Genomic DNA, 57,671 nt, shown 5'->3' with positions numbered 1-57,671 from the left:
TTTTGTTCAAGTGTTAGTCCCTTAGGTGCAAATGATTTTACCTTTTTATTTTTTGAACCATTATGTTTTTTAGGTGATCCACTTTGTTTACCTTGATTTTCTACATCTATAAATCGTTGAATTTTTTTCCTATCGCCTTTAAAGACAATCATATGGGTTTCATTGTTAGAAAGCATATTTTCAAAAACCTGAATTCCATCCTCATTTTCTAAATAGGACATACCCGAAGATTGTAAATACAAAGATTCTGCCTCCCTTTCTAGATGCATTCCTCCATCTCTCCACAATGGCCAACTGATTGCCTTTGTAACACCTTTTCTGTTTTCTTTTCTTCTCAATCCTTCTCTGTAGCTAACAAATCCATCCAAAAACCTATTTGAAACGGCATAATCTCCCTGACCAAAATCCCCTAACACTGCTGATACAGAGGAAAATAGCAGCAGAAAATCTAGCTCCTCTTCCTTGCTAACAGCATCGAGTACAATTGTGCCTTGTACTTTTGGCCATAAAATCTCTTTAAATTCTTTAAAATCTTTTTTTAACATTCCAGTGATAGAATTTATTCCACTTGTGTGTAAAATACCATTAAGCTGTCCGAATTGTTCTTTTATTGCCCAAATAACCTTTTGCATTTCTTCAACATTTCCTACATCAGCTTGAATATACAGCACTTCAGCTCCACTTTTTCTAATATCATTAAGTTCATTTTCCTTTATTATATTCAGTTTAGACCTTCCCGTTAGTACTAGCTTGGCTTTATACGCTTTTGCTAAGTAGCGAGCAAAAACCAATCCTAAACCACCCGCTCCACCAGTTATTAGATAAACACCTTGTTGTTTAAGCAGGATATCTTCATTTGGATTATTCTCAGCTTCCTTAATTTTCCTTATGTATCGAGTATTTCCTTCGTACTTAACATCCACAGATATACTACCGTTATCAACACTTAGTTCATCTAAACTCAACTTAAGAAAATGCTCCTTACTGCTATCATCAAATACCATTTCAAAAGTAGAAAAAATCAAGTTCGGCATGCATATAGAAAGAGATCCTGCAAATCCCCTAATCGCATCAGCAAATGGGTTTGTTATTTTCGTATCCTCTAGGGCTACCAAAAATTTAAGTAATGATTTAATTTTCAGTTCACTCATAGCTGTTAGAATATGAAATATCGCATAGATTCCTACATTTAAATATTCATCAGTATCTTCAATCTTGATATCTCCATTAAATTTTCCATTAATAGTCCATAAATTCAGAATCACCTTTGGATTAAATCCTTGTTCTACTAAGTTGGCGAATAAAAGAACATAGTCATTGGCACTTTTAGGATTGATAGCATATTCCTGATTATTGATCTTCGTAAAGACATTTCCTGTTTTTACTCTTATGATTGTTCTTTCATCAACAGCATCTAGAACATCAAATATATCCTTTTCATTACAATCATTATCAAAAACAATCATATCCTCAAGCTTATTTCTATTTATGATAGCAGGATCTATTTCGGATTGTTCCCAGTCACATTGATAACAAGCCAATTCATTCACATAAGCTTCTACCTCTGTACTATTATTAATTTCATTCATAAGTTGATATGCCTCATCCGATGATATCTCTTGGTTCTTTACCCTTTCAAATATCTTTCTTTTTTCATAATCTTTATGATTCATAAGACTCTCCCTTCTCCCTGCGCATTGCACTTTCAACATCTAATTTGCCTGATTCAATATCTCTTAACCGCTGCAGCAATTCATCATTATCATTTTGATCATTGCTTTTGACTTTTGATAACCAATACCTCTCCTGTTCAAAGGGATATGTAGGCAACGATACCCTTGTACAAGCTGTATTACCCTTTAATAAATTCCAATTCATTTCATATCCATTCACCCATAGTTGCGCAATATTTTCATATTCCCGGTTCTTTATAATGTTTTTAATAAATTCTTTTCCCGCTTCACCATCAAATAGATGAAGTACAAGTTCCTTGTTTTTGTTTGCGTGACCCCTATATAATCCTTCTATATTAGCTTCATTATTTAAAAATCTTTTAAGCTTATCCTTAAGCTCATCAAAGGTCGAGACAACAACTGATAGTCGATTTGTCATAGTATCTCTACCCACCTGCAAGGTATAGGCCATATTCTCCAAAGAAATAGAGTTATTTTTCTCATCATTACAATCAATAAATCTTACCATTTCTTTTATATACGCCTTAAGCCTTTCATCACTTTTAGCAGATAGTACGAATATGTAGGGCTCACAATTAGCACCCCTATCGCTTTTAGGTGCTTCGTATTCTTCAAGCAGAACATGCGCATTGGTTCCTGCATATCCGAAAGAGCTGACGCCTGCCCGCCTTTTTTCATCTCCAATTTTTTCCCATTCCTGTGTAGATTGAACAATATACATAGGGCTCCCTTCTAATTGTATGTAGGGATTAAGCTCTTTCCAATTGATGCTAGCTGGTATTTTTTTATACTGCATGGAAAGGATCACTTTAAATAAACCTGCTATACCGGCAGCCGCTTCAAGATGTCCTATATTTGTCTTAACCGAACCGATACCACAATAGGGTTTTTCTGCCATAGCTTTGCCCAGTTCTTTATTGTACTGTTCAAATGCTTTCTTTAATCCGTTAATTTCAATCGGATCTCCCAGACTTGTTCCTGTCCCATGTGCTTCTATATAGCCGATCGTTGTTGGATCGACTTCAGCCTTTTTCCACGCCTTCAGAATTACTTCCGCTTGAGCAATGGGATTTGGCGTTGTTAAGGAATTTACATGACCCCCGTGATTTAGAGCACTTCCTTTTATTACAGCATAAATATGATTACCATCAGCAACCGCTTGACTTAAGGACTTTAATAAAACAGCTCCTGCCCCTTCTCCTCTTACATAACCATTTGCATTTTTATCAAAGGTCTTACACCTTCCATCTTCCGATAGCATCCCTGCTTTACTTAATGCAATATAAGGTGTCGGACTTACTAACACGCTTATGCCTCCTGCTATTGCCATATCACAATGTCCTAGCTGTATGGATTCCACCGCTCTATGCACCGCTGTAAGAGAGCTTGAGCAAGCTGTATCAATTGGCTCACTAGGGCCCCTTAGATTCAGTAGATAGGATATCCTGTTTGCAATAACACTGTGGGACAATCCTGTCGAAATTTGAGCCTGTATCTCAACTTTGTGTTCCTTTATTAGGTCACTGTAATCTGAATTTCCAACACCTACAAATACACCTGTGTTTGTCCCAGATATGTCCTTTGATCGATAGCCTGCATCTTCTATTGTCTTCCATACTATTTGTAGAAATATCCTTTGTTGGGGATCCATAAGTTCTGCTTCTCTTGGGGATATCCCAAAAAACAGAGGGTCAAACTTATCCACCTCTTTCATAAAGCCACCCCATTTGATATTGGTTTTATGAACCTCCCTCAATGGATTACCATAATATTCTTTCCAATCCCAACGGTCCTTTGGTATTTCTGATATAAGGTCCTTTTCACCTTGAAGATTATCCCAGAATTCTTCTAATGTATCAGATTGTGGAAAAACACCACATATTCCAACTATTGCCACTGGATCTTTAAATCTGTCCATCATCCCTTGACCCTCAATAGCTAATATACCTTCTTTTTCAGGTATTTCTAGTGTTTCCTCTGTAAACGGCTCTACAAATTCTGCTTTACGACCCTCTAATTTGTTGTTCCCCATCAAATGGTATCCCAATAAATCCTTATAGGCTTCTGTTAGATGCTTCGCAAAGGATTCGAGGGTAGAATACTCATAGAATATAGAAGGTACTATAGCTAAATCATATTTTTCATTTAACTGATTTGCAAATTCAATAAACGATATAGAATCGAAACCAAATTGACTTAGATCTTCATCTAATTGAATGTCACTTAAAGGAATCTTTAGTATGTCAGATACTAAATGCATTAACACTTTCTGCAATTTCTTCATGAGATCTTTTATACTGATTTCCACTTTTTCTTTACGATTGTCAATGATTGTCTTCCCTATAATACTGTTGATTTTATTCTTGTTCCCTTGAAGCACCATCAACTGATTACTTTCCTGGGTAAGGCTAAATTCAAAAGCATCAATGCCAACATGAGTCTGAAGCAATCTAATTCCCAGACTGTTTTCCATCATCTGCTCAATCTGTTGATCTACTTGCATATTACCATGTTGCCACAAAGGCCAGTTAACAGAAATAGACTTGCCATAACGTTCCTTCTTCTTTACCATATCCGCTCTTTTATGTGAAAAACTGTCCAAAAAACCATTGGCATAAGCATAATCTCCCTGTCCAGGATTCCCAAAAACAGCTGCTATGGATGAAAATAGTACGAAAAAGTCTAGGTTATCATTTTTTGTAATCTCATCTAGCAATACTGTCCCATATACTTTTGGCAAAAGTACTTCTTTCATCTCTTTGTCTGTTTTTTTGATGAGGTATGCATCTCTTATGACACCTGCACTATGAATAATACCGTTGATTTGGGTAAAATTTCTTTTGGCCTCGTCTATAAGGTTTTCAACTTCCTCTTGTTTAGATACGTCTGTCCTAACATAGATGACCTCTGCTCCGTACTTCTTAAATGACTCTAGCTTAACTTGTTTACTTATTTCAAGTTCTGATCTACCTGTCAGCACAAGCCTTGCTCTATAATTCCGGGCTAAGTATTCAGCAAAAATCAACCCTAAACCACCCGCACCTCCAGTAATGATATATACGCCTCTGTCCCTTAATAGGGATTTTTTATCCTCATATTCACCTTTATTTAATGTAACATTTTTTTCAATCAAGATTTTAACTGACCTTCGTCCATCTTGATGCATCACCTCAGCACTTTCATCCATAAGCTCTTCTATAAGCAAGGTTCTTAAATCTTCTATATTCTTAGGGTCCATATCAAGCATTATTGTTTTATAGGATATCCTTGCATTTTCTAGACATACTGTTTTTAGCAAACCACTTACAGCTTCATATTGAGATATGTTTTCACTCATGGTTGAATTATAAGCGTAGATAATTTTAATGTTCTTTTCCCATTTTTTCTCTATTAAGCCATGACATAAATGAAGCAATGAATAAGCACTCGTTTCTAGTTGGTGCCCTATAGCTTCATTCAGGTGAATATCTTCAACTGTTATCTCCTCTAAATAATTCCATAAATATAGAAGGTGCGTCGGTACTTGATTTTTTTCCTTTAATATTTCGAATAATTTTACATAGTCTTCTTTCTTTAAAGGATTCACTTCATATTCACATTTACTTAATTCTTTAAAAGTCTCTCCCCTATGTACTAAAATCACTTCATTGAATGCTTCTTTTTCATGCCCTTTCAAAGCAGTCAAAGGATACTCGCCCTCCGCATTCGTTAGGTTAAATATACCCTTTCCTGAATCGAACACAAGTAAGCTAATAGGTAATTTGTTATCCAAATGCTCATCTAATTCACAGTTTTCCCAACTACTCGTATAGTATAAAACATCATCCTTCACAGCCTTACTTTCAACTATATTTTTTACTTTAGGCTTTTCTTTTTGTTCAGGTAACCAATATCGATCTCTTGCAAATGGATACGTCGGAAGTGACAAACGTCTTGGTAATCTGTTTTCATATAAAAGCTTCCAATCTATTGCTGTACCACTCACCCAAAGCTGTGCTATTTTCTCAATTTTTTTCTCTTTGATTAACCTATATAAAAATTCCCGTCCTTCTTCACCGTCCATAATAAAAGTCATTTTATTTTTGCTATCTCTAGCTGTATCTAAGTATAACTTTTCAGCATCTCCCCGTTCTCCTACGAACATGCATAATTTTTCTTTTAAATCCGTTTTATCAGAAACTACAACTGCAAGGCGTTCAGACATTTCTTCTCTACCTACCTGAAGCGTAAAGGCAATGTCTCTTAAACTAATATTCTCCTTTATCGCATTCCTATTGTCCACAATTTTATCACGATAATAATCCAAAAAACCTTCTTGAAACTGATTATAAATTATTAGAGCAATCTCTTTGATAGATAAATACTGCCTAGTCAATAGGATTGTGTTTTCCATCCCAAATTTGTCATCAATATCTTTTCTAAATTCAATTAATCTAACAGGATCAAATCCATATACATCTAAACTTTCATGAATTGAGATTTCTTCTTGTGATACATTCATTATTTCTGCTGCTAGTTTTATTAAGTCACTCTCTATCAGCTGAATTAATTGTCCATCATAGGGCAGGTTATGAACTTCCTTACAAATTGTATCCAAATATCTTATCATTTCACTCGCATATTCTTGAAGTTTGTTTTTGTTTTTTGCTGAAAGAATAATGATCTGTTTTTGATTTTCTTCCTGTAATTTATATTGTGGCATCTCGTATTCTTCAAGTACTACATGGGCATTGGTTCCACCAAATCCAAAGGAACTGACGCCTGCTCTTCTAGGCTCATTCCCGATTTTTTCCCACACCTTTAAATCCTCTGCGATATAGAAAGGACTACCCCCTAACTCTATATAAGGGTTTAATTCATTAAAATGAATGGTAGGAGGTATCTTTTTATTTTTCATAGCAAGAACAACTTTTAATAGACCCGCTATTCCAGCAGCAGTTTCAAGATGTCCTACATTCGTTTTTACAGAACCAATACCACAATAAGGCTTCCCTTGTGCTGTCTTACCCCTTTCCAAATATAGCTGTGAAAATGCTTTTTTTAATCCATTAATCTCAATTGGATCCCCCAAACTTGTTCCTGAACCATGGGCTTCTATGTATCCTATTGTAGAAGGATCTATTCCCGACTTCTTCCACGCCTTTACAATAACCTCTGCTTGTGCATTTGGATTTGGTGTTGTCATAGAATTAACATGGCCTCCATGATTCACATCACTTCCCTTAATAACAGCATAAATGTGATCATGATCGTCAATTGCTTTACTTAATGGTTTTAATAATATGGCACCCGAACCTTCTCCTCTAACATACCCATTTGCATGCTTATCAAAGGTTTTACATCTACCATCCTCACAAATCATAGCTGCTTTACTTAGGGCTATATAAGGAGAAGGACTTGCTATAACACTCACACCTCCAGCAATAGCCATTTCACAGTTTCCTAATTGTATTGCTTCCACTGCCCGATGAACAGCCACTAATGAACTAGAACACGCCGTATCTATAGGCTCACTTGGACCATGAAAATTTAATAAATATGAGATTCTGTTTGCAATAATACAATTGGATAGACCCGTTGTAATTTGAGCCTTTATTTCTATGTTATTTTCTTTAAGAAGATCACCATAATCAGAAGTTCCTACACCAACAAATACACCTGTTTTCGTTCCTGATATTTCTTTTGGACTATATCCTGCATCTTCTATTGCTTTCCATACCGTTTGAAGAAATATTCTCTGTTGAGGATCCATCAACTCTGCTTCTCTAGGTGATATTTCAAAAAACCGGGAGTCAAACTTATCCACTTCCTTCATGAAGCCTCCCCATTTAACATTTGTTTTGTTGGGTTCTTTCATAGGATCACCATAATAAGCTCTCCAATCCCACCGATCTTCAGGTATTTCAGTGATGAGGTCTTTCCCAGCTTCAATATTGTTCCAATATTCTTCGAGGGTATCTGAGCCTGGCATAACACCGCTTAAACCTATAATTGCAATGGGCTCATTAAGTCTTCCTATTAAATTGGAGGTTTGAGCAATATATGGCAAGGCTCTATACCTTGACCTAATTTGTTCCACCGAATCTTCTGCAGAATCTTCAGTAACTAATGGAATCTTGGATTTATAGTGGTCTTCGTTAAGACTGTCACTGTAATATTGATATAAAAGTTCCTTGTATTCCTTTAAAAGGTATTTAATTAAAGATAAAATGGTTTCATGCTCGTAAAATAGAGAGGGCATAATATGCATTTTATACTTCTCATTAAATTTATTGCTTAGCTCAGTAAACGATATAGAATCAAATCCAAATCGACTCATATCTTTGTTTATATCTATATCAATCTCTTTCATCATTACTATATTGGCTATAAAATGTACAATATCTTTTTGCAGACTATTTGATAGTTCTTGATTTTCTACCTTTATTGTTTCGATTTGTGTATTAGGGCTTATGTGTGTTGCTTTTTGAGCTTGGATTGTTTTTGGTTTAAATGCTCGTAAGGAGAAATCCTTTAACCTGACCAGTACCTCTCCCTCTTCATCTAATAGATTGATACAATATTTTTTTATACTGGGAGTATCTAATGTAAGGCATACATGAGCATAGCATTTTTCCTTTAATTCTCTGAGAATGTCCACCTCACCGAGTGCAAATGGTAAGTATTCGTCTTTACTAAGGCCTGCAACAGACTGCAGTGCACCATCCATTAATGATGGGTGTAATTTAAACTCCTCTAATGTGTCGATGCCATTATTAGATAGTTGAAGATACGCTAATGCTTCTCCTTCTCCAACAACTATTTTTGTTATTGGCTGAAAATGTTTTCCATAAGTAAAGCCGGCTTCTCCTAATCGCTGATACAGAACTTCACTGCTTATGGTTTCAGTACATCTTTGAATAATGGTCTCAATGTCCACCTTTTCTTCCTTTAAATCCAAGAAGTTTTCATCCTCAAATAATAACCTGCCTTGACTATGAACAATGATTTGATCATTATTTCTTGTGCTAATTTCATATTCAAGGGAATCCTCTTTTGGATAAAGACCAATATGCACTTCAACCAACGGGCCATGTATCGTAATGGGTCTTATCCAAAGTATATCTTTTATCTTAGTAATTCCCAATACACCTGATAATTCGCCTGCTGCCCTCGCCATTTCTATATATGCGACACCTGGCAAAATCATTTTACCTTCTATCACATGATCTTTAAGAAAGAATTCCTCCCCACTAAATGTCGTACTAAACATCTGTTCATCAATTGTTGATATATTCTGATCTATCATTGGGTGAAGCTTTGATATAATGTTTTGCGTATTATGGAATGCCTCTACTGCTCCCCCTTCTTGTTCTGGTACCCAATAACGCACTTTTGCAAAAGGATATGTCGGTAGCGAAACCCTTCTAATAGTATTGTTATATAGTGTCTTCCAGTCCACTTCTACACCTGTGACCCACAGTTTAGCAAGCTTGTTTAGTTTTTTGTTTTTAATCAATGCGAAAACAAATGCCTGTCCCTCATCATCATCATCAAGTTGATCAGACATACCACTCTTTTCTTTTACGGTTCCCAAGTATAGGTTATCTGTTTCCAAATTATTGAGTAAATATTGTTCTAGTTTTTCTATCAATTCTTCTATGCTTGATGCGATTATCCCTAGACGTTCAGTCATTGCTTCTCGACCTACCTGAAGGGTATAGGCTATTTGTTCTAGGGAAGTTCTTCCATATTTTTGTTGCTCAACAAATGACTCCATTAAATAACGGATTAATTCTTGTGAATATGCTAAAAGGCGCTCTTCATTTCTTGCAGAAAGAACGATTAATTGCTCTCTATTTTCATAATACTCTAATTCATTGTAAATATATTCCTCAACTAAAATATGAGCATTTGATCCTCCTGCTCCAAAGGAGCTGATACCAGCACGTCTAAGATATTTTTTACCCTCGATGTCAGGCTGCTTCCATTCCTCTAACCTTTGTTGAACGGTAAAGGGTGTATTCTCAAATTTAATATTTGCATTTAACTTTGCCGAGTGTATCGATGGTACTAGCTGCTTATATTGCATTTGAAGGAGTACCTTCGTTAGTCCTGCTATACCTGCAGCAGATTCGCAATGACCAATATTAGATTTAACAGATCCAATAGCACAAAACTGTTTGTCTTTTGTGCTTTTTTGAAACGCATGAACTAAGCCCGTTATTTCTATTGGATCTCCAAGTGCAGTACCCGTTCCATGTGCTTCAATATAACTAATTGTTCGTGGCTCAATACCTGCTTTCAATAGTGCTTTAGAAATCAAAGAGGCTTGAGCGTTGGGATTTGGCACCGAGTACCCGCTCGTCTTTCCTCCATGATTTAATGCACTCCCCTTAATTACCCCATATATATGATCACCATCTGCTATGGCCTTCTTAAGTGGTTTTAATAGAACTGCACCCGTTCCTTCTCCAGGAACGTAACCATCTCCTCCGTCGCCAAAACTTCTACACTTACCATCTGTTGACGGAAAATTACTTTGGCTAAGAAGTATATATTTATTAGGATGAATTGTAACATTAACGCCCCCAGCTATTGCAACATCACATTCGCCTCTAAGGATACTTTCTTTTGCAATATGAATTGCTGTTAAAGAAGAGGAGCACATTGTATCTAATGCAATACTAGGGCCTTTAAGATTTAAGATATAGGACACACGATTTGCAATGGAAGCAAATGATGAGCTTAGTCCAATATCATTGCCCCTCATAGATTCCTCAGCACCAAACAGTTGATAATGTCCAAACATCGCACCAACAAATACACCAATATTTTCTTCTGAAATTTTATCTCTCGTATAGCCCCCATCTTCTAGGGTATGCCAGGCAGTTTCTAAAAAAATACGTTCCTGTGGGTCAATATAACATGCTTCTCTTGGAGAGATGTTAAAAAACAACGGATCAAACTTATCTACATCTTCTATGAACCCACCCCATTTACTATAAGTTTTTCCTTTTGCATTCTTGTTAGCATCGAAGTATTTAGTATAATCCCATCTTGTTGTTGGAATCTGGGTAATACAATCTTTTCCTGATTTTAAATTCTCCCAAAAGTCGCTTATGGTTGAGGCCATCGGATATTTACCACTTAACCCAATAATTGCAATATCGTCTTCTATACATTCATTGTTTTGTTTATTCTGTAATTGTTCTAGAATGGTTACCTTGTTTTTTTCAAATGTTTTGGTATTCATTTGACGTTTCAAGGAAGTAATTGAATGTGATACTATGTTTTTGTTTTCTTCGTCCAGATCTCTTTGGTCTTGTTTTAGTGACCCACTAAGTTTTTCAACTACTTTATCTTCATAGTTCTGTACTAGGTAATGAGCAAGCTGGCCGATTGTTTGGTTTTCATAAAACAAGGTTTTTGATAACTCTCCAAAATTATTTTCCAGCTCTCTATTTAGTCCCATGATCATAACAGAATCAAGCCCGAATTTTTCAAAATCTGCCTCTGAATCTATTTTCGATAGAGGCACCTTAGTCTCTTTGGATATTAACGGTTTCAGAAAATTCTTTGTTTTTTCAACTAACTCCGCTTTGTCTTTCAAGTCTAATCCTATTTCTGTATCGTATGGATCTATATGGTCTAGAACTATATGGTCTGAATCTATGTTTTCTTGATTTGTGTTTTCTTGATTTATGTTTTCTTGATTTATGTTTTCTTGATCTATATTTTCTTGATCTATGTTTTCTTTAGTTATGCTAACTGTCGTACTACTTACAAGGGCGTCTTGGCTTTCATCAATATACTGCTGCTTATTGGATGAAAACAATTGGCTTATCTTCTTTTCATCTCCTTCAAAAACAATTAATTGATTAAATGAATTGTTTAAAGCGTCTTCAAAAGCCTTTATCCCATTTTCCGAGCTTAGAGGTAATATACCCATGTTCTCTTTTAACCAGATCAAGGTCTTCTCATTTATGGTCATTCCTCCATCAGACCAGTAAGGCCAATTTATAGAAATGCTTTTACCCCATCGTTGCTTTTGATTCACCATTAACTCTCTTTTTTTCGCATAATAATCCATGAAGCTGTTAGCATAAGCATAATCTGTTTGTCCAACATTTCCTAATGTCGCGGACACGGATGAAAATAAAACAAAAAAATCTAATTCTTCATCTTTGGTCACTTCATCTAGCCAAAATGTACCGTAAATTTTTGGTGCCAATACCTTATCAAAATCCTTTTTTGTTTTTATAAATAAAAAGCTATCTCTAAGGATTCCTGCCGAATGTATAATACCATCAATTTTATCAAATTTTATTTTCACATCGCCTATTAGTTTTTGAACACTTTTTTTACTTGTGATATCACTTTCAAAATAAACCACTTCTGAACCATTCTCCTCAAGCTTTTTTAGAATATCCTGTTTTTCTTGAGATAGCGTTGATCTTCCTGTGAGTGCAATATGGCATTTAACCTTGCTGGCAATATATCCAGCAATAATCAAACCAATGCTTCCAGCGCCACCGGTAATGATATACGTGCCCCCATTCTTTAGCACCGGTTTCACGACAGATTGATTTGTCGGTGTGTAAAGCTTATAGCCTCTAACATATCTGTTTAACCTTTCGTCATAACAGATCTCTATATCCGTTAAATTTACAGCCATTTCATTGCCTATAATCTTTACAAAAGAGTGGATATCAACAGATTCCTCCATACATATTGATTTGCATTTTAAGTATGGATTTTCCATATTCAAGGTTCTAAGAAAGCTTGCCACTGAAGCATATTGGGGTTGCATGTCATTTAAATGACCTTGATGAAAATACATTAATGACATGTACGATTTAATCTTACGTATAACCAGCTCCTTAGCAAGATAAAATATAGCATCTATCCCTTTATAAAAGCGTGATTTAAAGGATGTTGAATCATTGTCTTTTGACCACATATGAAGAATCGTTTCTGGAAATACATTGCGTCCTTCAAGATCATCCAACAAGCTTTTATAATCATTACTATTTTTAATATTTACTTCATAAAGATCATTTTCTAAATAACCAAAACTGGATCCAGGCATTACTAAAACAATTTTAATGTCATTGCTCCCCATTTCCTTATAAACATACTCTCTTATCGCATTACAAAACTGTTGATCCACATCAAAAAGCAGTATATTACCTTTCAATAACCTCGTGTTTTCTATTGCGCTTTCTTCTAGTTGTTGCCACTGCTCAAGATAATAGTGATTCTCAGATATTTGATCTGTATTAGCTTTAATACGCTTAAAACCTTCCTCTGGGGTTATTTTTTTATCTTTAATTAATTCAATAATATCTCTAGTCTCTTTATGCATTCTCCATACCCTCCTTACCCTCTATGAACTCGATAACGCTATCAACCTCTGTTTCTCCAAGGTATACTTTATTTAATAAATCTATAAGTTCAACACCCTCCATACTATTCGCTGGATGGCTTACTCTTTTTATCATCGGTTTTACCGAAAAGTCACTAACTTTTAATACTACCTTTCCAGCTTCATCCAAAAGATAAATATCAAACACCTTTATATCACTTTCTAATCGTCCATTATTCTTAGATACCGCATAGCTATAACCTCTATATGATAATGGTCCGTAAATACTCAATTCTCCTATAGTAAATGGTATATAAAGCTGCTTGGCAGATTGACCATACCCAACACCTAGCACGGATTGAAACATACCATCAAGTATTGTAGGATGCAAAACGAATTCATCAAGATCATCTTTTTCTTGCAACTTTAATTTAGCTAATGCTTGACCTTTGCCAACATACATTTCTTGTATTACTCTAAAACGATTACCATATTGTATATCAATCTCATCAAATGCGGTATAACATTGTTGTCTACTAATAACCTCGGTACTCCTTCCTTTAATAGATTCAATATCAAAGAACACTTCATCCATCTCATCCAAAGTCAGTTCACCATAAATTAATCTACCTTTTGAATAAATGGTTTTTATGTCATTCTCTAGCGTTTCAACTATTTCATATTCTACGAATCCAATCTCTGGTATAAGATTTATTTGTATTAGCTTGGATATATTATCCATCGTTATCGGCTTAACCCAAATCATATCCTTCATTTTACAAACCTTCATGTTTTCGGATAAATCCCCTGCAGCTCTAGCCATTTCTATGAATGCTGCTGCTGGCATTATTTTTCGCCCCGCTACAACATGGTCCTTAAAGAAGAACTCGTTACCGTTAAATACTGTTTCAAAACATTGCTCATTAAGGGTTGATGTATTCTTACCTACTAAGTGGTGTAGGGTTGCTGCAGTTTGCTGTTTAGCATCAGAATTCAAGTTATTTTCTCCTTGGCCTGGTATCCAATAATATTCTCTAGCAAATGGGTACACGGGTAGTGATAGGACCTTATTCATCTCATCACGGTATAATGTTCTCCAATCAATGGCTTCCCCTACCGTCCATTCTTGAGCAAGCTTCTCGTATTGCTTTAATTCAAACAGTTTTCTATTGTTTTCCTGTTTCACTGTATCAAAAAGGTCTTCATGATTTATTCTAGTTTTAATGCTTCCCCTATAGACAGCCTCCATATGTTTATCGCTTCTGATAAACCCTAGTAATTTTTCACGCAACTCTTCTATATTTGATACAATTAAGGCTAATCTCTCTTCCATAGCTTCTCTACCCGTTTGCAACGTATATGCAATTCCACTTAGAGATGGCTTCTCATATGCTTCAATTTTTTCAAGATATGTTGATAATCTTAACGCATATTCTTTTAACCTATCTTCGTCTCTTGCTGATAATAGTATTAATTCTTTTTCTCGAACTGTAACCCTCGGCTGTGATATTGAATCTATGTATTCCTCCATTATAATATGGGCATTTGATCCACCCGCACCAAACGAACTAATGCCCGCACACCTTGGATAATTTTGTCCGTCAATAATTGGCGCTTTCCACTCCTTTAACTCATGCTGAATATAAAATGGTGAGGTCTCAAAATTAATATTCGGATTCATGTTTTCAGAATGAATGGAAGGCACCAAGGTCTTATACTTCATTTGTAGAATGACTTTTGTTATGGCAGCTATCCCAGCGGCTGATTCAAGATGACCAATATTAGATTTTGATGAACCAATTGAGCAAAACTGTGCATCCTGTGTATAAGCTTCAAAGGCCTTTTGTAATCCCGCAATCTCAATAGGATCTCCCAAGGATGTTCCTGTTCCATGGGCTTCTATATAACTGATCGTTCTAGGATTCACTTTTGCCTTTATTAAGGCTTCCGAAATCAAAGTACTTTGAGCCTTTGGATTCGGAACTGCATAACCATTTGTCTTACCACCATGGTTCATAGCTGTTCCTTTAATAACGGAATAGATTCTGTCTCCATCCAGTATAGCTTTCTTCAATGGTTTTAATAAAACTGTACCTACTCCTTCACCTGGCACATAACCGTCTCCCCCTTCACCAAAGCTCCTGCATCTTCCATCACTAGAGGCAAACCTACCTTGACTTAACATAATGTATTTATTTGGATGAATCGTAACGTTTACGCCCCCTGCTAAAGCAGCGTCACATTCACCTCTTTTTATACTTTCACACGCTAAGTGAATAGCTGTTAAAGATGAAGAACACATAGTATCCAATGAAATACTTGGTCCATTAAGATTAAAATAATAGGATACTCTATTAGCAATAGAGGCATAGGTCGAATTCACCGCTATAACATTACCCTTCATTGATTCTTCCGCAGCATACATTGGATAGTGATTATACATAACCCCTGCAAATACCCCAACCTTATACTGTTCTAGACGTAACTTTGTATACCCAGCATCCTCTATTGTATGCCAAACTGTTTGAAGAAAAAGTCTTTCTTGTGGATCCATAATTTCAGCTTCTTTAGGGGAAATATTAAAGAACATTGGATCAAACTTGTCTACATCATTAATAAAGCCTCCCCACTTACTATAACTTTTGCCTTTTTTATTTTTGTCGGCGTCATAATAAGCATCGTGATTCCATCTTTCTTTAGGAACTTCCGTAATACAGTCCTTGCCTACCTTAAGATTTTCCCAGAACTCATCAAGTGTATCTGCCATTGGGTATCTACCACTTACTCCAATAATTGCAATATCATCTTCTGCAATTTCAGACTTATTCATAATTTGTTCTGACCTAACAAACCTCTCACTATTAGAACGTAAAGGTATATTGGTTTTAACCTCTGTTACAGGATTTATCTCTTTTGGTATCATTTCTTCAGTGCTACCCATACCTTCTTCAAATTTTTCACTGTGGTTTTTAGCAAAATATTCTGCAAGCTCTCTAAGATTCTTATACTCAAAGAGCAATGTCTTTGATATGTTACCAAAATGGGTTTCAAGTACTCCGTTCAAGCTCATAATCATTATGGAATCAATGCCGTATTTTTCGAATGGTTCATATGCATCAATTCTTGTTATTGGCATATTAATTTCTTCCGATAAAATTCGTTTTAATTTCTCTTGTACTTTATTTAATAAATCAGTGTTATCGTACTTAGTTACGTTAAATGAGTTTTGCTCCTCTGACACTGTCTTGTGAAGCGGCCTTACCATAAATTCTTTCATTCTAACCAATACCAAGCCATTGGTGTCTACAATTTCAATCGTATACTTTTTACTACGGCCTTCTGCTTTTTCAAAATCCTTAACTGTTTTGGCATATATATAGCATTGGATACTCAATGGATGAAAGATTTCTATTTCTTCAATGCCAATCGGAAGATGTACACCCTCTCCCTCTAACCCTGAATTTTTTATACCAATTACTGATTGAAGTGCACCATCCATTAAAGAAGGGTGTAACTCAAATTTATTGAAGTCTTCTATAAGATCACTTGGTAATTGAAGTGCTGTGAGTGCTTCATTATCACCACTGTATATCTCTTTTATGGTTCTAAAACTTGAACCGTATTCTAATCCGCTTTCCCTAAACTTACTGTAACATTGTTGACTATCTATTAAAACTTGACATTGTTCCTTTATAGCACCAATATCAATGTATGTATGAATAGGTTGTATGTCCTTTAAATCCATTCGTAATTTACCTTGAGAATATAGCGTTCGACTGTTGTCCTCATTTATCGATTGGATCGCATAATCAATCACATCTCCCTTTGTAGAAAGACTGATATTAACTTCTTTTAACTTCTCTAATACTATAATTGGTCTAATCCATATAATATCTTGAATTTTTGAAATATTTCTTTTCCCAGAGAGTTTTCCAGCAATGTATGCCATCTCGATAGAAGCAACACCAGGCAACATCTTTTGCCCTGCTACTACATGATCTGCAAGATAAAATTGGTTTTCATCCAATATTGTTGTGAATTTCTGTTCATAAAAATCAGAAGTATTTTTACTTATTAATGGATGCAAATCATTTGTTTCAGATACAATAGCTGTTTTAGATTTTTTTCCACTTGGTAAATCGGTAAACCAATGACTTTCTCTTGCAAAAGGATATGTAGGGAGTGCAATACGTTTACTATGATTTCCTTTGTCTGAACTTGACCATTCTATCTTAACCCCAGATATCCACAATCCAGCTATTTGTCTCAACTCACCATCTTCTACAACACTCTTTATATATTTTTTACCTTTTTCACCTGTAATTAACAAATTAATTTTGTCTTTATTGTTCTTTACATTACCTATAAAGAGATCTGCATTTTCTTCATCTCTATAATAAGAAGTTAATTTGTCTCTTAGTTCTAATAAATGACTTGCTATAATAGCCATCCTTACATCCATTTCTTCTCTTCCAACTTGCAAGGTATAAGCAATATCTGAAACCTTCACACAGTGTTGAGGCTCTTGATCCTCAATCACTAGTTGATGATCAAGAAATTCGATTAAATCCTTTGCATATGCCTTAAGGCGGTCTTCACTCTTAGCAGATAAAATGATGATTTGTGGTTGAGCTGACTCCTCTACAATTGCAGCAGTTGGAGCTAGATACTCCTCTAATGCAAGATGTGCGTTTACACCTCCAAAGCCAAATGAACTAACTCCTCCACGTCTAGGAATCCAGTTATTACGATCATCTTTAAAGGCCTCCCATTGTATTGTTTTGTCTACAATATAAAAAGGGCTGTCCTCTAGTTTAATATAAGGATTTTGTTCTTCAAAATGAATGCTTGCTGGTATCTTTTTGTTCTTCATAGCAAGTATGATTTTTATAACACCTGCTATGCCAGCACCGAATTCAAGATGTCCAATGTTTGTTTTCACTGAGCCAATTCCACAATAAGGTCTGTCTGGCATTGTTATTTCCGAGTTTTTATATAATTGCTCAAATGCTTTCTTTAATCCATTGATTTCAATTGGATCTCCTAGGCTAGTTCCCGTTCCATGGGCTTCAATATATCCTATTGTCGTAGGATCAATATTTGACTCTTCCCATGCACTAACGATTAACTCTGCTTGTGCATTTGGATTAGGTGTCGTCATCGTGTTCGCATGCCCTCCGTGGTTGACAGCACACCCTTTTATTACAGCATAAATGGTATCATGGTCTTTAATAGCTTTACTTAAAGGCTTTAAAAGCACCACCCCACATCCCTCACCTCTTACATAACCATTGGCGCTCTTATCAAAAGTCTTACACCTTCCATCTTGCGAGAGCATTCCAGCCTTAGAAAATGTTATAAAATTTTCCGGACTGAATAAGGCATTAATGCCTCCGGCAAAGGCCATTTCACAACCATCTCTTTGTATTGCCTCAACTGCACGATGTATTGCAACCAAAGAACTAGAGCAAGCAGTATCAATTACCTCACTTGGCCCACGCAAATCTAATTGGTACGATATACGATTTGCCATGATTGAAAATGCTGTACCCGTTGATATCTGCGCATGAAGATCTATACCACTTTCCTTTAATAAGTAACGATACTCACAAGCTCCTGCCCCTATAAATACACCCGTTCTCGTTCCCGCTAAATCGCTTGCCTTATATCCAGCATCTTCTACTGCTCTCCATACATTTTCTATAAATATCCTATGTTGCGGATCCATTAATGCGGCTTCTCGTGGTGAAATACCAAAGAACAATGGATCAAATTTGTCAATGTCCTTCATGAAGCCTCCCCACTTAATATTCGTTTTATTGGCTTCATTGATAGGGTCACCATAGTATGCTTTCCAGTCCCATCTATCACTCGGAATTTCTGTAATTAAATCTTTTTCATTCTCAATATTATTCCAAAATTCCTGATAATTTTCTGATCCCGGCATAACGCAACTTAATCCAACAATAGCCACCGGCTCCTTACTATGTTCTATATGTGGTATCACTCTTGAAACAGGGTAATTGTTAAATCTTGTTCTGCCTTTGGTTTCTATTACAGGTATTTCTTCCACCTTATTCGATACCTCTTGATGACTTACTCTTATAACCTTTTCGCCAAAGTAATTACCTAATATACCTTTATAAGTATCTAGTAGATATTTTATCAACGAAATTAGTGTTGTGTGCTCATAAAAAACAGATGGCATGATATCTATTAAATATTTATTATTTAAAGCATTGCTAAATTCAGTAAAAGAAATCGAATCAAACCCAAAGCCGCTCATATCTTCATCTAAATCAATATCACTTATCTGTAATTTTAGAATTTCTGCTATAATTTGCTTTAAGTCTCCTTGTAACTTCTCTAAGATATTCTTTTCATCAGCTTCCAAAATTTCTATAGTTTCTGTTTCCTTAACAGCTTTTTCTTGATTTCTTTTGATTGTATTATTTATCTTTCTTTTATCACCCTGCAATACAATAAGCTGTGACACTGGCTGTAATAAGCTTAATTCAAAGGTGTCAATTCCTATCTCCGTTTCAAAAAGCTTTAAACCAAAGTTCTTTTCAAGCAATATTTCGGTCTGCTGATCAACCTTCATACCACCCTCACGCCATAATGGCCAATTAATTGATATACTCTTTCCTTGGCGTTTTTTATGCTGCTTCATTTTCTCTCTATAAATTGCATAGCTATCCATAAAACCATTGGCATAGGCATAATCTGTTTGACCTGCATTACCAAGTACAGAGGTTATTGATGAAAACATAGCAAAAAAATCTAATGGCTCATCTTTCGTCGCCTCATCCAACCACTGAGTTCCATATACTTTTGGAGCAAATACTGCTGTAAGTTCTTCTTCTGTTTTATTAATCAAATAAGAATCTCTAATAACCCCTGCGCTGTGAATGATGCCATTTATTTCTTTATACTCATCTTTAGCTTTAGTAATAAGCTCATCTGCATCTTCTTTTTTAGAAATATCTGCTTTAACATAGGCTACTTGAGCACCATATCCCTTTAGAAGATCGATTTGAGATTGCTTATCCTTAGTAAGGTCTGACCTTCCAACAAGTACCAATCTTGCTTGATAGACTTTAGCTAAGTGCTCAGCAAATATGAAACCTAAACCTCCTGCGCCTCCTGTTATGATGTATACCCCTTTATCTTTTATGAGTGGTATCTCACTTTGATTTTTCTCAATATTATCAATAGCACTTATTACTTTTACTGATCTGTGACCCTCCTGATAAATGACCTCCTTATCCTCTGATTTTAGCTCTGATAACAGTATATCCAATATATCTACCGCTATTTCTGTAGTCAAAGGATACTCGCCCTCCGCATTCGTTAGGTTAAAACCAATCGTTTTATACCCAATTTTAGAGGTTTCAAAACATATGGTTTTTAACAGACTTCCGACAGCTTCATAGTGTGAATGTCCTTTAAGTCCATTTACAGAATAGGCATATACAATTTGAATTGGTGTGTCTATTTTTTCCTTCAATAACGATCCACTTAAATGGTATACGGAATAAACACTTGTCATAAGCTCTTTTTCCAAGTGTTCAGGCTCCGTATTCCTCTCTTCAATAAACTTCGTATTATCTTTACTCCAAAAATGAAGTATAACAGAAGGTATGCGCTTCTTTTCTTTCAAAGCTTGTACTAATTTTATATAGTCATTGTGATTCGAAGGATTTATTTCATATTCATCTTCACTAACTACCTTATAACTTGCTCCTACTTTTACAAGTGTTACTTCACTTTCTCTATCCGTTTCCTTTATTGCTTTATAGAGACCTTCTTCTGTATCAAACAAAAGAATGCTTCTTAACTCAACCTTTTGTTGTTCTACATCTATGAATTCTTTTTGTTCCCACTGACTACTATAATAAAGAGTTTCGCTCTGTACTGCTATTGCCACTTGATCGACTGTTTGGATACCTCGTAAGGAGAAATCCTTAAATCTTACTAGCAGCATCCCTTCTTCATCTACGACGTCAATGTTATACTTTTTAATATTAATTTTTTCTGATACTAAAGTAGTATATGCATAGCATTTTTCTTTAAAGTCTCTTATAATCTCAATCTCACCGAGTGCAAAGGGTAGATAAGCAGTCGCATCTCCTTCGTCTACTAACGCAGCTATTGTTTGGAAAGCACCGTCCATTAGAGATGGATGAAGTCTGATATCTTGAAGCTGGGTATTCACTCCCGCTGGGAATATTAGCAGTGCCAGTGCTTCTCCTTTACCAACATACAATTCTTCCATTGATTGAAGGCTTTTTCCATACTCATAACCAGCTTCTATGTATCTATTGTAATATGCTTCTTTGCTGATATGGTTTGTGCATCTTTGTTTAATGGACTCTAGATTGATAGGTTCATCATTGGTATTGAAGGTGTTTTCTATACCTATTCGCATTTTACCTTGACCATGTAATAAATATGTACCTTCCTCATTTATTGTACCAATCTCATATTCGACATTATCCTGATTTGGGTATAAATAAATATGTACCTCTCTTGAAACCTCATCTATTATCATAGGTCTAATCCATACAATATCTTTTATTTTTCGAATATGATTCATTCCAGATAATTCACTTGCAGCTCTTGCCATCTCAATATAAGTTACTCCTGGCAGAATCTTACTTCCTTCAATAATATGATCTGAAAGAAAGAACTCTTTCCCTGAAAATACTGTTGTAAATCTCTGTTCTTCTAAGGTTGAAGTGTTTCTGTCTATCATCGGGTGTAGCTTACTGATCAACTGACACTGATTGTTATTACCTTCACTTTTATCTCTCTCTGGTACCCAATAGCTTTCTTTTGCAAATGGATATGTAGGAAGTGATATGCGTTTTCTATTATTTTCTTGATCTGGACTTGACCATTCTATCTTAATCCCAGATATCCACAATTTTGCTATTTGCCTTAACTCACCATCCTCTACAATACTTTTTATATAATTTTTACCTTTTTCACCTGTAATTAATAAATTAATTTTGTCTTTATTATTCTTTACATTCCCTATAAAGAGATCTGCATTTTCTTCATCTCTATAATAAGAAGTTAATTTATCTCTTAGCTCTGATAAATGACTGGCTATAATAGCCATCCTTACATCCATTTCTTCTCTTCCAACTTGCAAGGTATAAGCAATATCTGAAATATTCGTACTATGTTGCGGTTCTTGTGCCTCCATCACTTGTTGCTGATCAATATATTCTATTAAATCCTTCGCATATGCTTTAAGGCGTTCTTCACTCTTAGCAGATAGAATAATCATTTGTGGTTTAATAGACTCCTCCGCAACAGTAGCCGTTGGAACTAGATACTCCTCTAATGCAATATGTGCGTTTACACCGCCAAAGCCAAATGAGCTAACCCCTCCACGTCTTGGAACCAAGTTATTATTGTCATCTTTAAGAGCCTCCCATTGAATTGTTTTATCTACTATATAAAATGGACTCTCTTCCAATTTAATATAAGGATTTTGTTCCTCAAAATGAATACTTGCTGGTATCTTTTTGTTCTTCATAGCAAGTATGACTTTTATAACACCTGCTATACCCGCACCGAATTCAAGATGTCCAATGTTTGTTTTCACTGAGCCAATTCCACAATAAGCTCTGTCAAGCGTTGCAATGTCCGAATTTTTACATAATTGCTCAAATGCTTTCTTTAATCCATTGATTTCAATTGGATCTCCTAGGCTAGTTCCCGTACCATGGGCTTCAATATATCCTATTGTCGTAGGATCAATCTTTGACTCTTCCCAGGCACTAACGATTAACTCTGCTTGTGCATTTGGATTAGGTGTCGTCATGGTGTTCGCATGCCCTCCGTGGTTGACAGCACACCCTTTTATTACCGCATAAATGGTATCGTGATCTTTAATTGCTTTACTTAAAGGCTTCAAAAGCAGAACACCGCAACCTTCACCTCTGACATAACCATTGGCACGTTTATCAAAGGTTTTACACCTTCCATCTTCTGAAAGCATTCCAGCCTTTGAAAGTGTAATGAAGGTTTCTGGATTGAGCAAGGCATTAATGCCTCCTGCAAAAGCCATTTCACAACCATCTTTTTGTATTGCCTCAACGGCACGATGTAGTGCAACCAAAGAACTCGAGCAAGCAGTATCAATGATTTCACTTGGCCCACGCAAATCCAATTGATAAGATACACGATTTGCCATAATTGAAAACGATGTACCCGTTGTTATTTGTGCATGTAAATCTATTCCACTCTCTTTTAATAAGTAACTATAATCACAAGCCCCTGCTCCAATAAAGACCCCTGTTCTAGTTCCTGCTAGATCGCTCGCCTTATATCCTGCATCTTCTATTGCTCTCCATACATTTTCTATAAATATCCTATGTTGCGGATCCATTAATGCGGCTTCTCGTGGTGAAATACCAAAGAACAACGGATCAAATTTGTCAATATCTCTAATGAAGCCTCCCCACTTAATATTCGTTTTATTGGCTTCATTGATAGGGTCACCATAATATGCTTTCCAGTCCCATCTATCTCTCGGAATCTCTGTAATTAAATCTTTCTCATTCTCGATATTATTCCAAAATTCTCGATGATTTTCTGATCCCGGCATAACGCAACTTAATCCAACAATAGCTACCGGCTCCTTCATATGCTCTATATGTGGTATCACTCTTGAAACAGGATAATTATTAAATCTTAATCTGCTTTTGGTTTCTATTACAGGTATTTCTTCTACCTTATTCAATACTTCTTGATGATCTACTTTTTTAACCTTTTTGCCAAAATAGTTCCCAAATTTAACTTTATAAGTTTCTAGCAGGTATTCTATCAGCGAGATTATTGTTGTGTGCTCATAAAAAATAGAAGGCATGATATCTATTAAATACTTATCATTTAAAGCATTGCTAAATTCAGTAAAAGAAATCGAATCAAACCCAAAGCCACTCATATCTTCATCCAAATCTATATCACTTATTTGTAGTTTTAGAATTCCTGCTATGATTTGCTTTAAATCTTCTTGTAATTTTTCTAGGATATTCTTTTCATCGGCCTCCAAAATTTCTATAGTTTCTGTTTCTATAATAACTTTCTCTTGATTTTTTTTGATTGCATTATTTATCTTTTTTCTATCACCCTGTAATACGATAAACTGTGTTGCTGACTGCAATAAGCTTAATTCAAAGGTGTCAATTCCTATTTCCGTTTCAAAAAGCTTCAAACCGAAATTCTTCTCAATCAATATTTCAGTCTGCTGATCAACCTTCATACCACCCTCACGCCATAGTGGCCAATTAATTGATATACTCTTTCCTTGGCGCTCTACTTGTTGTTTCAATTTCTCTCTGTAATTTGCATAGCTATCCATAAAACTATTGGCATAGGCATAATCTGTTTGACCTGCATTACCAAGTACTGCAGTTATTGATGAAAACATAACAAAAAAATCTAATGGCTCATCTTTAGTTGCCTCATCCAGCCACAGCGTCCCATATACCTTTGGATCTAGTACTGCAGTCATTTCTTCTTCTGATTTATTGATTAAATAGGAATCTCTAATAACTCCTGCACTGTGGATGATGCCATTTATTTCTTTATACTCAACCTTAGCTTTAGTAATAAGCTGATCTACCTCTTCCTTCTTAGAAATATCTGCTTCAATATAGATTACTTCAGCACCATATTTTTTTAAGAGATCAATTTTTAATTGCTTCTCCTTCGTAAGTTCTGACCTACCAACAAGTACTAATCTTGCGTGATAGACCTTAGCTAAGTGCTCAGCAAATATCTGCCCTAAACCTCCTGCACCTCCCGTAATTAGGTAAACTCCTTTATGCTTTATAAGAGATTTATGTTCTTTCTCAGTATTTTCAATTTCTTCTATTTCATATATGTATTTTACGAGCCTTTGCCCATCTTGATACTTAATTTCTTTATCCTCTGCTTTTAGCTCTGACAGAAGTATATCCAATATATCTATTGTTCTTTTTGTATTGAAGCCTATGGTTTTATATCCAATTTTAGTAGTTTCTAGACAAACGGTCTTCAGCAGACTTCCGACAGCTTCATGGTGTGAATACCCTTTTTCCCCTTCTACTGAATAGCCAAATACAAACTTTAGATGTTTATTTAATTTTTGTTCTACCAATGCACGGCTTAAATGGTATACCGAATAAGCACCTAAATCTATTTGTTCACATTTTTGTATGTTCCACAAATGCAAGATATGGGTAGGTATATTCTTTTTCTTTTCTAAAGATTTTAACATTTTTACATAATCTTCGTGGTTTGCTGGATTAATTTCATATTCGTCGTCACTAACTTCTTTATAACTTGCTCCTACTTTTACAAGCGTTATTTTTCTTTCTCTGTGGGTTTCTTTTAAAACTTTATAAAGATTTTCATCTTGATCAAATAAAAGAATACTTTCTAATGTAACCTTTTCTTCTACCTCAATCAGTGCTCTTTGTTCCCAATGACAGCTATAATATAGCGTTTCACTCTGTGCTGCTACATCAGCTTGATGAATCATTTGTACCCCTCGTAAGGAGAAGTCCTTAAATCTCAATAAAAGCATCCCTTCTTCATCTACTACGTCAATGTTGTACTTTTTGATATTAAAGGTTTCTGACACTAATGTAGTATATGCATAACATTTTTCTTTTAAGTTCCTTATAATCTCAATTTCCCCAAGTGCGAAGGGTAGATAAGCAGTTGCATCTCTTTCGTCTACTAACGCAGCTATTGTTTGAAAAGCACCATCCATTAGAGATGGATGAAGTCTGATATCTTGAAGCTGAGTATTCACTCCCGCTGGGAATATTAGCAGTGCCAGTGCTTCTCCTTTACCAACATATATTTCTTCCATTGATTGAAGGCTTTTTCCATATTCATAGCCAGCTTCTATGTACCTATTGTAATATGCTTCTTTGCTGATATGGTTTGTACATCTTTGTTTAATGGACTCCAAATTGATAGGTTCCTCATTGTTATAGAATGTGTTTTCCATACCTATTAACATTTTCCCTTGCCCATGTAATAGCTTTGTACCATCCTCATTTATTGAACTTATCTCATAACCCACGTTATTTTGATTTGGGTATAAACAGATCTGAATCTCTCTTGAACATTCCTCTATTTTAATCGGTCTGATCCATACAATATCTTTTATCTTTTGGATATGATCCAATCCAGATAGTTCACTTGCAGCTCTTGCCATCTCAATATAAGTTACTCCCGGTAGGATCTTATCTCCTGCTATCACATGATCCGAAAGATAGAACTCCTTCCCAGAAAATACTGTTGTAAACTTCTGCTCTTCTAATGTAGAAGTGTTTCTATCTATCATAGGGTGTAACTTTCTTAATACTTCCTGCTGATTGTAGCCACTTACACTTGTATTTCCCGCTGGTATCCAATAACCTTCTCTTGCAAACGGATATGTAGGAAGTGATATACGTCTTTGGCTGTTCTTATTATATAGAAGCTCCCAATCTATTTCCCCTCCACTAAATACCCTCTTCACCCTCTATAAAATCGAAGGATTTTTGCTTGTTTTGTGTAGGCATTTTTTCATGTAAATCTTCTATATCCGCCTTACCTTCTAGATAGAAATTTAACTTTTCAAGGAGTACCTCAATATCTGAAGTCACTACTGCTAATCGTACAGGCATTGGATCCCGCCCAATCTGTAGTGTATATGCAACATCAGATAAATTAGTATTGTTAGTTTCAATATGTTTTACCAAAGCGCTAACATATTCCTTTAACCTATCTTTGTTTTTCGCTGATAATACAATAATTTGTGGCTCTTGATTATTTTCAAGGCTTTTTTGTGGTTCCATGTATTCTTCAATCACGACATGGGCATTTGTTCCACCAAACCCAAAAGAACTTATACCGGCTCTCCTAGGAAGGTCCGATTTGCTTTTCCAATCCTGTGTTTGATTTACAATATATAGTGGGCTATTGTCTAACTGGATATATGGGTTCACCTCGTTTATATGAATGCTTGCAGGTATCTGATTGTTCTTAATTGAAAGCAATACTTTTATAACCCCAGCAATACCTGCTGCTGTTTCAAGATGACCAATATTCGTCTTTACAGATCCAATGCCGCAGTGTTTGATCTCACTTGGCGTCTTACCCCATTCCATATACAATTGCTCAAAAGCTTTTTTTAAGCCGTTAATTTCTATAGGATCTCCTAAACTTGTTCCCGTTCCATGAGCCTCTATATAGTCTATTGTTGATGGATCTATTCCCGCTTTCTTCCAGGCTTTAAATATAACCTCTGCTTGAGCATTTGGATTTGGCGTGGTTAACGAGCTAACATGTCCGCCATGATTAATTTCACTCCCTTTAATGAGACCATATATATGGTTACCCTCTTTTATGGCATGGCTTAGCGGTTTCAAAAGCAACGCACCTGCCCCTTCGCCTCTAACATAACCATTTGCACTCATATCAAAAGTTTTACATCTACCATCTTCACTTAACATCCCTGCTTTATTATTGACAATGAAATTATCAGGACTGATTAATAGGTTTACCGCACCAGCTATTGCCATATCACAATAACCTTGTCGAATGGCTTCGACTGCCCTATGAACTGCCGTCAGCGAACTGGAGCATGCAGTATCTATTGGTTCACTTGGACCATGGATATTCAATAGGTATGATATTCTATTCGCAAGAACGGCGTGAGCACATCCAGTTGAAGTTTGTGGCTGGATATCAACCTTATGTTCTTTCATAAGATTACTATAATCAGAGGCAGCAACGCCGACAAATACGCCCATATTTGTCCCTGCTATGTCCTTTGATTTGTAGCCCGCATCTTCTATGGTCTTCCATACTGTTTCTAAAAATACTCTTTGTTGGGGATCCATAAGCTCTGCTTCTCTTGGAGAAATACCAAAGAACAGTGGATCAAACTTGTCCACTTCTTTCATGAAGCCTCCCCACTTTATTTTAGTCTTGTTAGCTTCCGTCTTAGCATCACCATATATTTCTTCCCAAGACCATCTATCTTTGGGAATTTCAGTAATTAAATCTTCCCCATTCTTTAGATGCTTCCAGAATTCTTCAAGGGTTTCTGACTGCGGCATTACCCCACTCATTCCAACTATTGCAATTGGTTCGTAAGATGTTGTTTGTAATTTATTGTTTAATAGCTTAAACCTAGTCCTTGCTTTTATTTGTTCTACGGCCGGTAAAGCATCCCCAGTCTTGACGTTTAGCTTAGCATTAACCGTACTACCAGCATCATTATAATGACAACTCAATATTTCCCTGTATTCTTTAATAAGATATTTAAAAAGTGATAATAGTGAAAGATGCTCATAAAATAATGCTGGCATAACTTTCAAATCAAATTTGGAATTGAGTCTGTTACTAAACTCAGTAAATGAAATGGAATCAAACCCAAATTCACTCATGTCTTCATCTAGTTCAATATCCTTAACATTCAACTTTAATATGTCTGATACAATGTGTGTTAAATCTCTTTCAAGCTTATTGAATAGCTCGTTATCATCTACCTCACTGATTTCTAAAACCTCTATTTCTTTTAATACATATTCTTTAGTTTTATGAATTGTATTCCTTAGTTTACTCTTATCCCCTTGTACAACAATTAATTGAGATGCAGCCTGTTTTAAGCTAAATTCGAAAGCTTCAAGACCTGTTTGCGTTTCAAAAAGCCTAAAGCCTAAGGTATTTTCAAGAAGTCTTTCTGTTTGTTGATCGACTCTCATACCTCCATCTCTCCACAAAGGCCAATTAATTGATACGCTCTTCCCGAATCTAACGGCTCTTTTTTCGTCGCCTCATCCAACCACATAGTCCCATATACTTTTGGATTTAGTACTGCTGTCATTTCTTCTTCTATTTTATTGATTAGATAAGAATCTCTAATAACCCCTGCACTGTGGATGATACCATTTATTTCTTTATACTCCTCTTTAGCTTTCGTAATAAGCTGATCTACTTCTTCTTTTTTAGAAATATCTGCTTGAATATATATTACAGCAGCACCATATTTCTTTAATAAATCAATTTGAGATTGCTTATCCTTCGTAAGTTTTGACCTACCCACAAGTACCAATCTTGCTTGATATTCTTTCGCCAAATGCTTAGCAAATATCTGACCTAACCCACCTGCACCTCCTGTAATCAGATAAACACCTTTATCTTTTAATAGTGTCTTATTTTCTTTAACACTATTTTCAATTTCTGCTATTTCTTCAAGAGATTTTACGATCCTTTCTCCCTCTTGATATACAATATCTTTATCTTTGGATTTTAACTCCGATATAATTATGCTTTGTAGTTCTAAGCTGTTTTTGTTGTCATAGCCAATTGATTTATAATCAATTTTAGAACTTTCAAGACATGCTGTTTTTAGCAAACCACTAACAGCTTCAAAATGTGGTTTCCCAAAATTCTCGTTAATAAAATATCCGTATATAATTTGAATAGGATTTTCTATTTTTTCTTTCAATAACGAACGGCTTAAATGGTATACTGAATAAACGCTTGACATAAGTTCTTCTTTCAAGTGTTCCTGGTCAGTACTCAGCTCTTTTTTACTCCAAAGATGTAATATTACAGCTGGTATACGGTTTTTTTCCTTCAAAGAGTGCAATAGCTTTACATAGTCTTTATAATTTGAAGGATCAATTTCATATTCGCTTTCACCTACTTCAGTATAATTTGTTCCACATCTTACGTAAGTTACTGTATTTATGCCAATTTGAATACTATCTTCTAGCACATTTAGGCAACTCTTCTCCTGATCAAATACAAGAATATTACCTGCGATTGTCTCTTTTTCATGTTCAATTAAGCTACAAGGTTTCCACTTGCTAGTGAAATAAAGTGTCTCACTTTGCACTTCATCATCAGTTTGATCAATTGTTTTCACCGCTTCTAGGGTGAAATCTTTAATCCTTACTATAAACATCCCTTCTTCGTCTACTACATCAATGTTGTATTTTTTTATATTTACATTTTCTGATACTAAAGTAGAATATGCATAACATATTTCTTTAAACTCGTTTATAATCTCAATTTCACCTAATGCATAAGGTAGATAAGTTGCTGTCGTTACCGTCTGGAGGACACCTTCCATTAGTGATGGATGAAGTCTGATATCTTGAAGTTGTGTATTAACACCTTCAGGAAATATGAGCTGTGCTAGCACTTCTCCTTCTCCTACATACAATTCTTTTATTGATTTTAAACTCTTTCCGTATTCACATCCAGTTTCCGAATATCTTTTATAGAATTGCTCTTTACTAATATACTTTGTACATCTTTCTTTAATCGACTGAAGGTCTATATTATGTTCATAACCATTTGTTAAATTTTCGCTACCTATTATCAATCTACCTTGACCGTGTACTAGCCTCGAGCAATTATTATTAATCGTACTAATCTCATAGTCAATTGAACCCTCTTCTGGATAAAGATTAACTTGCACTTCACAAGAATCATTTATTATGATAGGTTTTGCCCACACAATATCTTTTATTTTTCTAAGATTCTCTATTCCAGATAGTTCACTTGCAGCTCTTGCCATTTCAATATAAGCTAATTCTGGTAAAATCTTATTTCCTGCTATCACATGATCTGAAAGAAAGAACTCCTTGCCTGAAAATACCGTAACAAACTTTTGTTCTTCTAATGTAGATGTATTTCTATCTATCATTGGGTGTAACACACTTATTGACTCCTGCTTATTGTAACCGCCTAAGCTAGTATTTCTTTCTGGCACCCAATAACTCTCTCTTGCAAAGGGATATGTAGGAAGTGATATTCGTCTTTGATTGCTCTTATCATGTAAAAGCTCCCAATCCACTTCTCCTATACCCTCTTCACCCTCTATAAAATCGAAGGATTTTTGCTTGTTTTGTGTAGGCATTTTTTCATGTAAATCTTCTATATCCGCCTTACCTTCTAGATAGCAATTTAATTTTCCAAGGAGTACCTTAATATCAGAAGCCACTACTGCTAATCGTTCAGGCATTGGATCACGCCCTATCTGTAGCGTATATGCAACATCAGATAAATTAGTATTATTAGTTTCAATATGTTTTACTAAAGCCTTAACATATTCCTTTAACCTATCTTTGTTTTTCGCTGATAATACAATAATTTGTGGCTCTTGATTATTTACAAGGCTTTTTTGTGGTTCCATGTATTCTTCAATCACAACATGGGCATTTGTTCCTCCAAACCCAAAGGAACTTATACCAGCTCTCCTAGGAAGATCCGACTTGCTTTTCCAATCCTGTGTTTGCTTTACAATATATAGTGGGCTATTGTCTAACTGGATATATGGATTCACCTCGTTTAAATGAATGCTTGCAGGTATCTGATTATTTTTAATTGAAAGTAAAACTTTTATCATACCCGCAATACCTGCTGCTGTTTCAAGATGACCAATATTCGTCTTTACAGATCCAATGCCGCAGTGTTTGATCTCACTTGGCTTCTTACCCCATTCTATATACAATTGCTCGAAAGCTTTTTTTAATCCATTTATTTCTATTGGATCTCCTAAACTTGTTCCCGTTCCATGAGCCTCTATATAGTCTATTGTTGATGGATCTATTCCCGCTTTCTTCCAGGCTTTAAATATGACCTCTGCTTGAGCATTTGGATTTGGCGTGGTTAACGAGCTAACATGTCCGCCATGATTTATTTCAATGCCTTTAATAAGACCATAAATATGATTACCCTCTTTAATGGCATGGCTTAGCGGTTTTAAAAGCAACGCACCTGAACCTTCACCTCTAGCATAACCATTTGCACTCTTATCAAAGGTTTTACACCTTCCCTCTTCACTTAACATCCCCGCCTTATTAGTGGCAATATAATTTTCAGGACTCACTAATAGATTCACTGCACCAGCTATTGCCATATCACAATAACCATGTTGTATCGCTTCAACTGCCCTATGGACTGCAGTCAACGAACTAGAACATGCCGTATCTATTGGCTCACTTGGGCCATGGATATTCAATAGGTATGATATTCTATTCGCGAGAATGGCGTGATCACTTCCTGATGCAGTTTGCGCCTGAATGGCAACATTATATTCTTTCAAGAGCTTACTATAATCAGACGATGCAACCCCCACAAACACTCCCATATTTGTTCCAGCAATATCCTTTGACTTGTATCCGGCATCTTCTATAGTCTTCCATGCTGTTTCTAAGAAAATTCTTTGTTGGGGATCCATGAGCTCTGCTTCTCTTGGAGAAATACCAAAGAACAGTGGATCAAACTTATCCACTTCTTTCATGAAGCCTCCCCATTTTATTTTAGTCTTGTTCTCTTCACTATTGGCATCACCATATATTTTTTCCCAATCCCATCTGTCTTTTGGAATTTCAGTAATTAAATCTTCCCCATCCTTTAAATGCTTCCAGAATTCTTCTAGGGTTTCTGACTGCGGCATTACCCCACTCATTCCAACGATTGCAATTGGTTCGTACGATGTTGTTTGTGCTTTATTGTTTAATGGCTTAAACCTAGTCCTTGCTTTTATTTGTTCTAATACCGGAATCCCATCCCCATCATTGATGATTGGCTTAATATTAACAGTTCTAACGGTATCAATATAATGGCAACTCAATATTTCACTATATTCTTTATAAAGGAATTTTAAAAGTGACAACAGTGAAGGATGCTCATAAAATAAGGCTGGTATAACCTGTATATTAAATTGATCATTGAGTTTGTTACTGAGCTCTGTAAAAGAAATTGAATCAAATCCAAAACCGCTCATATCTTCATCAATATCTATATCCTTTATTTGAAGCTTTAGAATTTCTGCAATGATTTGCTTTAAGTCACCCTGTAATTTATTTAAAATATCCTTTTCATCCGCTTCTAGTATTTCAATAGTATTTGTTGCTTTTACCGTTATTTCTTTTACATCTTTCTCTTGATTTCCTTTGATCGCATTGTTTATTTTTATTTTATCGCCCTGTAATACAATAAGCTGTGATTCTGACTGTAATAAGCTTAATTCAAAGGTGTCAATTCCTATTTCAGTTTCAAAAAGCTTAAAGCCAAAATTTTTTCGAAGCAATATTTCTGTTTGCTGGTCAACCTTCATACCACCTTCACGCCATAGAGGCCAATTAATTGATACGCTCTTCAATCTAACGGCTCTTTTTTCGTCGCCTCATCCAACCACATAGTCCCATATACTTTTGGATTTAGTACTGCTGTCATTTCTTCTTCTATTTTATTGATTAAATAAGAATCTCTAATAACCCCTGCACTGTGGATGATACCATTTATTTCTTTATACTCATCTTTAGCTTTCGTAATAAGCTGATCTACCTCTTCTTTTTTAGAAATATCTGCTTGAACATAGATTACAGCAGCACCATATTTCTTTAATAAATTAATTTGAGATTGCTTATCCTTCGTAAGTTTTGACCTACCCACAAGTACCAATCTTGCTTGATATTCTTTCGCCAAATGCTTAGCAAATATCTGACCTAAACCACCTGCACCTCCTGTAATCAAGTAAACGCCTTTATTCTTTAAAAGAGATTCCTTTGGCTTCGCTGTAATTTCAATTTCATCTATTTCAACAATAGATTTTATGTGCCTTTGAGTCCCTTGGTAAAGCACCTCATTGTCCTCAGATTTTAACTCAGAGATAAGTAAGCTATGCAGTTCTAAGCTATTCTCGGTGTCGTAACCGATTGACTTATACTTCAATTTAGAAGTTTCAATACAGGCTGTTTTTAGTAAGCCCTTAACTGCTTCAAAATGTGGCTTCCCAAAATTTTCATCAATTGCATACCCATATACAAGTTGAATAGGCGTGTCAATTTTTTGCTTTAATAATGATTGGCTTAAATGGTATATCGAATAAACACTTGTAACAAGCTCTTTTTTCAAGTGTCCAGTGTCAGTATTTACATTCACTCCAATCTTAGCTTCTTTATATTGAGTGTCTTCTTTAAATCCCCTTACTTCCTTACTCCAAAAATGAAGTATCGTAGACGGTATGCGGTTTTTTTCCTCCAACCTTTGCAATAATTTCATATAGTCTTTATCATTGGCAGGATTAATTTCATATTCGCCTTCATTCACTTCAACAAATTTTGCACCAAGTTTAACTGATGTTACTGTATTTGCACTGATTTGTGTACTATCTACTAGCCCATTAAGCAGACTTACCTCCTGATCAAATACAAGAAGGTTCCCTACAGCTACCTTGTTTTCATTATAAATCAACTTCCTTTGTTTCCAATTACTCGTGTAGTAAACGGTCTCGCTCTCTTCAACAATAGCCTCTGTAGAAATGGCCCGCAGCGAGAAACCTTTTATTTTAATCAAAATAATTCCTTCTTCATTTACTAACTCAAGATTATACTTTGTCATGCTACTATCAACTGATACTAAGGTAGTATACGCATAACAATTTTTCTCAAGTTTACCTAAAATCTCAATTTCGCCTAGTTCAAACGGTAAATAAGTTGTTGTATCTCCTTCAGCTACTATAGCTGCCACGGATTGAAAGGCACCCTCCATTAGGGATGGATGAAGTGTGATATCTTGAAGCTGCGTAGTAACTTCTTCTGGGAATGTGAGCTGTGCCAGTACTTCTCCATTACCAATATACAATTCTTTTATTGATCTTAAGCTTTTCCCATATTCATATCCATTTTCAGAATATCTCTTATAGAATTGCTCGCTACTAATAAACTTTGTACATCTTTGCCTAATTGATGGAATATCAATTATTTGTTCATAACCATTTGAAAAATCCTTGCCCTCTAACATCAATGTACCTTGTCCGTTTAATATACTCAAACCATCGTCATTAATCGTACGAACCTCATAATCAATTGAATCCTCTTCTTGATAAAGACAGATATGCACTTCGCAAGTGTCATTTAACATTATAGGACTAGCCCACACAATATTTATTATTTTTTGAATATTATCTATTCCTGATAATTCACTTGCAGCTCTTGCCATCTCAATATATGCTGTTCTTGGCAAAATCTTATTTCCTGCTATCACATGATCTGAAAAATAGAACTCCTTCCCAGAAAATACTGTTGTAAACTTCTGCTCTTCTAATGTAGAAGTGTTTCTATCTATCATAGGGTGTAACTTACTTATTGCTTCCTGTTGATTGTAGTAACCTACGCTTATATTTCTCTCTGGTGCCCAATAACTTTCTCTTGCAAAAGGATAAGTAGGAAGTGATATACGTCTTTGATTGTTCTTATGATGTAAAAGATCCCAATCGATTTCACCTCCATCAACCCAATATTTCGCTATATTAGTTAATCTTTTATTCTTAATTAAGTTTTTAATAAATTCATTACCCTCTTCACCGTCTATAAAATCAAAGTTCTTTTTCTTCTTATATGTATTACTTCTTTCATATAAATCTTCTATATCTGTCTTACCTTCTAAATATTGATTTAATTTCTCAAGGAGTAACTCTATATCTGAAACAACTACTGCTAATCGCTCAGGCATTGTATCTCGTCCTACCTGTAATGTATAGGCAATATCAGATAAATTCATATTTGCTATTATTTGTATATTGGAATCAACTTCTACTTGAGGGTAAAATTTCATTATTAGATCTCTGTGATTCTCATATAAATACTGTGCTATATACTCGATAGATACATAGTGATCTGCTAATGCTTTCACCTCTTCGATGTTATACATTTGCCATATCCTAGCATACAACTCTGTTGTATTAACCGGATCATAACCATACTCATCTAACGTTTTGTTGTTATCTATTTCATAATCTGGAACATCAATAACCTTGGCAGTTATTTTAAGCACATCCTCCTCAATATGATGTATAAGCTTTTGTTCAAGCATATGATTGGCAGATGTAGTGTTGCTCTTTTCGATATACTTCACTAAAATTTCTACATATTCCTTTAGTCTATCTTTGTTTTTTGCAGATAAAACAATGATCTGTGGCTCTTCCTTCATTAAAATGCTTTCTTCTGGTGTTATGAATTCTTCTATAACCACATGAGCATTCGTTCCACCAAATCCAAAGGAACTTATACCTGCTCTCCTAGGAACGTCTGATTTGCTTTTCCAATCCTGTGTTCGCTTTACTATATATAGTGGGCTTTTATCTAACTGAATATATGGATTCAACTCGTTTAAATGAATGCTTCCAGGTATTTGATTATTCTTGATTGAAAGCAATACTTTAATGATACTAGCAACACCCGCTGCCGCTTCAAGATGTCCGATATTCGTCTTTACAGACCCAATACCACAGTGTTTGATCTCACTTGGTTTCTTACCCCAATCTAAATACAATTGCTCAAAAGCTTTTTTTAATCCGTTGATTTCTATTGGATCTCCTAGGCTTGTGCCCGTTCCATGAGCTTCTATATATTCTATCGTTGATGGATCTACTCCCGCTTTCTTCCATGCTTTATAAATGACCTCTGCTTGCGCATTTGGATTGGGTGTTGTTAACGAACTAACGTGTCCACCATGATTAATCTCACTGCCTTTAATTAGACCATAAATATGATTGCCATCTTTTATCGCGTGACTTAATGGTTTCAAAAGCAAAGCTCCTGAACCTTCCCCTCTAACATAACCGTTTGCGCTCTTATCAAAGGTTTTACACCTTCCATCTTCACTTAGCATCCCCGCCTTATTAAAGGCGATGTAATTTTCAGGAGTGACTAATACGTTCACCCCTCCAGCTATTGCCATATCACAATAACCTTGTCGGATCGCTTCAACTGCCCTATGAACTGCTGTCAATGAACTCGAACATGCTGTATCTATTGGTTCACTTGGGCCATGAATATTCAATAGGTAGGATATTCTGTTCGCAAGAACGGAGTGCGCACTTCCTGTCGAAGTCTGTGATTGAATGTCAACGTGATAATCTTTCAAAAGATTACTATACTCAGACGTTGCAACGCCAACAAACACGCCCATATTTGTTCCAGCAATATCTTTTGATTTATACCCTGCATCCTCTAAGGTGTTCCATACTATTTCTAAGAATATTCTTTGTTGTGGATCCATAAGCTCTGCTTCTCTTGGTGAAATGCCAAAGAACAGCGGATCAAACTTGTCCACTTCTTTCATGAAGCCTCCCCATTTTATTTTAGTCTTATTGGTTTCGCTCTTTGCATCCCCATATATTTTTTCCCAATCCCATCTATCTTTTGGAATTTCGGTAATTAAATCTTTTTCATCCCTGATTTGATTCCAGAATTCTTCAAGAGTATCTGACTGTGGCATTACTCCGCTCATTCCAACTATTGCAATTGGTTCGTTCTCTATCATTAAAGCATCTGATATTTTTAATCTATTGTCTTGCAGCTTAAATCTAGTTCTTGTTTTCATTTGTTCTATTGCTGGCAAACCATCCTCATTGTTCATAATTGGATTAACATTAACCGTTTTAACAACATCTACATAATAACAACTCAATATTTCTCTGTATTCCATAAGAAGATATCTTAAAAGTGATAACAGAGAGGGATGCTCATAAAATAAGGATGGCATAACATGAATATTAAATTTATCGTTAAGCTTATTACTAAACCCCGTAAAGGAAATCGAATCAAATCCAAACCCACTCATGTCTTCATCTAGATCAATGTCCTTAACATTTAACTTTAGTATATCTGATACGATATGAGTTAAATCTCGCTGAAGCTTATTAAATAGCTCATCATCATCTACCTCAATTATTTCTAAAGCTTTGGTTTCCTTTACACCATTATCCTTAGTTTTATTCATTGTATTCCTTAGTTTTTTCTTATCACCTTGTACAACGATTAATTGAGAAGTAGTTTGTTGTAAACTGAAAATGAACGCATCAATACCTGTCTGAGTTTCTAAAGCCTTTAATCCCATTGTCTTTTCAATATGCTTTTGTGTTTCTTGATCTACTCTCATTCCGCCATCTCGCCATAAAGGCCAATTAATTGCTATGCTCTTGCCATATCGTTTATGATGTTGTTTCATTTTCTCTCTTTTGACTGCATAATAATCCATAAAAGAATTCGCATACGAATAATCTGTCTGACCAGAATTTCCTAGCGTTGCTGATATTGATGAGAACATAACAAAGAAATCTAATTCTTCATTTTTTGTTACTTCATCTAGCCATACTGTTCCATATACTTTTGGTGCTATTACTTTTTCCATCTCTTTTTCTTTTTTATTTATGATGTATGCGTCATTTATTATGCCCGCACTATGGATAATACCATCAATTTGACAAAATGCTTTTTTCGATTCAATAATCAGTTTTTCAACATCCTCTTTATTGGATATATCAGCTCTAATATAAAGTACTTCTGCACCATATTTCTTCAAGCTATCAATTTTTTCTTGTTGCTGTTGATCTAACAAAGATCTACCAGTAAGGATGATTCTACTTTGATAAGCTTTTGCCAAATACTCTGCAAATATTGAACCTAAACCTCCCGCACCTCCTGTAATAAGGTAAACGCCTTTATTCTTCAAAAGATATTCGTTTGGCTTAGCTACACTTTCAATTTTATCTATTTCATTTAATGACTTTGTGAATCTTTGCCCATCCTGATAAAATACTTCCTTATCCTCTGATTTTAACTCAGATAGTAGTAATTTTTGTATTTCTATGCTTTCCTTGGTATCGTATCCAATTGACTTATAATCAATTTTTGAGGTTTCAAGACATATAGTTTTTAGAAAGCTATTGACTGCTTCATACTGTGGTTTTCCAAAGTTTTCATCAATTTCATACACATAAACGATTTGAATTGGCGTATCTATTTTTTGTTCCAATAATGAACGAGTTAAATGGTATACCGAATAAACACTTGTCTTAAGCTCTTTTCCCAAGTGTTTAGGGTCAGTATCCATGTCTTCTATAAATTCAGCATCATTATTTATCGTACCTACTTTATGGATTCTTGCATCCCTACTCCAAAAATGGAGAATAATAGATGGTATGCATTTTTTTTCCTTTAAATTATGTAATAATTTTATATAGTCTTTGTCATTAGAGGGATTAATTTCATATTCACCATCACCCACTTCATTATACTTTGTTCCGGGTTTAACATAAGTAATTGTTTTGGTGCTAATTTGTATGCTCTCCTCCAAACCATTAAGACGACTCTTATCGTGATCAAATATAAGAATGTTACCACCTAAAATCACTTTATCGTTATCAATTAGCTTACTTTGTATCCAGTTACTAGTATAGTAAAGTGTTTCACTTACTGAACCCACCGCCTCAGCAGACATCACCCGAAGAGAAAAGTCTTTTATGTTGATTAAAATAACACCTTCTTCATTTACCAACTGGATGTTATACTTTCTCATATATTTTGTATCAGTTATTAATGTAGCATATGCATAGCATTTTTTCTCAAGCTTTCCTAAAATCTCAATTTCACCTAAGGCAAAAGGTAGATAGGTTGTAGTATCTTTTTGGTCAACTAATCCTGCGATTGTCTGTAAAGCCCCATCCATAAGTGTTGGATGAAGTTCCATATCTTCTAGCTGTGTAGTACCATCCTCAGGAAATACTAAATATGCTAGAGTCTCTTTATTACCGACATATACGTCAGTTACTGCTTTAAAGCTATTTCCATATTTAAACCCAGTTTCTGAATACCACTTGTAAAATTGCTCTCCACTAATATACTTTGTACATCTTTCTTTAATTGACTGAAGGTCTATTTTATGATTACTACCAGTTAATAAATCTTTGCTCCCTAAGATCAATCTACCCTGACCGTGTAATAAAACCATTCCATCATCGTTAATCGAATTAACCTCGTAATCAATTGAATCATCTTCTGGATAAAGACTAATCTGCACCTCACAAGAATCATTCACTGTTATAGGTCTTGCCCATACAATGTCTTTTATTTTTCTAATAGGATCTATTCCTGATAGTTCACCTGCAGCTCTTGCCAGCTCAATATAGCCGACACCAGGAAACACCTTATTTCCTTCAATAACATGTTCTGATACAAAGAACTCCTTTCCTGTAAATACTACGGAAAATCTCTGTTCATCTAATGTTGAAATGTTTTTATCAATCATCGGATGGAGCTTATCCATATTGTGAGGTCGACTTTGTAAGGCCTCAATTGCTTCATACTCAGGTATCCACAATCTTTCTCCTTCAAATTGGTATCCTGGTAAAGAAACACGACCTGGGATTTGATCTTTATGTAATACCTCCCAATTGATTTCGACACCTAACGCCCACAGTTGTGCCAGTTTTAAAAAATGCCCCTCATGAATGGCAGATTCTATAAGAACATTAGCCTCGGACCCATGAAGTAAATTTTTTAGTATTTTATTGTCCTGCTTTATATTTCCTGAACAAATGTTTTCTTCACTATAATTACCCTCGATATATTTATTTAACCGTTGAGCTAATTCTGGAATCGTAGAAACTACAAAAGCTGCTCTTTCATCAAAGGATGTTCTTCCTACTTGGAGCGTATAAGCTATTTGAGGTAATGTTATGCTATCAAGACCCTCCTTGACCTCAAATTCTGAAACCATATTCTTCTCTAAATAGATTTTCAAGTTTTTAGCAAGAGTCTTTAACTTTGCTTCATTTTTGGAAGATAAAATCACAACTTGAGGGCCATACAAACTATTAGGAATACTAAGATTATTATCATACTCTTCTAATAAAATATGCGAATTGGAACCTCCTGCTCCAAATGAGCTTATTCCTGCCCTTCTTGGATAAATAACTGATTTCCCATCTTCAAATAACACAGGTCTAATCCATTCTTGAAGGTGTTGCTGGACATAAAAAGGGGTTTGATCAAATGGTATTCGTGGATTTAACTCTGAAGCATTTAAGGAAGGCACAAGCATTCCGTGCTTCATTTGTAGTAATACTTTTATGATTCCCGACAAAGCTGCACTCGATTCAGAATGCCCTATATTCGCTTTGATTGAGCCAATTGCACAGTAAGGAGGCTCTAACTTCAAATCGCAATACTGTTTATTTTCTTGAAAGGCCATAGTGAGACCTCTAATCTCAATTGGATCTCCTAACGCTGTACCAGTTCCATGTGCTTCAACATAACTCACAGTTCTTGGATCTACCTTTCCTTGTTTAAGTGCCTTAGAAATTATCTCTGCTTGGGCTTTAGGATTAGGAACCGTAAACCCATTCGTTTTACCTCCAGAATTAATTGCAGTTGCTTTAATAATACCATAGATATGATCATTGTCTGCTTTTGCATCAGCTAGTCTTTTTAATAGAACCGCCCCAATCCCTTCACCAAATACAGTACCATTGCCTCCATTACCAAAGGGTCTACAAACTCCATCCGGAGAATGAAAATGCATTTGAGAATATTGAATCCATCTACTAGGATGAATAAACAAATTCACACCACCTACCACAGCTGTATTACATTCTCCTCTTCTTAAACTTTCATAAGCAAGATGAATTGCTGTTCCTGAGCCTGAACAAGCTGTATCTATAGCAATACTTGGACCATTAAAATTAAAGAAATATGAAATTCTATTTGGAATCTGATAAAAATCTGTATCTCTATAAGCCCCAATCCCCTTTAGAGATGCTTGATCTGCAAGCGTCCCATAATCCCCAGCTATTATTGCAGTAAAAACTCCTGTATTTCTATCCATGAATTCAGCTGTATAACCCGCATCTTCTAAGAGACCCCAGACGACTTGTAAAAACAGTCTTTGCTGTGGATCCATTAATTCTGCTTCTCTAGGAGAGATATTGAAAAATGTTGCTTCAAACCGATCAATATCCTCTATAAAGGCACCCCACTTACTGTAGGACTTGTCTGCTTCGTTGCCAGAAGGATCAAATAATACTTTTCTATTAAATCTATCGTCTGGAATCTCAGTTATGCTTGACTTGCCATTTTCAAGTATATTCCATAACTCCGAAATTGTATTTGCTTTGGGATATAGTCCATTCATTCCAATGATTGCAATTTCTTCCATACTTTCATTTTCATTTTCATTTTCATTTTCATTGATTATTTTATCAACTGGACTGCAAGTTCTTATCTTATTATTCATCGACCTGCTTATTACTGATTGAAGGTTATCATCAATAGTTAGGTTCTTTGCATCTACTTTTTCTTTGTAGTGATCTAATATGTACTTAACAATACTTTTAATATTACGATGCTCGAACAGTAATGTAGTCGGAATTCCTTTGTAAGCTTCACCTATATGAACCATTATATCCATAACTTTATATGAATCGATTTGATATTGCTCTAACTCTTCCTCTGGATCTAACTCTTCAACTGAAATTTCTAGGTGCTTAGAAAAAATAAGCATAATTTCCAGCAAAACTGCTTGGTAGCTCTCTCTTATCTCTGAATTAGTATCATTAGACAACTTTCTTTCCACGGTAATCTCCCCATTCCCTACAGAATTATTTATCAATTGACCTGGTTCATATATAACTCTATTTATTTCTTTGCTTAATCGCATAACATCTGGTATTTCTTTGTAAATACGTTCTATTATCATTTCTTTTTCTCTTACAGATGATAGTGAATGTGTATCCCTCGACTCTATATGTGTCAATTCGGGTTTCTTATTGTTTTGATTTAACAAAGTTGTATTCATTTCAAGCTTTGCAAGTACTTGTGTTGGAAAAGAATAATAGGTTGAAGTATCTTCTATCTCGTTTTTATACTGTCCTCCAATTTGTTCAATGAATTGCTCTGCAGGTTTATTCTTTGATGTTTGACAATGCAATAGTTCGATCTTACTAAGTTCTCTTTCCTTTGCTATCTCGCCAAGCTTAGACATCATGATATATTCAACTCCACGTCCTAAAACTCTGCAGCTCAACAAAAAAGTATCAACAATAAGTATCTGTAATTCTTCTCTAATGATCATAACCCCAACTAAACCATAACTTCCAAATCTATCTTCTACCTCTACAGTCATACATTCATAATTTTCTTCGGAAATCAGCTGTTCTATCTCTTGAGGTTTACGTCTTATCGTTGTAAAATTAAACTGATTTGTTCTTTGAGTCAACTGAGATACTCTCGGTAAATTAGATTCTGTCATTGTATTTATTGTGACTTCAAGTTTTAAACTATTTAAAAAGTCACTATAATCAGAACACGTCTCCTGTAACTCCACTCTTGATATATTCTCTTGATACAATCGTGTACGCGATTGATCTTCTTTAGTAACCGAATAATGATCCAATACCCATAAATGATTCAGTAACTGTACTTTATCACAAGAAGCTTCAGGCCATTGAACAGTTAAAACCTCTGGGCAATTTCCTCTCACCTCTGCGCATTCCACTGGATTATCATCAATAAATATAAAGCTATCTAATCCTAAATTTAGAATGTTAGCTAACTCCTTGAGGTTTTTCGACTTTGCTTCCCAATTTATTTTACTATTTGCAATATGCTGTTGCTCTAATGGCATAGCCTTTTTTTCAAAAACCTGCCAAACATCTTCCTCAACATTCTTACTACACAAACACAACAACATCCCTTTTTCCATTTGTTGGACTAAAAAGCGTTGAAATTGTAGATAAGCCCCCTCAATCCTTACACCATTGGGACCAACTTCACCGCAAATGCCTTCCCACAATGTGTTGTCGCAATCTAATGCAATCACCTTATAAGCTTTATTTTTCAACTGATAGAATCTTCTATTAATTAAGGTCCCAATCATATTAAAATACTCATATGTATAAGGAACATGACCAAGCTGATCTCTTATAGGATCAAAAATTTCTTTAATCCCATATTGAAAATCATAATCACATGTATTTATGATATCTATATTATTTAAATCATTTAATTCATGAACTAGCTTATTTTTAAGTTGACAAAACAAACTATACCACTCTGAATCAGGGTTATAGTCTGTCGATGAAGGACAAATCAATACGAATGTAGTTGTAGTTAATCTCTTACTATGGGATTTAATTGAAGTAATAAAGTTATCTAATGTCGTTTCAAGGTATGTGTTTGAATCATTTTGCTTTTGGCTATCTTCTTCTCGAAAACGAAGCCAATCCTCAAACCTCATTAAAATGACATTCATACCTCTGTTGTTTATAGCAATACAACTACTTGGATTAAGTAGTTCTTGAAAAACTTGATTATAGGGCGCGAATTCTATGTCTAAAGATAAATTTAATTCGCTTATCCAAAATTTTAAACTCGGTAATAACGGTTCAGCTGTAAAAGTTGAAGCAATCACTATTTTCTCTTTACCTACTTGGCTATTTACGTCGTTTGTAGTATTTGTGTAAATATTATCCATATTTTGAGAACTATTCTCATGGCTTGTTGAAGATAGTTCATCCACTGTTTCAGCACTAAAATACACCTTACCCTTGGTATTGTCTAGTTTATTATTATTCATTTTTTCTCCCTACCTCTTTTGTCTTTATTATTTTTTAAGTTGTTACTTTAAAGTTTAATAAAACAATTTTTTTATGTTGTAATTGTCAAAATTAGCTTACTTCTGTTCATAAAACAAATTATGATAATGATACGTCACCCATTTTATCATTTATTGTTATATTATCTCATTTTTGTTACAGCGTCAAGACAAAATCGTTATACTTGTAAATTATTGGCTAATAGTATGATTATTTATATTTATTTGGTTTAATGTTATAACTTACGGGGTATTTCGTACAATAAACGACATTTATCGACAATAATTGACTATTTAGATATTCTCACAAAAAGCCATCATTTGTTATCTTTATAGAATCTACTAAATTATCATCTCATATCTTGGGTATCATGGGCATTTTTAAGCTAAGACATAAATTTACTTCGTTATTTATTCTATTTAATTTGAGGTTACTATTGTATATTAGTACAATTTTACCAATGCATTATTGACAGTTGAACAATCCTGATGTTACAATAGCAAAATCATTCAAGTTTGGAAAAACAATTTATAGGACTGTATGAAACAAACTCAAAACAATGACTCATTGTTCTTTATTTTTTCTATTAAAGATACTCACCATTACAAATAACATAAAACTTAATATTATGAGAATTAAATTTTTTTTGCTAACTAGAATGATAATATTATCTATGGGGGTAAGAAATGAACAAATTTATTAAACTAGTACTAACGGTTACTTTGATATTAACTTTACTACTACCATCAGCAATTACTATCTTTGCTGCTGAAGACGATGGAAATGATTATCCTATCATTTTAGTCCATGGCAATGGGGGCTGGGGCAGAGATGAAAAAAGTGGTTTTCTTTATTGGGGTGGTAACATTGATATTCAAGAAGAACTAAAATCTGTAGGATATGAGGTTTACACTGGGGTTGTAGGTCCTTTTTCTAGTAACTGGGACAGAGCATGTGAATTGTATGCTTACATTATAGGCGGAACTGTAGATTACGGCAAAGCCCATTCAGAAGAGTTTGGTCATGCTCGCTACGGAAGAACTTATCCAGGTTTATATCCAAACTGGGGTACCGAAGATACAAATGGTATCAATAAAATCCATATTTTAAGTCATAGTCAAGGAGGGCAAACTGCAAGATTATTTGCTCAATTACTTGAAGAAGGTAAACAATCAGAAATGACTGCTGTTTTAGGATTAAATCCTTCTCAAGAACAAATTAATACAGCTATTACAAATGGTACCTTATCAAAACTCTTCACAGGCACTTGTAATAATTGGGTTGAGAGTGTTACATCGTTCGCTTCACCACACGACGGTACAACAATGGCTAATTCTGTGAATTTAAGTGGGAATTTATTAGGACTATTTGCTACACCTGCTGGTGGTTTATTAATGGATACTGTAACCGGACTAAATAGCCAAGAAAATTACAGTTTTGATTTAAAGCTCGATCAATGGGGATTAACCAAATTGCCAAATGAATCATGTTATAATTTTTTCATAAGAGCACTTGGTAGTGAAATGTGGGAAGGTACCCAAGATTTCTCCAATTATGATTTAAGCACACAAGGTGCAACAAAAATGAATCAATGGGTAGAAGATCAACCTAATATTTATTACTTCTCTTACTCTTGTCAAGCAACAAAAAAAGGATGGCTAACTGACTTACACTTTCCAGATTCAAACTATATGAATCCTTTATTCAATGCTAACAGCTTAATTATGGGTTCCTATCAAAATTATTTTGAAAATGTTCTTGGCAGTAAATGGTTTCCAAATGATGGATATGTAAATACAATTAGTGAAGATGGCCCAACACTAGGTAGAACGACTGTAAACATCATTCCTTATGATGGTACACCAGAGAAAGGTAAATGGAACCATATGGGCATATTAAATAAAACTGACCATGAAGATATTATTGGAAGAAGTACTTCAACTCAAATGGGTGATTTAATTGGTTTCTATATTAATTATGTAGAGATGTTACAAGGTTTATAAGATACCAAAAACCTTCCTAGGTAAAACTAAGAAGGTTTTTTCTTTTGAACTCACTTATTTATATAGAACTTTCCTCGCGAAATCGAAACCAATGCACATGGCTACAAGCTTCTTAACAGTTATGTTATTAAGCTTGGCGAAGACATGTCAGTCAATGTTACAAAACCACGCATTCGCCACGGTTTCGTAACCGAATGCAAGCTTCGCTTGCACATCGGTTAAAACATCTTTAGACATTTAAAAAAAGCTACCCCATTTGGGATAGCTTTTCTATTTCACATCATTAAAACTTAATGACTATAATTACTTAATAATATCTGCAACAGCACCAGCGCCTACAGTTCTTCCACCTTCACGAATCGCGAAACGTAGACCTTTTTCCATAGCGATTGGAGCAATCAATTCAATTGTCATTTCGATGTTATCGCCAGGCATACACATTTCTGTGCCTTCTGGTAATTTGATAACGCCAGTAACGTCTGTTGTTCTGAAGTAGAACTGTGGTCTGTAGTTATCGAAGAAAGGAGTATGACGTCCGCCTTCTTCTTTTTTAAGAACATAAACTTGTGCTTTGTATTGTGTATGAGGAGTTATAGTACCTGGTTTAGCAAGTACTTGACCTCTTTCAATTTCATTTCTTTGAACCCCACGAAGTAATGCACCAATGTTATCTCCAGCTTGCGCATCGTCTAACAATTTACGGAACATTTCAACGCCAGTTACTACAACTTTTCTACTCTTTTCAACTAAACCAACAATTTCAACTTCGTCTTGAACGTGAATCACACCACGGTCAATTTTACCAGTTGCAACTGTTCCACGTCCTGTGATTGAGAAAACATCTTCAACAGGCATTAAGAAAGGTTTGTCAATATCTCTTATTGGATCTGGGATATAAGAATCTACAGCTTCCATTAATTCTAATAATCTGTCAGCCCATACACAGTTTGGATCTTCTAATGCTTTTAACGCTGAACCTTTGATTACAGGAATGTCATCGCCAGGGAATTCATATTCATTTAACAATTCTCTGATTTCCATTTCTACTAATTCTAATAATTCTTCGTCATCTACCATATCACATTTATTCATGAATACAACGATATATGGAACACCTACTTGACGAGCAAGTAAGATATGTTCTCTAGTTTGAGCCATAGGACCATCAGTTGCAGCAACAACAAGGATTGCACCGTCCATTTGAGCAGCTCCAGTGATCATGTTTTTAACATAGTCAGCATGGCCTGGGCAGTCAACATGAGCATAATGTCTGTTAGCAGTTTCATATTCAACGTGAGCCGTTGAAATAGTGATACCACGTTCTCTTTCTTCAGGTGTCTTGTCAATGCTATCGAAGGCAAATACTTCACCTGTACCTAATCTTTTGTTCAATGTTAATGTAATAGCTGCTGTTAATGTAGTTTTACCATGGTCTACGTGACCGATAGTACCAATATTAACATGTGTCTTATTTCTTTCATACTTAGCTTTTGCCATTTGAATTCTTCCTCCTTATATTGGGTTATACCCTTTATTTTCATATTGGTTGACTAGGATAGTCTCTCAGTTCTAGAGATACTCCTGTCATTGTGACATAATCACATTTTTGATATACTAGAATTATATTTTATCGTTTACGGTTTTGCAAGCTCAAATAATATTATTTCGCTTTACCAGCAACGATTTTTTCTTGAATTCCTTTTGGTAGTGGTTCATAATGATCAAATTGCATTGAGTATACTCCACGACCTTGTGTTTTTGATCTAAGGTCAGTTGCATAGCCAAACATTTCTGATAATGGTACGTAGCCGTGAATTTGTTGAGCTCCGTTTCTAGGGTCCATTCCTTCAATTCTACCTCTTCTTGAATTAATGTCTCCAATAACGTCTCCCATATAATCATCTGATACGATTACATCTACCTTCATGATTGGTTCTAATAATACTGGCTCACCTTTTCTCATCGCTTCTTTGAAAGCCATAGAACCAGCAATCTTAAATGCCATTTCTGAGGAGTCAACATCATGATAAGAACCATCATAACATTCTGCAAAAATACCAACTACTGGGTAACCACAAAGCACACCAGTATGCATAGAATCTCTAATACCTTCATCTACTGCTGGTACATATTCTCTTGGAATAGATCCACCAACTGTTGAATTTTTGAATTCATATAAAACTTCGCCGTTAACGTCCATAGGTGAAAACTTCACTTTACAATGTCCGTATTGTCCACGACCACCAGATTGTCTGATAAATTTACCATCTACATCAACTAACTTAGTAATGGTTTCTTTATAAGCAACTTGAGGTGCGCCTACATTGGCTTCTACTTTAAATTCTCTCATCATACGGTCTACGATAATCTCAAGATGTAGTTCACCCATACCACCGATGATAGTTTGACCTGTTTCTTGATCAGTATATGTTTTGAAAGTTGGGTCTTCTTCTGCAAGTTTTGATAAAGCAACACCCATTTTTTCTTGACCTGCTTTTGTTTTTGGTTCAATTGCAACGTGGATAACAGGTTCTGGGAATACCATGGATTCTAGAATAACTGCATCCTTTTCATCACATAAGGTATCTCCTGTCGTTGTTACTTTTAGTCCAACAGCAGCTGCAATATCTCCAGAGTATACTTTTTCAATATCTTCTCTTTTATTTGCATGCATTTGTAGAATTCTACCAAGACGCTCTTTTTTGTTCTTTGTTGAGTTTAATACATAAGAACCAGCATTAATCGTTCCAGAGTAAACTCTAAAGAAACATAATTTACCAACAAATGGGTCAGACATAATTTTGAATGCAAGCGCTGAAAAAGGCGCTTCATCCGTAGAAGGTCTGCTTACAGGTTCTTCAGTATCAAGGTCAATACCTTGAATAGCCGGTACATCTGTAGGAGCTGGCATAAATTCAACAATAGCATCTAATAAAATTTGAACCCCTTTATTCTTATAAGCTGATCCACATAGCACAGGGATGACTTTAACGTCAATAACTGCTTGTCTTAGAGCTATTCTAAGATCTGCTTCTGGGATTTCTTCACCTTCTAAATAAAGTTCCATCAATTTTTCATCAGTATCAGCAATTGCTTCAACCATTTCATCTCTTAACTCTTGAGCTTTGTCGCGTAAGTTAGCTGGAATTTCTCCTTCGGTAACATCTTGACCTAAATCATCGTTATAAATGTATGCTTTCATTTTTAATAGATCAATAAGCCCTACAAATTCATCTTCAGCTCCAATTGGATATTGAATAGGAATCGCATTCGCACCTAATCTATCTCTCATCATGTCTACACAATGTTGAAAATCAGCACCCATAATGTCCATTTTATTAACAAATGCCATTCTAGGTACGCTATATTTATCAGCTTGACGCCAAACTGTTTCAGATTGAGGCTCAACCCCACCTTTTGCACAAAAAACACCAACAGAACCATCAAGAACACGTAGTGAACGTTCTACTTCGACTGTGAAGTCAACGTGCCCCGGCGTGTCAATAATATTGATTCTATTATCTTGCCATTGACATGTAGTCGCAGCAGAAGTAATGGTTATACCTCTTTCTTGTTCTTGTTCCATCCAGTCCATTGTTGCAGCACCTTCATGAACTTCTCCAATTTTGTGGCTACGTCCTGTATAAAACAAAATACGTTCTGTTAAAGTTGTCTTTCCTGCATCGATGTGAGCCATAATCCCAATATTTCTTGTTCTTTCTAATGGGAACTGTCTTCCTGCCAAAGTATTTTTCCTCCTTTGGAAATCGATTAAATGTTTACAATGTTATTATTACCATCTATAACTTGCAAAAGCCTTGTTAGCTTCTGCCATTTTATGCATATCTTCTTTTTTCTTAACTGATGCTCCTGAATTGTTAGATGCATCTAATATTTCTCCAGCTAAACGATCAACCATTGTTTTTTCTCCACGTTTACGTGAATACAATGTTAACCAACGAAGTGCTAATGCTTGTTTTCTATCAGGTCTTACTTCGATAGGAACTTGGTATGTTGCACCACCTACACGTCTAGCTTTTACTTCTAAAACAGGCATAATGTTAGTCATTGCTTCTTGGAATACTTCTAATGCATCTTTCCCAGTTTTTTCGGCTACTTTTTCAAAAGCACCGTAAACGATTTTCTGTGAAGTTCCTTTTTTACCATCTAACATAATGCTATTAACTAACTTCGTTACAACTTTATCGTTGTATAATGGATCTGCTAAAACATCTCTTTTCGCTATATGTCCTTTTCTTGGCACGGTTCTTCCCTCCTTAATTAGAATAATAATTAATTCCTAGGTACTCACTTACCTATCATTAGGTTAGTGTTCGAGCCTGGTCCTAAATATATATGTTAACCTGCAACCAACAGGTAATATACTCTGATACCTGGCACTGTTATTACTTTTCATTTGTTACTTGCTTTTAGGTCTTTTCGCTCCATATTTAGAACGAGATTGTCTACGGTTAGCAACACCTGCTGTGTCGAGTGTACCTCTGACAATATGGTAACGTGTACCTGGTAAGTCTTTAACTCTACCACCTCTTAAAAGAACAACACTATGCTCTTGTAAGTTGTGACCTTCTCCTGGAATATATCCAGTTACTTCAATACCATTGGTTAAACGTACTCTGGCAATTTTACGTAACGCAGAGTTAGGTTTTTTAGGTGTTGCAGTCTTTACAGCTGTACATACGCCTCTTTTTTGAGGAGCAGAAACATTCGTTGCTTTTTTGTGTAAAGAGTTGTAACCCTTTTGAAGAGCCGGTGCTGTTGATTTTTTCTTAACAGTCGTTCTTCCTTTTCTTACTAACTGGTTAAAAGTTGGCATCCATTTCACCTCCTGAATCGTAATTATAGAAATTGTTCATTTCTACATAATTAGTGCTGCGGTTGCTGTTTTTACTTCTACATCGCATGCTTGTGCTAGTTCTTCCATAGTTTCAATATAAACTATCGGAATATTTTTACTCTCAGCAATTTCAATGACACGTAAGGTAACTTGTTTTTGCGCATTCTTTGCCACATACAACACCTTTGCAGTTCCATTTTCCAATACCCTAAGAGTTTGCTTGGTCCCGACTACTTTCGGTCCCTTTTGTAAATCGTGCATAATAGATCATCCCTTGTGGTCACTATTTATTTAAACATTAGTGTAGATATTATTAAAAATATCACAAATAATGCTCATCAAAATGCACACTGATGAATTTTATCACTTATTAACAAGATTGTCAAGGGTTTGTTTACAAATTTCCTGTTTAATCTGATTCACATATGATAATGTTTGTTTGCAAATTCCCAGCTTGATCTAATTGGCATATAGCAATGCTTGTTTGCAAATTTCCCACTTTATCCTGTTGTAACCTTCATATCATTTCAGGTTATGTTAGCAAACTTTCTATTAGATTCAATTGCATATTACATTATAAATCAATTTTTAGGTTTTAACCTTATTTCACGAAACAGAGACAAAGAGGCTATACTATGTGTTGTTAGTGGAGCAGGATGCGGAACGGCGTGACTTAACCCGCATGGACGCGGGTTGGAGCGAAAAAACACATAGTATAGCTTCTTTGTCGACAACTTGTAAAATTATTTCATCATTTTCAACAAAAAAAGAGAGCAATAAATGCTCTCCTATTTTTTTTATTCTTCTTCAAATAGCATTTCTTCTTCATCTTCTTCTACTTCTTGAAAATCAGATTGCATTACTTTTTCTATCTCAACATTTCTATATCGTTTCATGCCTGTTCCCGCAGGAATTAAGTTACCAATGATAACATTTTCTTTTAAACCAATCAGTGGATCTTCCTTCCCAAGTATTGCAGCTTCTGTTAATACTTTGGTTGTTTCTTGGAAAGAAGCAGCCGATAAGAAAGAGTTTGTAGCAAGTGATGCTTTTGTAATTCCAAGAAGCACTTGTCTACCATCGGCAATTTCTAAGCCTTGCTCTTCAAGTTCCCTATTGATTTTCTCATATTCTAAACGATCTATGAGGCTACCAGGTAAGAACTCAGCATTACCACTTTCTTCAATTCTTACTTTCTTAAGCATTTGTCTACAAATTACTTCGATATGTTTATCATTAATTTCAACACCCTGTAAACGGTAAACGCGTTGTACTTCTTGAATCATATAATCTTGAACTGCACGAACGCCTTTTATTTTAAGGATATCATGAGGATTAACACTACCTTCAGTTAATTCATCCCCTGCTTGCAACATATCACCATCGGATACTTTTATTCTAGAACCATAAGGAATTAAATATGCTTTGTCTTCCCCTGTTTCAGTAGCAGTAATAATTACTTCGCGTTTTTTCTTAGTATCGCTTATCGTTACTTTTCCATCGAACTCTGAAATAATTGCAAGTCCTTTTGGTTTTCTTCCTTCAAAAAGCTCTTCAACTCTAGGTAAACCTTGAGTTATATCATCTGTTGTAGCAATACCACCTGTATGGAAAGTACGCATTGTAAGCTGTGTACCTGGCTCACCGATTGATTGTGCTGCAATAATACCTACAGATTCGCCAACCTGTACTGCCAAAGCTGTTGCCATATTAGAACCATAACATTTTGCACAAACACCAATTTGTGACTTACAGGATAATACTGTTCTTATATGAACCTTTTCAATATCTGCTTTAATAACTGCTTTAGCTGTGATTGGTGTAATCATTGTATCAGCTTTTACAATTACTTTTCCAGTTTCTGGATGAATGATATCATGTATTGACCATCTACCAGAGATCCTCTCTTCAAGACCTTCAATTACTTCTTTACCATCCTTAAATGCCATTACTGTCATACCAACTGTTTCGTCATCATGTTCGCAACAGTCCATTTCTCTAATGATTAAGTCTTGAGAAACATCTACAAGACGTCTTGTTAAATACCCTGAGTCAGCTGTACGAAGTGCTGTATCAGCTAAACCTTTTCTAGCTCCATGGGCAGAGATAAAGTATTCTAATACATCTAAGCCTTCACGGAAATTGGATTTGATTGGTAACTCAATTGTTCTACCTGATGTATCCGCCATCAAACCACGCATACCTGCTAATTGCTTAATTTGCTTATCAGAACCACGGGCTCCAGAATCAGCCATCATGAAGATATTGTTATAACGCCCTAATCCACCAAGTAATGCCTTTGAAATTTTATCATCAGCTTTTTTCCAAGTATCAATAACGTTTTGATATCTTTCATAGTCTGTCATCATACCACGTTTGTACTCTTTCATAATTCTTTCAATAACAAGTTCAGCTTCAGCAATTACCTCTTTCTTACTTGCAGGAACCTCCATATCAGAAATAGATACTGTGATTGCTCCTCTTGTAGAATATTTAAATCCTAGTTTTTTAATATCATCTAGTACCTCAGAAGTTTTAGTCGAACCATGAACATTAATACATTGATGTAAGATTTGAATCATTGCTTTCTTGCCAACTATGAATTCAACCTCATATAAATGTCTATTTTCTGGAATTGATCTATCAACAAAACCTAAGTCTTGAGGTATTGCTTCGTTGAAAATAATTCTACCAACAGTAGTATCTACACGCGCTTTAAATACTTGCCCGTTTTCTTCGTGACTTTTTTCTACCTTTATTTTTGCATGAAGTGTAATTACTCCATTTTCATATGCTAAGATTGCTTCATTTTCATCCTTGAATATAGTACCTTCGCCTTTAACTCCATCTTTTGCAAGGGTTAAATAATAAGTTCCAAGAACCATATCCTGAGATGGAACTGTTACAGGTCCACCATCTGAAGGCTTAAGCAAGTTGTTTGGAGATAGAAGCAAAAATCTACATTCTGCTTGTGCTTCAACTGAAAGAGGAACATGGACAGCCATTTGATCCCCATCAAAGTCAGCATTGTATGCTGTACATACCAATGGATGTAGTCTAATTGCTTTACCTTCAACAAGTACAGGTTCAAAGGCTTGAATTCCCAATCTATGCAATGTGGGGGCTCTATTAAGCATTACTGGATGTTCCGTAATAACTTCTTCAAGTACGTCCCAAACGCTAGATTCTAATCTTTCCACCATTTTTTTAGCAGATTTAATGTTATGTGCCATACCGTCTGCAACTAATTTCTTCATTACAAAAGGTTTGAAAAGTTCAATTGCCATTTCTTTAGGTAGTCCACATTGGTAAATCTTAAGCTCTGGACCTACTACGATAACAGATCGACCTGAATAGTCAACACGTTTTCCAAGTAAGTTCTGACGGAAACGTCCTTGCTTACCCTTTAACATATCCGATAAGGATTTTAATGGTCTGTTTCCAGGACCAGTTACCGGACGACCACGTCTACCATTATCTATTAAAGCATCAACAGCTTCTTGAAGCATACGTTTTTCATTTCTTACAATGATATCTGGTGCTCCTAAGTCTAATAATCTTTGCAAACGATTATTTCTGTTGATTACTCTTCTATATAAATCGTTTAAGTCAGATGTTGCAAAACGTCCACCATCTAATTGAACCATAGGTCTTAAATCTGGCGGAATTACAGGTACTACTGATAGAATCATCCATTCAGGGCGATTCCCTGATTTTAAGAAAGCTTCTACTACTTCAAGTCTTTTAATAATTCTAGCTCTTTTTTGGCCAGAAGAATCTTTTAACGCACCTTTTAATTCAACGGATTCTTTTTCCAATTGGATGTTTGCAAGCAATTCTCTAACTGCTTCTGCACCCATCGCAGCTCTAAACTTATGTCCATATTTATCTATTGCTTCTCTGTATTCTTTTTCTGTAAGAATTTGCTTGTATTGTAATCCTGTATCAGCTGCTTCAAGTACAACATAAGATGCAAAGTAAAGAACTTTTTCTAGTGTTCTTGGGGATAAATCAAGAATCAAGCCCATTCTACTTGGAATACCTTTAAAGTACCAAATATGAGATACGGGCGCTGCTAGCTCAATATGACCCATTCTTTCACGACGTACCTTTGACTTCGTTACTTCTACACCACAGCGATCACAAACAACACCTTTGTATCTAATTTTTTTGTACTTACCGCAATGACATTCCCAATCCTTGCTTGGCCCAAATATTTTTTCACAGAACAGCCCATCTTTTTCTGGCTTTAACGTTCTGTAATTAATTGTTTCCGGCTTTTTGACCTCACCACGTGACCATTCACGTATACGTTCAGGTGAAGCTAACCCAATTTTCATGGCATCAAAATATATTTGTTGTTCTATATTCCCATTTTCACTTGACATTGAGTGACACTCCTTCCGTAATAAAAATCTATTTTTTTATTTCTATTAATCTTCGAACAGTTCGCCTTCTTCTCCAATGATATAACCGTCCTCTAGATTTTCATCTTCGTCAAAATCATCTTCCTCATCAAAATCATCCGAAATGCCAACCTCTTTTTTTGGTAATCCTCCAAATAATTCAGTTAGCTGTAAATCCGATTCTTTTTCGTCTAATTCTACGGACGTTATGTCGGTTATGTCTTCAATGTCTTCTTTTATATCGAGTATTTTCGAATCACTTGTAAGAATTTTAACATCTAAGCAAAGTGATTGTAACTCTTTTAATAATACCTTAAAGGATTCTGGAATTCCTGGTTCAGGAATATTGTCCCCTTTAATAATAGCTTCATAAGTCTTAACACGCCCAACGACATCGTCGGATTTCACTGTTAATATTTCTTGAAGAGTATATGCTGCACCGTAAGCTTCTAGCGCCCAAACTTCCATCTCTCCAAATCTTTGTCCACCAAACTGTGCTTTACCACCTAATGGTTGTTGCGTTACTAAAGAGTAAGGTCCAGTAGAACGAGCATGAATCTTATCGTCAACTAAATGGTGGAGTTTTAAATAATGCATGTAACCTACTGTAACATTGCCATCAAAATATTCTCCGGTTCTTCCATCTCTAAGAGAAATTTTTCCATCTTGAGTGATTGGAACACCTTCCCACTCACTTCTGTGAGCTTTATTATCTTCTAAATATTTATAAATATCATCATGAAGAACTTCTTTCCACTTTCCTTCGAAATCATCCCATGTTGTATTCACATAATCATCTGCAAGTTTAAGTGTATCATATATATCTGCTTCATTAGCACCATCGAATACTGGTGACGCAACCTTAAAGCCTAATGCTTTTGCCGCTAGGCCTAAATGGACCTCTAATACTTGCCCGATATTCATACGTGATGGAACCCCTAGCGGGTTAAGCACGATGTCGAGTGGTCTACCATTTGGTAAGAATGGCATGTCTTCTGCAGGTAATATTCTTGAAATTACACCTTTATTACCATGACGTCCAGCCATCTTATCTCCAACAGATATTTTTCTTTTTTGCGCAATATAAACGCGTACAGATTGATTAACTCCTGGAGGTAACTCATCGCCATTTTCTCTTGTAAACACATGAACATCCACAATAATTCCAGTTTCACCATGAGGCACTTTAAGAGATGTATCTCTAACTTCTCTAGCTTTTTCACCGAAAATTGCTCTAAGAAGTCTTTCCTCTGCAGTTAATTCAGTTTCACCCTTTGGAGTAACTTTTCCTACTAGAATATCGCCAGAACGCACTTCAGCTCCAACTCTAATAATACCTCTTTCATCTAAATCCTTAAGCGCATCTTCACCAACACTTGGTACTTCTCTTGTGATTTCTTCAGGTCCAAGCTTAGTATCTCTTGCTTCTGCTTCAAATTCTTCTATATGAATTGATGTGTAAACATCGCCTTTAACTAAATTCTCACTGAGAAGAATTGCATCCTCAAAGTTATAACCTTCCCAAGTCATGAAACCAATTAACGGATTCTTTCCTAGTGCAATTTCTCCGCGTTGGGTAGAAGGACCATCTGCAATAACTGTTCCCTTAACAACCTTTTCGCCCTTATCAACAATAGGTCTTTGATTGATACAAGTTCCTTGATTACTTCTTGAGTATTTTGAAAGCTTGTAAGAATCTCTTTTTCCTGTGCTTGTTTTAATCACTATTTCAGAAGCTGATACTTTTTCTACGATACCGTCATTCATAGCAATTAGAACAACACCTGAATCAACAGCTGCCTTGTGTTCCATACCAGTTCCTACTATCGCAGATTCTGATACTAATAATGGAACTGCCTGACGTTGCATGTTAGATCCCATCAGCGCACGGTTCGCAT

The 57,671-nt window shown here is 35.4% G+C and carries 14 protein-coding genes (2 of these 14 running past the window's edge); 1 reads left to right on the top strand and 13 read right to left on the bottom strand.

The genetic code is table 11. The features are described from left to right. The 6 genes in view from CVU84_08540 to CVU84_08515 are tightly spaced (each overlapping or abutting the next) and all read right to left on the bottom strand, a layout consistent with a single transcriptional unit that may run on beyond the window. On the bottom strand, positions 1 to 1,712 hold the beginning of the coding sequence (locus tag CVU84_08540) for a hypothetical protein (protein ID PKM94962.1). 5,926 nt of this gene lie to the left of the window's left edge; the window shows 1,712 of its 7,638 coding nt (coding positions 1–1,712); it begins with the start codon at positions 1,710 to 1,712; its stop codon lies off the left edge, out of view. Beyond that, a complete protein-coding gene (locus tag CVU84_08535) occupies positions 1,663 to 13,041 on the bottom strand; it encodes a hypothetical protein (protein PKM94961.1) in 11,379 nt (3,792 codons plus the stop codon). The genes CVU84_08540 and CVU84_08535 overlap by 50 nt, the downstream gene beginning before the upstream one ends. Next, on the bottom strand, positions 13,034 to 26,578 hold the full coding sequence (locus CVU84_08530) for a hypothetical protein (GenBank protein PKM94960.1): 13,545 nt from the start codon (positions 26,576 to 26,578) through the stop codon (positions 13,034 to 13,036). Before CVU84_08530 ends, CVU84_08535 begins: the two co-directional genes overlap by 8 nt. Further along, positions 26,562 to 28,811: a hypothetical protein gene (locus CVU84_08525; protein ID PKM94959.1), complete on the bottom strand. Its 2,250-nt coding sequence runs from the start codon at positions 28,809 to 28,811 to the stop codon at positions 26,562 to 26,564. Before CVU84_08525 ends, CVU84_08530 begins: the two co-directional genes overlap by 17 nt. Continuing rightward, complete coding sequence (locus CVU84_08520) at positions 28,808 to 33,229, bottom strand: hypothetical protein (protein ID PKM94958.1); 4,422 nt, start codon at positions 33,227 to 33,229, stop codon at positions 28,808 to 28,810. The genes CVU84_08525 and CVU84_08520 overlap by 4 nt, the downstream gene beginning before the upstream one ends. Then, positions 33,226 to 44,487 carry a hypothetical protein gene (locus CVU84_08515; GenBank protein ID PKM94957.1) on the bottom strand — a complete coding sequence of 3,754 codons (11,262 nt, stop codon included), beginning with the start codon at positions 44,485 to 44,487 and terminating at the stop codon, positions 33,226 to 33,228. The genes CVU84_08520 and CVU84_08515 overlap by 4 nt, the downstream gene beginning before the upstream one ends. A gap of 705 nt (positions 44,488 to 45,192) precedes the next feature. Between CVU84_08515 and CVU84_08510 the strand changes: the two genes are divergently transcribed. Further along, complete coding sequence (locus CVU84_08510) at positions 45,193 to 46,509, top strand: lipase (GenBank protein ID PKM94956.1); 1,317 nt, start codon at positions 45,193 to 45,195, stop codon at positions 46,507 to 46,509. Between the two features lie 303 nt (positions 46,510 to 46,812). Here CVU84_08510 and tuf read toward each other — a convergent pair whose 3' ends face one another. From tuf to CVU84_08475, 7 genes are all read right to left on the bottom strand, one after another. After that, a complete protein-coding gene (gene tuf / locus CVU84_08505; protein PKM94955.1) occupies positions 46,813 to 48,006 on the bottom strand; it encodes an elongation factor Tu in 1,194 nt (397 codons plus the stop codon). A 163-nt stretch (positions 48,007 to 48,169) separates the two neighbouring features. Beyond that, positions 48,170 to 50,254, bottom strand: a complete 2,085-nt coding sequence (fusA, locus tag CVU84_08500) for an elongation factor G (protein PKM94954.1) — start codon at positions 50,252 to 50,254, stop codon at positions 48,170 to 48,172. A 48-nt stretch (positions 50,255 to 50,302) separates the two neighbouring features. Further along, positions 50,303 to 50,797: a 30S ribosomal protein S7 gene (locus tag CVU84_08495; GenBank protein PKM94953.1), complete on the bottom strand. Its 495-nt coding sequence runs from the start codon at positions 50,795 to 50,797 to the stop codon at positions 50,303 to 50,305. 132 nt (positions 50,798 to 50,929) lie between these two features. Further along, on the bottom strand, positions 50,930 to 51,346 hold the full coding sequence (locus tag CVU84_08490) for a 30S ribosomal protein S12 (protein ID PKM94952.1): 417 nt from the start codon (positions 51,344 to 51,346) through the stop codon (positions 50,930 to 50,932). 42 nt (positions 51,347 to 51,388) lie between these two features. Further along, positions 51,389 to 51,628 (bottom strand): 50S ribosomal protein L7ae-like protein, encoded by a 240-nt coding sequence (locus tag CVU84_08485; protein ID PKM94951.1) that lies wholly within the window; start codon positions 51,626 to 51,628, stop codon positions 51,389 to 51,391. A 536-nt stretch (positions 51,629 to 52,164) separates the two neighbouring features. Next, entirely contained in the window at positions 52,165 to 55,755 is a 3,591-nt protein-coding gene (rpoC, locus tag CVU84_08480; protein ID PKM94950.1) for a DNA-directed RNA polymerase subunit beta', read from the bottom strand. Between the two features lie 45 nt (positions 55,756 to 55,800). After that, on the bottom strand, positions 55,801 to 57,671 hold the 3' portion of the coding sequence (locus CVU84_08475; GenBank protein PKM94949.1) for a DNA-directed RNA polymerase subunit beta. 1,972 nt of this gene lie beyond the right edge of the window; the window shows 1,871 of its 3,843 coding nt (coding positions 1,973–3,843); the start codon falls outside the window, past its right edge; it ends in the stop codon at positions 55,801 to 55,803.

The sequence above is a fragment of the Firmicutes bacterium HGW-Firmicutes-1 genome (assembly GCA_002841625.1).
Taxonomy (GTDB): Bacteria; Bacillota; Clostridia; order Lachnospirales; family Vallitaleaceae; genus HGW-1.
This window is presented reverse-complemented; position numbering and strand designations above follow the sequence as displayed.

Bases quoted from the DNA above. Each gene is read 5' to 3' on its own strand.
- CVU84_08535 (PKM94961.1), bottom strand. From the start codon at position 13,041: ATGCATAAAGAGACTAGAGATATTATTGAATTAATTAAAGATAAAAAA.
- CVU84_08525 (PKM94959.1), bottom strand. From the start codon at position 28,811: ATGAGAGTCGATCAACAAACAGAAAGACTTCTTGAAAATACCTTAGGC.
- CVU84_08515 (PKM94957.1), bottom strand. From the start codon at position 44,487: ATGAATAATAATAAACTAGACAATACCAAGGGTAAGGTGTATTTTAGT.
- CVU84_08510 (PKM94956.1), top strand. From the start codon at position 45,193: ATGAACAAATTTATTAAACTAGTACTAACGGTTACTTTGATATTAACT.
- tuf (PKM94955.1), bottom strand. From the start codon at position 48,006: ATGGCAAAAGCTAAGTATGAAAGAAATAAGACACATGTTAATATTGGT.
- CVU84_08490 (PKM94952.1), bottom strand. From the start codon at position 51,346: ATGCCAACTTTTAACCAGTTAGTAAGAAAAGGAAGAACGACTGTTAAG.
- CVU84_08485 (PKM94951.1), bottom strand. From the start codon at position 51,628: ATGCACGATTTACAAAAGGGACCGAAAGTAGTCGGGACCAAGCAAACT.
- rpoC (PKM94950.1), bottom strand. From the start codon at position 55,755: ATGTCAAGTGAAAATGGGAATATAGAACAACAAATATATTTTGATGCC.